We start from the raw sequence: 57,135 nt of genomic DNA on the forward strand, positions 1-57,135 counted from the left end.
AGCGCTTCGGCGTACGCGGCTATCCGACCCTGATCGTGCTGGACCCAAAGCGCAACGAAATCACCCGCGTGGCCGGCGGCAATGATGCAACCGAACTGACCCGGGCACTGACCGTCGCCGCAGGCCGCCGCAGTGCTGTTGCCGCCACCTTGGCCACCGCGTTGGCAACGCCGGACCGACTGGCCGCAGAAGACTGGCAGGTGCTGGGCGACTACGGCTGGGAAGTGGACGCCAACCGCCTGGCCGGCGAGCGCAGCAGCGAGGATGTGCTGCGCCAGTTGTCCAAGGCCGCACCCGACGCTGCCCTGCAGCGCCGCTTCGCTCTGCTGGCCTCGGCAACGGCCGAAAAGCCCGATGCCTCGCCCACCGAAGTACGCGAGCTGCTGCAGGCCGTGCTGGCGCAGCCCGCCGAAGTCCGCCGCAACCGTGAGTTGCTGGGCTATGCAGGCGTGCAGCTGGTCAAGCAGGCCAGTGCCGGGCCGGCCACCAGCAACACGCTGGGACAGCAGCTGCTGGTGGCATTGGAGCGGGCAGACGCCGAGCGCGGCGACCGCGCCGACGACGCATTGTCGCGTGCGTTGACCGAAGTGTCGCTGGCCCGCCTGCAGCAGCCGAAGGGCGCATTGCCCGCGGCCCTGGTTGATCGGGTCAAGCAGCGCGTGGCTGCTGCCGACGCTGCCGCCACCGATGCGCATGCGCGCCAGGCCACGATCAGCAGCGCGGTCTACGCACTACGCCAGGTCGGCGACGACGCAGGCGCCGAGTCGCTGTTGCTGGCGGAACTGAAGCGCAGCGAACAGCCGTACTACTACATGCCCGAGCTGGCCGAACTGGCCGAGCAGCGCGGCGACACCGCCGGTGCGCTGGAGTGGTTGAAGCGTGCCTACGACGGTGCGCAGGGCCCGGCCACCCGCGTGCAGTGGGGCGTGCTGTACGTGGAAGGCCTGCTGAAGCTGGCACCGAACGATGCACCACGCATCGAGCAGGCGACCGCCTCGCTGATCGCCGAGCTGGAGGCACAGCCGTCGGGCTACCACCAGCGCACCCGCCAACGCTTCGAGCGCCTGGCCGGGCAGTTGAAGGCGTGGAGCGGCAAGCACCAGGGCGCGGAGACGCTGGCGCGGTTGCAGCAGCGGATGCAGCAGGCGTGCGGGGAGCAGGTGGATGGCGCCTGCAAGGATTGGTTGAGTTGAGTTGATGAAGGCGCTGGCGGCTGGTTCGCCTGCCGGCGCCTTTGTTGATACCGGTTGTGGCGGGGGGAGGGGCTGGCCGGGACACGCCGTAAACCCATCCTTGGGGGCTCGATGGCGCCATCCATGGCGCCAACGGTCCCGGCCAGCCCCTCCCCCCCGCCACCGGACCGTTTCCTGCGAGCGCGGGCAGCACTTCAGCGCGCCGGTGAGGTTCGAAAAGCGGGTTCTGGTAGTGCCGGCCGCTGGCCGGCAACCCGACCTTGCCGGCATGCCGGCCAGCGGCCGGCACTACCATTTCGCTCGTGCTGTCCTGCAGGAAGAATCAAAGCGATGAACGCGCACGCACCTCAATCCCGCCCCTTGACCTCAACCAATGTTGAGGTGCGATAACAGTCTCCCCACGGCCAGCCCTCTGGCCTTCCCCACGGAGATTGCTTCGATGTCGTACTCGCTTCCCCCGCTCCCCTACGCCTACGACGCCCTTGAGCCGCATTTCGATGCGCGCACGATGGAGATCCACCACAGCAAGCACCACCAGGCCTACGTCAACAACCTCAACGCCGCCATCGAGCAGGCCGGCATCGCCGAGCAGCCGGTCGAGGCGATGATCGCCAACCTCGATGCCGTGCCCGAGGCGCAGCGCGGCGCCATCCGCAACAACGGCGGCGGCCACGCCAACCACAGCCTGTTCTGGACCGTGCTCAGCACCAACGGTGGTGCACCCGATGACGAACTGGCCGCCGCCATCGACCGTGACCTCGGCGGTTTCGATGCTTTCAAGGAGGCCTTCACCAAGGCGGCGCAGACCCGCTTCGGCAGCGGCTGGGCCTGGCTGACCAGCGATCGCGATGGCCGCCTGCAGGTGGAAAGCAGCGCCAACCAGGACAGCCCGCTGATGGGTGCGGCCGTGGGCCTGTCCGGCAACACCCCGATCCTCGCACTGGATGTCTGGGAACACGCCTACTACCTGCACTACCAGAACCGTCGCCCGGACTACATCGGTGCGTTCTTCAACATCATCAACTGGGCCGAGGTCGGCCGGCGCTACCGCCAGGCCAGGGCCTCATGAGCGGCGAGACACTGCCATACGCCGGGCCGTGGGCGGGGGTCTTCCCCTCCCCGGCCCCGGTGCCGTCGGTCGAGATGCCGCCGCGGGCCCTGCGGCGGCTGCTCGGCCACTTTCCTACCGGCGTGGCCATCGTCTGCACCCGCGATGCGCAGGGCAAACCCATCGGCCTGACCATCAATTCGTTCGTGCCGGTGTCATTGCAGCCGCCACTGGTGCTGTGGAACCTGGCGTTGCATGCGCAGAGCCTGTCCACCTTCCAGCGCGCCACCCGCTTTGCGATCAGCGTGCTGGCGGCCGACCAGGAAGCGCTGGCCCGGCGCTTTGCCGATCCGCAGGTCCGCAACCGCTTCGACGGCCTGGCATTGCTGGATGATGACGAGGATGCCCCACCACGCATCGCCGGTGCGGTCGCCCACCTCACCTGTACCCGCCACGCACAGTGGCCGGTGGGTGATCATCTGCTGCTGGCTGGCCGCATCATCGAAGTGCACGAGAACGGCGGCGCGCCGCTGCTGTTCCATCGTGGCCGCTTCCAGCCCGGCCGCACCGAACTGCTGGTGGAGGTGCGCGGATGAACATCGAAGCCCTGGAATGCATGCTTGCCAACGGCAAGGACGGCGCGCTGCTGCGCTTCGGCCTGGGCAAGGGTTGGCTGGATGCGGGCAACCCGGTGCGCGCGGCCACCCATCTGGGCCGGTGCGTGGTGCTTGATCCGCAGTATTCCGCGGCGTGGAAGCTGCTGGGCAAAGCCTGGCTGGCCAGTGGCCAGCCGCAGGCGGCGCGCGAAGCATGGCAGCGCGGCTTGAGCGTGGCCGGCAGTAAGGGCGACCAGCAGGCACGCAAGGAAATGCAGGTGTTCCTGCGTCGCCTGGACCGCGAACAGGCGGCCCTGGCGAAAGCGGGCTGAGTCGATCAGCCCGCGTTGGCCGATGCCGGTGCGGACATGATGTCCGGCATCGGCAGGCGGCGCGGCTTGCTCGGGAACGCGTGACGCAGGATGCGCCAGACCACCTGGCCGAACTGACGCGGCAGCGAGCCGTTGTTGTAGTGCTGGCCGTAGCGGCGGCAGATGTCCTTCACTTCCTTGGCGATGGCCGCATAGCGGTTGGCCGGCAGATCCGGGTAGAAGTGGTGCTCGATCTGGTGGCTGAGGTTGCCCGACAGCACGTTGATCAGGAAGCCACCGCTGATGTTGGACGAACCGCGCAGCTGGCGCAGGTACCAGTGGCCGCGCGATTCATTGCGCAGGCATTCCTTCGGGAAGGTTTCCGACTCTGCGGTGAAGTGGCCGCAGAAGATGATCACGTAGGTCCAGATGTTGCGCAGGCCGTTGGCCACCATGTTGCCCAGCATCACGGTGAGGAAGAACGGGCCGGCCAGCAGCGGGAAGAACACGTAGTCCTTCAGCACCTGGCGAGCCATTTTCCGCGCCACCGGGCGGGTCTGCATCCACATCGCACGGCCACTGATGCGGCCCTTCAGCCAACGGCCCAGTCGCAGGTCCTGCGCGGCCACGCCCCACTGGAACAGCAGCGCGAAGATCGGCGCGATGATCGGCTGCAGCAGGTAGAACGGCTTCCAGCGCTGTTCCGGGAAGATGCGCAGCAGGCCGTAGCCGATGTCATCGTCCATGCCACGCACGTTGGTATAGGTGTGGTGGCGGAAATTGTGGGTCTTGCGCCAGTTGTCGGCGGTGGCAACGATATCCCACTCGTAGGTGTTGCCATTGAGCTTGGGGTCGCCGGTCCAGTCGAACTGGCCGTGCATGACGTTGTGGCCCAGCTCCATGTTCTCCAGGATCTTCGACAACGCCAGCAGCAGCGTGCCGGTGATCGCGGCCGGCCACAGCAGCGGCATCCAGAACAGCGGCGAGAATGCTGCCAGGAACAGCAGGCCACGGCCACCCACGCCGAACCATCGCACGGCGGCAGCCACACGGCGGATGTAGCGGGTATCGGAGGCGCCGAGGCTGCCGATCACACGGTCGCGGATCGCATCGAGTTCCTCACCGAAGGCATGCATCTCGGCGGTGCTCAGGGCACGGTCGGTAGCGCGGGTCATGGCAGGCGTCCTCAGAGATCCAGAGTCAGGTCGGTGGTCGGTGCGCTCACGCAGATCCGCACCGGCTGTGCCGATTCGGACTGCAGGTCGCCGGTGCGAAGGTGGCGGGTGGCGCCACTGACGCGATCACAGGTACAGGTGTTGCAGATGCCCATGCGGCAACCGTGCTTGGGCTTGATGCCATGCGCTTCCAGGCTTTCCAGCAGCGAGCGGCCTCGCGGCACGCTCAGCTGGCGGCCACTGCGCGCAAGCGTCAGCGACACCTCGCCTTCGCTGCTGGCATCGCGCAGTGGCGCCGGCGGGGTGAAGGCTTCGGCCTGGAAGCCAGCCACCTGGTGCGCCAGGCGCTCACGCGCAGCGGCAACGAAGCCATCCGGACCGCAGGCCAACACATGGCGCTGCGCCAGCGGCGTGTCATCGCCGGCCACCTGCAGATCATGGGTATCGATGCGCGCGGCCGGCGCCTCACCCTCGCGGGTGGTCAGCAGATGCACGCGCAGGTTCGGATGGGCCGCGGCCAGCGCCTGCAGTTCATCACGGAACTGCAGATGGGCGGCGGTGCGCTCCCAATAGAACAGGTCCACCGGTGCTGCCAGCGGGCGCTGGCAGGCGTCGCGCAACAGGCTGCGCATCGGCGTGATGCCACTGCCGGCAGCCAGCAGCAGCACCGGCGCCGCGGCCGGCATATGGAACTCGCCGAAGGCGGCATCGAGGCGGAACAGTTCGCCCGGTTGTGCATGGTTTACCAGATGCTGGCTGACCCGGCCGCCATCGATCGCCTTGACGGTGATCGCCAGCTCGCGCCGACCCAGTGCGGTAGGGCTGTAGCTGCGCTGCCACAGGCGCCCCTCAATCTCGACGCCCAGGGTGACGTGCTGGCCGGCGCGCATGCCGGCCCAGTGCCGGTTGGTGCGCAGGACCAGGGTCGCCGCGCCCTCGCCGGCCGGCTCGCGCCGGACCAGTCGGGCCACCGGCTCGCGCAGGGTCCACAGGGGATTGAGCTGGCCCGCCCAGAAATCGAACAGCGACGGCGAGACCCAGCGGTACGGAGAGAACAGGGACGGACGGACGACAGCGCTCATGGGCGCACTATACGGGCGCACATACACCTGTGTATACATGTGTATATTGAACCGGATTGGGTATGATTCAGCCTCGCCCCACCGGAACCCCCATGGCCGCCGCCACCGCCTTGTCGACGCCTGAAGATGCCAACAGCCCGGCCCGCCGTACGGTGAGCCGCGAGGATCTGCTGGCTGCCGCCCTGAAGCTGATCGGGCCACACCGCAGCCTGTCCACGCTCAGCCTGCGCGAAGTGGCACGTGAGGCCGGCATTGCGCCGAACAGCTTCTACCGGCAGTTCCGCGACATGGACGAACTGGCCGTGGCGCTGATCGACGCGGCCGGCCGTTCGCTGCGCACCATCATCGGCGAGGCCCGCCAGCGCGCCACCTCTACCGCCACCAGCGTGGTGCGCGTTTCCGTGGAGACCTTCATGGAACAGCTGCGCGCCGACGACAAGCTGCTGCACGTACTGCTGCGCGAAGGCGCGGTCGGCTCGGACGACTTCAAGCACGCGGTCGAGCGCGAGCTGCACTACTTCGAAGAAGAGCTGCAGCACGACCTGGTGCGCCTGGCCGCACTGGATGGCGCCGTACTGCATGCCCCGGAACTGGTGGCCAAGGCCATCACCCGGCTGGTGTTCGCGATGGGCGCCACCGCCATGGACCTGCCGCCGGAGAAGGATCCGGAACTGGTCGAGCAGATCTCCACGATGATCCGCATGATCATCGTCGGCGCCCGCACCCCCGCCGCGTTCCGTCGCGGCTGACGATCGGCCCCGGGGCTCGGATCCCTTTCCGCCGGAAAGGGCTCTGACCCGTTTCCCTCCCCACAGCGGCCTCCAACCTCCGGCCTGCAGGGCCCGGCCCCAGCGGTCTGCTCAGCCGCCCTCGGCCTTGCGCACGAACGCCTCGAACAGCGCCAGCGTCTGCTCGCTCACATGGTGCTCGATACCCTCCGCATCACGCCGTGCCGTATCAGGGTCCACGCCCAGCGCCAGCAGGAAACGCTCCACGGTCTGGTGCCGCTGGCGGCTGGCATGGGCCAGCGCTTCGCCTTCCGGGGTCAGGAACACGCCGCGGTACGGCCGCTGCACCACCCAGCCATCGCGGGCCAGGCGCCGCAGCATCTTCGCCACGGTGGGTTGGGCCACGCCCAGGCGGGTGGCGATGTCGACCTGGCGGGCCTCGCCGCCGTCGGCCAGCAGGTCCGAGATCAGCTCGACATAGTCCTCCACCAGCTCCATCCGGTGCGCTTCGCGCACTTGCCGGAAGCTCTCGACCTGGCGCTCAGCCTCGATCAAGGGGGTGCTTTTCAGCGATGTCGAATCGTCGGTCTTGCCCACGCCTGCGCCTGTCCTTCCGGTGTACTGCGGTGTCGAAGCTGAATTCTGGACCAGTCACACGACAAAGACGATTGTTTCACATTGCTAATGACTATAGCACGGGCTATATTCGGATCCATGAACACTCTGGCGCCCCGCGACCCTTCGGCCTCCACCCCGGCCAGCCTGGGCGCGCTCAACGCCTCGGTCGCGGTGCCCGAAAAGGGCCACTGGTGGTTCCGCCTGCTGGCCTTCCTTGGCCCGGGCTACATGATCTCGGTCGGCTACATGGACCCGGGCAACTGGGCCACCGACCTCGCCGGTGGTTCGCGCTTCGGCTACCTGCTGCTGTCGGTCATCCTCATCTCCAACCTGATGGCGGTGATCCTGCAGGCGCTGTCGGCACGGCTGGGTATCGCCACCGGCATGGACCTGGCGCAGGCCTGCCGCGCGAGGTACCCGAAGCCGGTGAACCTGGCGCTGTGGGCGCTGTGCGAGGCAGCGATCATCGCCTGCGACCTGGCCGAGGTGATCGGCACCGCGATCGCGCTGAAGCTGCTGTTCGACCTGCCACTGCTCTGGGGCGCGGTCATCACTGCGCTGGATACGCTGCTGGTTCTGCTGCTGATGAACCGCGGCTTCCGTGCGCTGGAAGCCTTCGTGATCGCGCTGCTGATGGTGATCTTCGCCTGCTTCGTAGTGCAGATCGCGATGGCTGCGCCGTCAGCGATGGCGGTGCTGGGCGGCTTCATTCCGCGCGCGCGGGTGGTGACCGATCCGCACGCGCTGTACATCGCGATCGGCATCATCGGTGCCACGGTGATGCCGCACAATCTCTACCTGCATTCGTCCATCGTGCAGACCCGCGCCTACCCGCGTACCGACGAAGGCCGCCGCAGCGCGCTGCGCTGGGCGGTTACCGATAGCACCCTCGCGCTGACCCTGGCACTGTTCATCAACGCCAGCATCCTGATCCTGGCAGCGGCGGTGTTCCATGCCAATGGCCGATTCGACGTGGAAGACATCGAGCAGGCCCACCAGCTGCTGGCGCCAATGCTGGGCGTGGGCGCGGCGGCGACACTGTTTGCGATTGCCTTGCTGGCCTCGGGCCTGAATTCGACAGTGACCGCCACGCTGGCCGGCCAGATCGTGATGGAAGGCTTCCTGCACCTGCGCCTGCCGCCGTGGCTGCGTCGGCTGATCACGCGCGCGCTGGCGATCATTCCGGTGGTGGTGGTGATCCTGCTGTTCGGCGACCAGGGCGCGGTGAAACTGCTGGTGCTGAGCCAGGTGGTGCTGTCGATGCAGCTGCCGTTCGCGATCATTCCCCTGGTTCGGATCGTGACCGACAAGGTGACGATGGGTGCGCTGGTGGCACCGCGCTGGCTCGGCGCGATCGCCTGGGTGATCGCGCTGGTGATCGTGGTGCTGAACGTGAAGCTGCTGGTGGATACCTTCAGCGGAGCCTGACGCCGAAGCACGGACCCTGCCCCGGTAGATCCACGCCATGCGTGGATGCCCTTGTAGAGTCGAGCCATGCTCGACTCATCGCTCACCGCGCGAACGGCAGCCGAGCATGGGCTCGGCTCTACAAAAAGTGAGGCGCGCGAAGTGCTGCCAGGCGTGGCCCGGCGCTACCGATATGACCGTGGTAGATCCACGCCATGCGTGGATGGCTTCTCGCATCGTGCGGAGAGCAGTCGAGCATGCGCTCGGCTCTACAAATGCAGCGCGATCGCGGCCTCGATCTGTTGCGGCGACTGGAACCCGGCGAGGCGCGTGCGTTCATCACCATCACGGAACAGGGACAGCGTCGGCGTCTGCCGCAGCCCCAGTTCCCTGAAGAACGCCTCGCCCAGCACCTCCAGCTGCACGCGCAGCAGCGTGGTGCCCTGCCCCGCGACGCTGTTGGCCACCAGGTGCAGCGACATCTCCAGCATCCGGCACCCCGGGCAGTGGTCCTTGTGAAAATCCACCAGCACCCGCGGGTGCTCGGCCAGCAGCTGCTGGAACTGCTCAGGCGTGGTGGCGTCGATGATCTGCATCCGTGTTGCTCCAGTAGTGGGCCAGGACCGTATCGGTCCAGGCGTCGATGGCTGCGGCGTGACGCTCGCCATGCGGCATCTGCTCGATCTCGAGCGGCGGATAGTCGCTGCGGAAATAGCGGATCAGCCGGTGCACGGCGCCGCAGTAGTACTCCTGCCCCCACTGCGTTTCGCCGGTGCCGAACACCGCCAGCTGCCGTGGCCGCTCGCCGCGCTCGGCGATGCCGGCCACCCATGCCTTCATCTCCGCTGGCGTGCGGCCGGCGTTGTCGGTCCAGCAGCCCAGCAGCACCAGGTCGGCCTCATCGGCCGCCAGCGGCGGTGCCTGGCGCAGGTCGTCGGCCTCCTGCCAGTACACCGCATGACCGGCAACGCGGCAGCGTTCGGCGATCTGCCGGCCGAGTTCGCGGGTGTTGCCGCTCAAGGAGGCGACCACCATCAGGATGCTCAGCACGGCGCCAGGCTCAGAGATCGTCGAAGCCGTTGTCGACGTTGGTCTTCTTGTAACTTGCATTGCGCATCTCGAAGAAGTCGGTCTTGGTCTCGGTGAAGTTGTCGGCGTAGGCCTTGATCCACGGCATCACGTTGTCGGTGGTGTCGCTGTACAGGCGCTCGATGCCGAGCATGCCGGCCATCTTGTTGGCGCGGTACTTCACGTAGCGCACCATCTCGTCCACGTCGATGCCATCGATGCCATCCAGCACCTCCGACGACCACTGCGTCTCAAGCTCGATGGCATGTTCGAATGACTGGTGCACATAGGCGGTCAACTCATTGGTCTGCAGCTCGGGGTTTTCACCGATGATGGCGCGGATCAGCTCGCTGATGAACTTGGTATGGGCCAGCTCGTCGCGATTGATGAAGCTGATGATCTTGCCGGTGCCGTTCATGCGGTTCTGCCGCACCATGTTGTAGAAGTAGGCGAAACCGGAATAGAAGTTGATGCCTTCCAGGATCGAGGACTGGATCAGCGACTTGAGCAGGGTCTCGGCGGTCTTCTCGCGCATGAAGTCGTCATACGCGCCCATGATCGGGGCATTGCGCTTGATGATGGTCGGGTGGGTGCGGGCGATCTCGAAGATGCGGTTCTGGTTCGGCAGGTCGGTGATCGAGGCCAGTACGTAGCTGTAGCTCTCGTTATGGATCACTTCCTGCTGGCCGATGATCGCCGCATTGGCATGCGCGGCCGGGTCGGTGATGTACTCGGCGACGTTGTAGATGAAACGGGTCTGCGGTGAGTCGAGCGTGGCCAGCAGGCCGATGATCGAATCGTAGGCGTTCTTTTCACGTGCGTTGAGCTCGCCGTACTGGCGCGCATCGAACTTCATGTCGACCTCGTCGGGAATCCAGAAGTTGGTCGACAGCTCCTTGTAGGCCCGATAGAAGGACGGATACGGGATATCGTTCCAGTTGAGGATGCCGCTGGTACGGCCGTTGATGATGCCGGTGCTGCGGTTGGGATGGCGCGGTTCGAGGATCTTGATGCGGTCGAGGGGGGTTGCCATGGTGTTACCTGCAGGGGGTAGCGCCGGGCCATGCCCGGCGGAATGTGCGACGGCCGCGCGATGCGCTCGCCGGGCGTGGCCCGGCGCTACCGTGGATGGTCAACTGGCGCACCACTCGCATTCGCTGATGTCGATGTCGTTGGAGCGCACGTAGTAGGTGGTCTTCAGGCCTTCGCGCCAGGCGCTCAGGTGCAGCTCCAGCAGCGTGCTGGCGCGGATGGTGCTGGGCACGTACAGGTTGAAACTGATCGACTGGTCGACATGGCGCTGGCGGCGGGCGTTCTGGCGCACGCTGGCGAACTGGTCGACCTTGTAGGCACCCTTCTCGTAGTACGGCCAGGTTTCCAGCGACAGGCCCGGCGCCGCCACCGGCCGCCGGAAGTCCTTCTTTTCCTCGTAGTAGAACGCGCTGTAGATCGGGTCGATCGAGGCCGTGGATCCTGCAATCTGCGCGGTGCTCATGTTCGGCGCCACCGCCAGCAGCCAGCCGTTGCGCAGGCCGTGCGTGGCGACCTCGCGGGCCAGGCTGTCCCATGCGGCGCCAGTGTAGTCGCGGTCACGGAAGTAACGCCCGTGGTGCCAATCGCTGCCGGTGAACATCGGATAGCTGCCCTTCTCCTTCGCCAGCTGCGCGCTGGCCTGGATGGTCAGGAAGTTGATGCGCTCGTAGAGACGGTCGGCCAAATCCTCGGCATCCGGTGACTCCCACTGGATCGCCTGCTGCGCCAGCAGGTGGTGCCAACCGAACGTGCCCAGGCCGATGGCGCGGTACTTGCGGTTGGTGATCGTGGCCTGCGGCACCGGCAACGCATTGAGGTCGATCACGTTGTCGAGCATGCGCACCTGGATCGGGATCAGGCGCTCCAGCACATCGGTGGCCAGCAGGTCATCCGGCGCACTGATTGCCCGGCCGAGGTTGATCGAAGACAGGTTGCAGACCACGAAGTCACCGGCGCGGCGCGTGGTGACGATCTGGTCGCCGCTGACGATCTCCTGGATCATCCGCGTCGGGCTCATGTTCTGCAGGATCTCGGTGCACAGGTTGCTGGAATAGATCATGCCCGCGTGCTTGTTCGGGTTCCGGCGGTTGACCTCGTCGCGGTAGAACAGGAACGGATTGCCGGTCTCCAACTGGCTGAGCATGATCCGCTTGAACAGATCGATCGCCTTCACCGTGCGGCGGCTGATGCGCTCGTCGGCCACCAGTTCGGCATAGCGGTCGCGGAAGCTGCCCGCGCCGCGCGTCTCATCGTAGAAGTCCTGCAGGTACCAGCCCTTGGCCTGCTTCACCTCGTGCGGGTCGAACAGGTACCAGTCGGCGCGGCGCTCGACCGCTTCCATGAACAGGTCGGGCACGCACACCGAGGTGAACACATCGTGCGCGCGCAGGCGCTGGTCGCCGTTGTTCAGGCGCAGATCCAGGAAGGCCTCGATATCGCGGTGCCAGATGTCCAGGTACACCGCCACCGCGCCCTTGCGCTGGCCAAGCTGGTCGACCGACACCGCGGTGTTGTTGAGCTGCTTGATCCACGGCACCACGCCGCCGGAGGAATTGGCCACGCCCCGTATCGGCGCGCCGCTGCTGCGCACATAGCCCAGGTAGGCGCCGACGCCGCCACCGTGCTTGGACACGCGGGCGATATCGGTGTTGGAGTCATAGATGCCCTGCAGGCTGTCGTCCACCGTGTCGATGAAGCAGCTGGACAGCTGCCCACCCACCTTGCCGGCATTGGCCAGGGTCGGTGTGGCGACGGTCATGTACAGGTTGGACAGCGCCCAGTACGCCTCGCCGACCAGCTGCATGCGGCGTTCGCGCGGCTTTTCCTCCTGCATCAGGTACAGCGCGATGGTCAGCCAGCGCTCCTGCGGCAGTTCGTAGACCTCGCGGCTGCGGTCGCTGGCCAGATAGCGCGTGGCCAGCAGGTACAGGCCGTTGTAGGCGAACAGGCGGTCGCGCTCCGGGTCGATCATCTCGCCGGCCTGCTGCAGCTCTTCCTTCGAATAGCAGCGCAGGATGTCGTTGCTGTAGATGCCGCGGTCAGCCAGGCTTTCCTGCAGGCCCACATACGAACCGTACTTCAGGCCGACGTCGTAGAAGCGGTTGCGGCTGGCGCGCTTGTACAGGCGGCGCAGGTAGATGCGCGCGGCAAACTGTTCCCACTCGGGTGCAACCAGGTCCACCCGCGATTCGGCCTCGCGGATCAGCAGATCGACCAGGTCGTCGGCGCTGATGCTCGGTTTGCGCTCGACCATCGCCTGCACCACGCGGCGATAGTCGCTCACGTCCAGCTGCGGGAACTCGGCATGCACGGCGTCGATGCTGCGCTGCAGGCGCTCGGCCTCGAACGGCAGGCGGCGGTTGCCGGCCTCCTTGGTGATCCAGGTCGGCACGCGCTCGCCACCGGCGCGCAAGGCGTCGCCGGCGCCGGCCAGATCGGCCACGCGGAAGGTACTGTCGGTCATGGTGGTGGAACTCCAGGCTCGCACGCGCTTTGGCGGTCGATGCCATGGCGGCCCTGAACGCGATACCGGCGCACGGGGCGAACGGGTGGATTGCCAGGGCACGGGAACGTAGGTCGTCGGCATCTGCCTGCGCCTGCGGCCGGTATCCGGGCCGTGGGGGCGACCTGCGTCCGCACGATGGCGGCCGCGTCGACACGGCAAGCCATCAGGGGCGGGCCGCAGGACGTTTGCTGCATGTCCGGCGGCGGCGGCTGACCGGGAGTGACGGCCACAACATAGTGGGGATATCCCGAACCGTCAACACAAGATGCGGTAATCAGCACATGTCGCGACGATCAGTCGCAGGATGCCGTGTTGCAGCTGCGGCGCCTTGTCGACAGCCCCTGCGGCCCCAGTTCGGTACAACATCAACTTTCCCCGGAACACCACCCATGCGCGCTGCCCAGTACCCCTCCTTCGGCAACCCGGCCGACGTCCTTGCCATTGCCGATGCGCCGCTGCCTGAGCCCGGCCCCGGCGAGGTGCGCATCCGTACCGTGCTGGCCTCGATCCACAACCACGATCTGCTGACCGTGCGCGGCCTCTACGGCTACAAGCCGACCCTGCCGGCGATTGGCGGCAGCGAAGCATTGGGCGTGGTCGACGCACTGGGCGACGGCGTCGACGGCCTGCAGATCGGCCAGCGCGTCGCCGCAGCCTCGGTACACGGTACCTGGGCCGAGGCCTTCATCGCGCCGGTACGCATGGTGATTCCGATGCCGGAGGCGATCCCCGACGAAATGGCCGCGCAGCTGATCGCCATGCCGCTGAGCGCGCTGATGCTGCTGGAGTTCCTGCACGTCGAGGCGGGCCAGTGGATCGTGCAGAACACCGCCAACGGCGCGGTGGGCAAGTCGCTGGCGATGCTGGCGCGGGCGCGTGGCGTGCATGTAGCCAACCTGGTGCGCAATGCGGATGCCGTGGCGCAGTTGCAGGCGCTGGGTATCGATCATGTGTTCGACACCTCGGTGGACGGCTGGAAGGATCGCGTGCGTGAAGCGACCGGCGAAGCACAGGCGGCGGCGGCCGTGGATTCCATCGGCGGCGACGCCAGCGGTGACCTGGTCGACCTGCTCGGCCACCACGGCACGCTGGTGTCGTTCGGGGTGATGAGCGGCGAACCGATGCGCATCCCGGCCGGCGGCCTGATCTACAAGGAGGCCACAGTGAAGGGTTTCTGGGGCAGCAAGGTCAGCCAGGCGATGGCCGTGGAGGACAAGCGCCGGCTGGTTGGCGAACTGCTGAAGCGTGCGGCGAGCGGCGAACTGACCTTGCCGGTGGAGCAGATCTTCGCGCTGGACGACATCGCCCAGGCGGCGAAGGCCGGGGCCGGTTCGGGCCGCAACGGCAAGGTGCTGCTGCGGCCTTGATGGGCTGGCATTGCCTTCTGTAGAGCCGAGCCACGCTCGGCTGCTTCCGGTCAGTGCGCGGAGCCGAGCGTAGGCTCGGCTCTACAGCAGCGTGCGCACCAATGCTCTGCACTCCTCGCACCGTTCGTTAAGAACCTGTGATGTATAACTGAATGCGCTTTCGTCATTGGAAGGCGCATGTACCTGCATGCGGTACTGACGGCTCCTCCCCCGTTCGGCGTTGTCGCTTCCATGTACCGCACCACCCTGAACCTGCTTGCCGGCGCGATCGCGCTCGGCCTCACCGCCGGCGCTGCCGGCGCCGCTGAAACCGCCGATGCCGGCAAGGACAGCACCACCCTCGGCACCGTGCTGGTGACCGGCTCCAACATCAAACGCAGCGACACCGCCGGGCCGAACCCGGTGCAGATCGTCAGCCGCGAACAGATCGAGCAGACCGGCCGCTCCACCCTCACCGACGTGCTGCGCAACCTGTCGGCCAATGCCGGCAACAGCTTCGACGAGCAGTACACCGGCAGCTTCGCCGCCGGCTCGGCCTCGATCGGCCTGCGTGGCCTGTCGCCGAAGAACACACTGGTGCTGGTCAACGGCTACCGCGTGTCCAACTTCGGCTTCGCGCTCAATACCCAGGACACCTTCGTCGACCTCAACGCGCTGCCGATCAGCGCGGTGGAACGCATCGAAGTGCTGAAGGACGGCGCCTCGGCGGTGTATGGCTCCGACGCCATCGCCGGTGTCATCAACATCATCCTGCGCAAGAACTTCCAGGGCGTGGAAGTCGGCGGCGGCTTCGGTACCGCCACCCAGGGCGGCCTGGACGAACGCAAAGCCAACCTGCTGGCCGGCTTCGGCGACCTGGAGCAGCAGGGCTGGAACGTGCTGTTCGGGCTGGACCTGCTCAAGCGTGATCGCCTAGACGCCGACCAGCGCGCCTATACCCGCAGCGGCGATTTCCGCGACCAGCCCGGCGGACGCCTGGCCGGCTGGTCCACCGCCGGTGGCAATTGGCTGTCCAACCCGCGCGCGCCGCAACCGTTCGCCAACTGCCCGGATGGCAGTCAGCTGCGTCCCTACAGCGATTTCGGCAGCACCCTGCCCGGCCAGGCCTGCGCCTTCAACGCGCAGCCGTTCAAGACCTTGCAGCCCGGCGCCGAGCGCCTGCAGGCGTCGTTGAGCGCGACCTACCGCTTCAACGACAGCGTCGAAGCCTTCGCCGACGTGCTGTACAGCCACAACAAGGCCGACCAGATCTTCAGTGCGCCGCTGACCGTTGGCCCCGGCCTGCGTGCCTACAACCCGGCTACCGGCACGCTCATCGACGTGCCGGCGGTGCTGCCGGTCGGCCATCCCAACAACCCGGGCAGCACGCCACTGCCGTTCGAGTACACCTTCTTCGATCTCGGCCCGCGCCTGAAGGACAACACGCAGGTGTTCTACCGCGCCCTGGCGGGCGTGCGCGGCAGCGGTGAACGCTGGGACTGGGAAGTGGCGGCGCTGACCTCGCAGAGTGCACAGCGCGAGTACGTGGACAATTTCGTCAACCGCTACGCGTTCGAACAGATCCTGCGCGATGGCAGCTACAACTTCCTCAACCCGTCCAGCACGCCGGGCGCGCTGGATGCACTGCGCCTGCAGACCAAGCGCCCGGGCTGGTACAGGCTGCACGCGTTGAACGTGAAGGCCTCGACCTCGCTGTGGGAGCTGCCGGCCGGTGCGGTCGGCTTCGCCTGGGGCGCCGAGTTCCGCAAGGAGTCGCTGGATGCGCGTACCAGTGCACAGGTGCTGTCGGGCACCGAACTGCGCCCGGCCATCAACGTGGTCAACGGCGAGCGCCAGGTCAGTGCCGCCTATGCCGAACTGAGCGTGCCACTGCACCGCACGTTGGAGCTGCAGGTGGCCGGCCGCGGCGATCACTACGATGACTTCGGCAAGGCGTTCTCGCCGAAGGTGGCGCTGCGCTGGCAGCCGTTGGACAGCCTGCTGCTGCGTGGCTCGTTCTCGCGCGGGTTCCGCGCGCCCTCGTTGCCGGAGATCGCGCCCGGCCAGACCGTCAGCTACGGCTCGGTGATCGATCCACTGGATCCGCTGCAGCCCGGCGGCAGCCGTGGTGTGACCAACATCCGCACCGGCAATCCGGACCTGAAGGCCGAACGCTCGCGCAACTTCAACCTGGGTGCGGTGTGGTCGCCGGATGCCGATACCAGCATCGGCCTGGACTGGTACCGCATCGAGCAGGACAACCTGGTCAAGCCGGACAGCGCGCAGTTCATCGTCGACAACCCGACGCTGTTCCCCGGTCGCGTGCAACGTGATGCGCAGGGACGCATCCAGTTCATCACCAACCAGTACGCCAACCAAGGGGAGTTGACCACTTCGGGGCTGGATCTGGACGCCAGCCGCACCTTCCGTACCGACGGCTGGGGCAACTTCACCGTGGCCGGCAGCTGGACCCACCTGCTCAGTTTCAAGCAGCCGCTGGTAGCCGGCCAGGCACCGTACGAAGGCGCCGGCAACAACCGCCACGGCGCGCTGCCTCGCACCCGCGGCACCACCTCGTTGAACTGGGCGGTGGGCGACTGGAGCAGCACGCTGAGCCTGCAGTACGTGAGCGGCTACGACCAGCGTGTGGCGACGGCGACCAGCAACCCGGGCCTGCGCGACCGCATCAAGCCGTATCACCAGCTGGACCTGTACGTAGCGTACGAAGGGATTGCCAACACCACGCTGTCGCTGTCGGTGCTGAACCTGACCGACAAGGACCCGCCGTTCGACCCGGCCGGTGGATCCAATGGGTTCGACATCAGCCAGTACAACCTGCGCGGGCAGTTCGTCTCGCTGGGCGCTCGTTACAGGTTCTGATTGCCACTGTAGAGCCGAGCCATGCTTGGCTGCTCTTCCGACACCGAGGAGCCGAGCGCGGGCTCGGCTCTACAGGGGGGTGCGGACCAACGGTCCGCACCCACCGCATCAACGGCTCAGGTGCAGGAACTGCAGGTGCCGTTCGTACTGGCTGATGATGTCGTTGATGATCTGCTTTCGGCTGTATCCCACCAGGTCGTAATCCTGGCTGCCTTCGAACAGGTGCACCTCGGCGCGGTAGTAGCGCTGGTTGCGCAGCTGCTGCGCGGCAAACGACGGGGTCAGGTAGCCGCTCAGGATCACCCGGTACAGGAAGTCCTGCTGCTCGCCGTGGTTCACCGTCAACTCCATGTCGCCGGCCTCGAAGCGCGTGGCCACGTCCCAGGCCTGCCCGCGCAGCTGCTCGGCCACCGCCTCCATCGCCGGCTTCACCGTGTCATCCATGAAGCGGTAGACCTGGTCGCGCACCGGGAAGTGCATGGCCTGGCTCAGGCGCTGGCGCCAGCCCCGGTGGTGGCGATCGTCTCCGATCAACGGCGACGGCCGGTACTGCAGCGCGCGCTTGCGGTGCGACTCGTCACTGAAGGCGCGGGTCAGCCCCCACATCATCAACAACAGGATCGCCGAGAACGGCAACGACGCCAGCACCACCGCCGACTTCAGCGCATCGATGCTGCCGGCCAGCAGCAACCCGGCGGTCAGCACCGCGATCACCGTGCCCCAGAACACGCGCAGCCAACGCGGACCATCATCCTCCGGCGCACCGCCGTGCGAGGACAGCGTGGACAACACCACCGCCCCCGAGTCGGCCGAGGTCACGAAGAAGATGAAGCTGACCAGCACTGTCACCGTGATCACCGCGCGGCTCCAGGGGTAGCCGTCCAGCAGCGCATACAGCACGGTCGGTGGATCATCCACCGCCAGCTGCGCCAACTGTTGCTGGCCGTGGTGCAGCACCTGGTCCAGCGCGCTGTTGCCGAAGATCGACAGCCACGCCAGGGTGAAACCCAGCGGGATCAGCAGCACGCCGAACACGAATTCGCGGATGGTGCGGCCGCGCGAGATACGTGCAATGAACAGCCCGACAAAGGGCGCCCAGCCGATCCACCAGGCCCAGTAGAACACCGTCCAGCCGCCCAGCCATTCCGGTCGGCCGCCGTAGGCATACACATCGAAACTCTTGCCGACCACGCTGCCGAGGTAGTCGCCCAGGTTCTGCATCAAGGTGCTGAGCAGGTACTGGGTGGGGCCGGCGCACAGCATGAACAGCACCAGCGCGATCGCCAGCAGCATGTTGATGTTGGCCATCCAGCGCACGCCTTTCTCGACGCCGGACACGGCCACCGCCACCGCCGCGCCCATCATGGCCACCACCAGGATGATCTGCACCAGGTTGGAATGCGGGATGTTGAACAGGTGCGCCAGCCCGGCATTGAGGTGCAGCACCCCGAAGCCCATGTCGGCGCCGATGCCGAACACGGTGGCGACGATGCCCAGCGCGTCCACGGTGTAGCCGATCGGGCCGTTGATGCGCTTGCCAATCAGCGGGTACAGCGCCGAGCGCAGCGCCAGCGGCAGGTTGTGGCGGTAGGCGAAGTAGGCCATCGCCATCGCCGCCAGCGCGAACACACCCCAGCCATGCAGGCCCCAATGCAGGAACAGCAGCTGCATGGCCTGGCGCGCACCGGCCTCGCCCGCGGCCGGATCGCCCTGCGGCGGCTGCAGGTAGTGGGTCAGCGGTTCGGAAACGCAGAAGAAGAACAGCGTGATGCTGATGCCCGCCGCGAACAGCATGCCGGCCCAGGAGAGGTAACTGAACTCCGGTTCGTCATGGTCGGCACCGAGCTTGATGCCACCGTACTTGGACAGCGCCACGCCGACCACGAACACCAGGTACAGGGTCATCGCCAGCAGGTAATACCAGCCGACGTTGAGAGCGGCCCAGTCCTGTGCCTTCAGCAGAAGGCGGCCTGCCCCCAGCGGGAACAGGCTGACGAACAGCGCGAACGCCACGACAACGATCGCCGCGAAGGCGAACACAGGCCGAAGGGTGCGCACCGGGGATTGTTGCGGCTCCAGTACATCCATGGGGCGGCGTTCTCCGGTAGATCAAAGGGTTAGCCGACCGATTGTGGCTGAACCGCAGTGGACAGAGCATGAAGTTGCGGCCTGTGGTCACAGGCCCGGCCCACCATTCCGTGTTATCACGCGCGCGCAGGAGCGTGCCTGCGAGCGCAGCCGCGCGCGGACCGCGTGCATCGCGGCCACGCGCGTCCTGTCCAATCACGACATCACATGGACCGCACACAGCTTGTTGCCATCCGGGTCACGCAGATAGGCCAGGAACACCTGCCGACCGGACATGTTGCGGACGCCGGGGGAATCTTCGATGGCGGTACCACCGTGAGCCACGCCAGCTTCCTGCCAGGCACGCACGGCCTCTGCACTGCCCAGACTGAAACCGATGGTGCCACCGTTGGCATGGCACGCTGGCTGCCCATCGATCGGCGCGGTTACACCGAACATCCGCCCATCCTTGAAGTACAGCAGCCGTCCCTTCTCGTCGAATACGCCCGCACGTGCCCCCATCGCGGCGAACAGGGCGTCGTAGAAGCGACGCGCGGCCTCCATGTCGTTCGTTCCTACGGTGATGTGGCTGAACATGCGGGCACTCCATGTGGAAAACCGCAGTGTCGATGAGCAGGGGCGACTTCGCAAATCGCTGCACAATCGCCGCCCAGCTTGCGACAAGGCGTGCTGCTACTTGGCGGTGCTGAGCAGCAGTACCGCCGCCGTGACCAGGGCGATGCCAACCCAGCCGATCGGCCGCAGGCGGTTGCCGAACAGCAGGCGGCCGCAAGTGGCGGTGCCGATCACGCCGATCGCTCCCCACATCGCATAGGCGGTGGCCAGGTCCATGTAGCGCACCGCCTGGCCCAGCAGGGCGAAGGCGATCCAGACCATGACGACCGCGCCGACGGCCCAGCGCCAGCGGCGGAAGCCCTCCGACTTGGCGACCATCATGTTGGCGGCAACGTCGATCAGCGCAGAACAGATCACGAAAAACAGGGCCAGGGTATTCATCAGTGCGCCTCCCCGAGGGTGACACAGACGATGCCGACCACCGCCAGCACGAGGCCGGCCAGCTGCTGCAGCGACAGACTCTCGCCAAACACGGTGAGGCCGACCACGGTCAGCAGGGTCAGGCCCAGGCCTTCCCACACCGCATAGGCGACACCGACCGCGATGCGGCGGACCGACAGGGCCAGGAAGTAATAGGACAGCGCCAACGCGCCGGCCATGATCAGGTAGCCGGTCCAGCCACCATCGCGGGCTGCATGGGCCATGAACGAGGTGCCGACCACTTCGGCAACGATCGCCACGGTCAGGCAGGCCCAGGCGACCAGCGCGCCACGGGCGGGAACAGTACGGGACATGTGAAACTCCTTGCGGGACGCGGACAGCGCCCCGCCCTCAGTAGATCCACGCCATGCGTGGATGCCCCGCAGACAGGGGCGACGGCGGACAGTATCATCGCCTTTTACGGTCGATTCAAAATGGATACCATCGATAGGAGCGATGGATCAATGCCCTATTCCCCTGAATCCCTGCAGGCGTTCGTCGAAGCGGCCGCGCTCGGATCGTTCTCGGCGGCGGCGCGTCGCCTGCGCAAGACCCAATCAACGGTCAGCACCGCCATCGCCCACCTGGAGGCGGACCTGGGCGTCAGCCTGTTCGACCGCAGTGGACGCTACCCGCAGCTGACCGAAGCCGGGCACCAGGTGCTCGTCCATGCCCAGGAAATCCTCGCCGCCGATACCCGCCTGCAGCAGTTGAGCGTGCGGCTGGCCGCCCCGGTCGAAGCGCGGCTGACCGTGGTGTTCTCCGACGTGTATCAGCTCGATCCGGAGCAGCGCGTGTTGCAGCGCTTTGCCGAAGCGTTCCCCGAGATCGAACTGGAATGGCTGGATGCCGAAGGCGAAGACGTGCTGGAACTGGTCGGCAGTGGTCGCGCCGCGCTGGGCCTGCTGCCGCGCCAGGAAAGCTACCCGGATGGTCTGGTGGCACGGCCGTTGGCCCATCACAGCGAACTGTCGGTGTATGTGGCGCGCGACCATGCGCTGGCCGACGCCGGCCGTCGCGCAGCTTCCCAGCTGGCACGGTACCGGCAGGTGCGATTGAGCGCGGAGGTCGACCATGCGCGGGCGGTTACCGGGCTGGCGTGGACCGCCACCGACTACCTGATGGTGATGGAGATGGCCGAGGATGGCATCGGCTGGGCCGAGCTGCCCCGCGCATTGGTGCAGCGCTACGACCGCGGGCAACTGGTGGAACTGACTCTGCCCGGCTGGCCACGACGCATCCACAGCGACCTGCTGTGGCGCCGCGATACGCCGCCGGGGCCAGCGGCGCTGTGGTGGGCCGACGCGTTGGGGTGAACCGAAAAAGGGGACGGAGGGGATTAAGTCGTTTGTGCCGCAAACGACTTAATCCCCTCCGTCCCCTTTTTTCATCAACGATGGGCGAGCGCGTAATCCAGCGCCGCGCACACCGCTGCCACCTGGGCGTCGTTGCACTGCTGCGGGGTCGCCCGCGGGCTGTCCGGGTAGACCTCGGTGGTGGTGGTGTAGGTCGCACCGGTGATGCCGGCACACAGGCCCAGCTTCACCAGCGGATACTCGATCACGCCGTGGGCCACCACCGGCGAACCGATGATCTCGCCCTTGTCGTCGGCCGGCGCGATGTGGGTGACCTTCTCCACCGCGGCGATGACTGCCTGCTGGAACGCCGCCTGCGGGTTCTCGCTGTCGTCCACCAAGTAGAAGCCATCGGGAATCAGGCCCGGCTCGAACGGCTTGCCGTCACGCGCGGCCAGCGCCGGGCGGAACTCGCTCTCGTCGCTGTCGGTGGTTTCGTGCAGGTCGATGTGCAGCACGAACTGGTCCTTGATCGGCGCGATCAGTTCGATGACAGCGGTCGATTCGCGGGCCGGGCCGTCGGCGCGGAAATTGCGGTTCGGGTCGATCGCATCGAAGTTCCAGCGGTTGATGCGCTCGAAGCCCCACGGATTCACGCACGGTGTCACCAGCAGATTGGCCTTGCCGGCGTAGTCGGCGGCGTGCTTTTCGAGGAATTCCAGCGCGCCCATCACGCCGCTGGTCTCATAACCGTGCACGCCACCGGTAACCAGGGCAGCCGGCAGCGCCGGGTTCCAATCGCGGCTGCGCAGGGCGAACAGAGTGTAGGTCTCGCCAGCGTAGTCGAGCTGGCCATAGGCCACCTTGTCGAAGCGCGAAGCCAGCGCCTCGATGCGGGGCAGCACCTCCTCGTCATAGCGACGCAGGCGCTGCTGGCGGCCACGCCACACCTCCCGTTCCGCTGCGCCCCACGGCTGGCCAGGGGTTCCGACGGGGTAGAAGGCAGCTTGGGACATGGCAGATCTCGGCGGTCAGGAAAGCAGTCGCGCACTTTACCACCGGGGCATCGGCATGAACCGGCAGCGCATTCCCTTGCACAACGGAATCAGCAATAATTCTCATTTACGACCTTCCACAGCCTGCACCGATGCCCATCCTCGCCCTGCAACCGGCCCGCCTGCCCCTGGCCGCCGCCCTCGCCCTGTGCCTGCTCCCGACCACCCGTGCCTTCGCCCAGGACGGCGCCACCACGCTGGACAGCATCCAGGTCGCCGGCAGCTGGCTGGGTACCGGCCTGCATGACAGCGTCAAGCGCTTTGCCGGCGCGCGCACCGTGGTCGACCGCCAGCGCATCGAGGCCAGCGGCGCGGCCAGCATCGGCGATGCCATGCGCCGCATCCCCGGCGTGCAGGTCACCGACAACTCCGGCACGGCCGGCAGCTCGGTGTCGCTGAACATCGGCGTGCGCGGCCTCACCGGGCGCTACTCGCCGCGCTCGACCGTACTGTTGGACGGCGTGCCGCTGGCGGTGGCGCCGTATGGCCAGCCACAGCTGTCGTTCGCGCCGACCAGCCTGTCCAACATCGAGTCGATCGACGTGGTGCGCGGCGGCGGCGCGGTGCGCTACGGGCCGCAGAACGTCGGTGGCATCATCAACTTCAGCACCCGCGCCATTCCCACCGAGGCCGGCCTGCACGGCGAAGCCGGCGTGCGCTACACCGCCTACGACCATGGCGGCGGCGACAGCGCCCAGTACAACGCCTTCCTCGGCGGCACCGGCGACAACGGCTTGGGCGCCGCCCTGCTCTACTCCGGCCAGGACGGCCGCGGCTGGCGCCAGGGCAGCGATGACCGCTTCAACGATCTCGCGCTGAAGTTCGCCTACGCTATCGACGAACAGCAGGAGCTGCGTGCCAAGCTGTCCTACTACGACGTACGCTCGCTGACCCCGGGCGGCCTGACCCGTGCGCAGTACGAGGCCGATCCGTTCCAGAACACCCGACCGACCGATTTCTGGAAGGGCCACCGCACCGGCATCGACCTGGGCTACACCAACACGCTGTCGGCCAACAGCGAGTTCGAGGTGCTGGCCTATTACAACGAGAGCACCCGTGCCAGCTCGCTGATCAACGCCGCCAACACCCAGTTGACCGTGCAGCCGCGCGACTACCGCGTGCTTGGCATCGAGCCGCGCTATACCCAGCGCCTGCACTGGGGCAGCGCGGTGCATGACATCACCGCCGGCTACCGCTTCCTGCGCGAGCGCGGCAACGACCGCAGCTACACCGTCGCCCGCCGCACCGGCACGGCCAGCGCCACCACCCGCTTCGACAACGCCACCGACGCGCACGCCTTCTACATCGACGACCGCATTGCGATCGGCCAGTGGCGGATCACGCCGGGCGTGCGCATGGAATGGATCGACATGGACCGCCGCCAGGCCGGAGGCACGGCGACCTTCAGCAGCCGCAACGACAAGGCCCTGCCCTCGATCAACATCGCCTACCTGCTGACTCCGCAGCTGACCGTGTTCGGCAACTACACCACCTCGTTCGGACCGGTACAGAACATCCAGCTCAATTCGCAGACCGCCAGCAATCCGCTGAACCCGGAAGTGGCCAAGACCACCGAGCTGGGCGCACGCTGGCAGGATGGGGCACTGCGCGCGGAAGTGACCGTGTTCAAGATGCGCTTCGACAACCAGATCCTGCAGGTGCCGGGCATCACCCCGCCCACCTTCCAGAACATCGGTGCCACCGACCACAAGGGTGTGGAGAGCGCACTGGAGTACCACTTCGCCGAGGACGGCGCGCTGGCCGGGCTCGAGCTGTACGCCAACTACACCTGGACCAAGGCGATCCAGCAGTCCGGCGACAACCGTGGCCTGGACGTGCCGTTCTACTCGCGCGACACCGACAGCATCGGCGCCCGCTACGCGCTGGCCGGCTGGACCTTCAACGTCTCCAGCACCCACCAGAGCGGCCAGTTCTCCGACGCTGCCAACACCTGGGCCGAGAGCGCTGACGCGCGCGTGGGACGCGTGCCGGGCGTACGCCTGTGGAATGCCCAAGTGGCCTGGCAGGTGCCGGGGCCGGGTAACAGCGAGATCGCGCTGGGCGTGAACAACCTGGCCGACAAGCGCTGGTACACCCGCAACGTCGATGGCAACGCAGGCCGCATGGTGGCCGCGCCGCGCACCTTCTACGTAAAGGGCCGCTACCGCTTCTGAGCCGGTAGCCGCCCGATGCGGTGACGGTGGCGCTCACGGTGGCGGCGTATCATGCCGCCACCATGTCTTCGCCCGTTTCGCCATCGCGCCTGCATCTGGCCTTCCAGGGCCTGCGCCTGCGGCTGCGCGGCAGCGACCTGTGGTTCATCGCGCTGGCGCTGCTGGTTGGCCTGATCGCCGGCTACCTGACCCTGCTGCAGTCGGGCATCGCGCGCTGGCTGCAGGGCACGTTGTATGGGCTGGACGACGGCATGCGGCTGAGCTCCCTGCCCTCGCTGACCTGGACCGCGCTACTGGTGCTGCCACTGGGCGGACTGCTGGTCGGCCTGGTCAGCCTGGCGGCGACGCGACTGAAACGGCCACTGCTCGATGCGGTGGAAGCCAATGCGCTGCACGGCGGCCGCATGTCGATGCGCGACAACCTGATCGTGCTGACCCAGACCCTGCTGTCCAACGGCTGCGGCGCGTCGGTCGGCCTTGAGGCTTCGTATACGCAGATGGGCGCGGGCAGCGGCTCGCAGCTGGGCCGGGTGATGCGCCTGCGTCGCAACGACGTGCGCATCCTGGTCGGTGCCGGTGCCGCCGGTGCCATCGCCGCTGCGTTTGGTGCGCCGCTGGCCGGTGCGTTCTACGCCTTCGAGATCGTCATCGGCGCCTACACGCCGGCCGCACTGGCGCCGGTGGCCGTGGCCGCACTGGCCGGTGCGTTCGTGGCCGATCAGGCCGGCATCGAGGCTTACCTGCTGCCCGCCGCTTCGACCATAGACGTACGCGCCGCCGACTACGCCATTTACGGACTGCTGGGCTGCTGCTGCGCGATGGTCGGCATTGTCATCATGCGCCTGATCGCGTCCATTGAAGGGAGGGTCAAGCGCAGCCCGTTGCCACTGTGGGGCCGCCCGGTGGTGGGTGGCCTGCTGCTGATCCCGCTGGCCCTGGCCAGTCCGCAGGTGCTGTCGTCCGGCCATGGCGCGCTGCACCTGGACCTGACCACGCACCTGCCGTTGATCTGGATCGGCGGCCTGCTGACCCTGAAGTGCCTGGCCTCGGGCATCTCGCTCGGCTTCGGCTTCCGTGGCGGCCTGTTCTTCGCCTCGCTGTTCATGGGCACCCTGGTCGGCGCGCTGTTCGCCGGACTGCTGGGCATGGCCACCGGCGTTCCGGTGATCGACGCCACCTCGGCCGCGCTGGCCGGCATGGCCGCGCTGGCTGCTGCCGTCGTTGGCGCGCCGATGACCATGGCCATGCTGGTGCTGGAAGGCACGCACGATTTCCTGCTGACCAGCGTGGTGATGAGCGCGGTACTGGTGTCCAGCACGCTGGTGCGGCAGTGGTTCGGCTACTCGTTCTCGACCTGGCGCATGCACCTGCGCGGCGAGACCATCAAGAGCGCCCGCGACGTGGGCTGGGTGCAGAACCTCAACGCCGGCCGGCTGATGCGCAAGGGCGTGGCCACTACTCCGGCCGATCTCGATGCCGCCGCGTTCCGCCAGCGCTTCCCGCTGGGCTCGGGCAGCCGGGTGATCCTGATCGACAGCGAAGGCCATTACGCAGGCATCGTGCAGATTCCGCGCGTCTACGGCGACGGCGTGAAGCCGGAGACCATGATCGGCGAGCTGGCCGAGAACCGTGACGTGTCACTGTCACCGGCCGCGGACGTGGTCAGCGTGATGCAGCGCTTCGACCAGACCCAGGCCGATGAACTGGCCGTGGTCGCCGCCGACGGCCAGGTCCTGGGCGTGGTCTCTGAAGCCTTCGTCCGCAAGCGCTACGCCGAGGAACTGGACAAGCGCCAGCGCGAACTGATGGGCGAGCGCGTCGAGGACACCGACTGACCCCGCAAAAAGGGGACGGAGGGGATTAAGTCGTTTCTGGCACGCTGACTAACCACGCGTGGCGTGGACCGCTGGAAATCCACGCATGGCGTGGATCTACTGTCACCTCGACCGGGTAGACTCCGGCCATGCGCTTCATTGAGACCTTCCAGGCCGGTCCCTTCGCCGACACCGTGGTCAGCCTGCTGGCCGCCTTCGTGCTGGGCACGCTGATCGGCGCCGAGCGCCAGTACCGGCAACGCACCGCCGGCCTGCGCACCAATGTGCTGGTGGCCGTAGGCGCCGCCGCCTTCGTCGACCTCGGCATGCGCATCGCCGGCAGTGCCGAGGCGGTGCGGGTGATCTCCTACGTGGTCTCCGGCGTCGGCTTCCTCGGCGCGGGCGTGATCATGAAGGAAGGCATGAACGTGCGCGGCCTGAACACCGCCGCCACCCTGTGGTGCTCGGCGGCGGTGGGCAGCTGCACCGGCGCGGACATGTTGGCCGAAGGCGTGCTGCTGACCGTGCTGATCATCGCCGGCAATACCCTGCTGCGGCCGCTGGTGAATGCGATCAACCGCATCCCGATCAACGAAGCCGCCACGGAAGCCACCTACGAGGTGCGCCTGAGCGTGGATGCCGAAGCCGTACCACGGGTGCGTGAGCGGTTGGTCGATGCGCTGGAAGCAGCGCAGTACCCGGTCGGTGATGTGCAGGTGGTCGAGCATGCCGATGCACCAACCGATGTGATCGCGGTGCTGGTCAGTACTGCCGTGAGTGCCGATGAGCTGGACGTGGTGCTGGCGCGGATGGAGCACGTGCCGGGCGTGCTGCATGCCACCTGGGAAGTCAGTACCCGCGATTGATTCCATCCACGCATGGCGTGGATCTACCGAGGTCGTGGTGAAGTAGATCCACGCCATGCGTGGATGCTTCTCTCACCGACCCGCCATGCGCTGCTGCGCACGCAGCAGTTTCTGGAACGAACCGCACTTCCGAGCGTCCTCCGCCTGCGGGCAGGCCGCCGCGCGTTGCAGGTGCCGGCGCACCCGTTGCAGCCGGGTGATCTGCCGCTGCAGCACATCGGCCTGCGCCAGCAGGGCCTCCCGGTCCAGGGAGATGCACCCGCGCTGCAGTGGCAGCGATGCCCCGATCTGCTGCAGCGACAGACCGGCCGCCTGGCCGAGGCCGATCAACGCGAGCCGTTCCAGCACCTGCTCGTCGTACTGCCGGCGCAGGCCGCGACGGCCCAGTGCCTGCAGCAGCCCAAGTTGTTCGTAGTAGCGCAGGGTCGAGGCCGGCACGCCGCTGCGCTTGACCACCTCGCCAATATCCAGTTCGCGCACGGGCTTGACCTCAAGTGACCTTCAAGCGCCAACCTATGGGCAACTACCCACCGAGGCAAGGCCATGGCCAGCACACCCCCCCTTGATCAGAACGCCCTGTGGAACGGCCCTGGCGGCCAGGTCTGGGTTGCGCAGCAGGCCCTTCTCGATGGCCTGTTCCAGCCGATGGCCGACCTGCTCGTGGCCGAACTTCCGGAAACCGTCACGCAACTGCTCGACATCGGCTGCGGTACCGGGGCCAGCCTGCTGGCATCAGCCGCCGCACGCCCGTCGGCGCACTGCACCGGCCTGGACATCTCCGCGCCGATGCTGGCGCTGGCCCGTCAACGCGCCGAGGCGGCAGGGCTGGACGCAGACTTCATCGTCGCCGACGCACAGCAGCATCCGTTGCCCACCGCGCACTTCGACTGGATCCAATCTCGGTTGGGCGTGATGTTCTTCGAAGATACCGAGGCCGCCTTCGTCAACCTGCGCCGCGCGGCGCGACCGGGTGCCGGCCTGCGTTTCCTCGCCTGGCGCGGCGCCGGGGAAAATCCGTTCATGACCACCGCCGAGCACGCCATCGGCGATGCCCTGGATCTTCCGCCCCGCGTACCGGGCGAACCGGGCCAGTTCGCCTTTGCCGACGGCGAGCGCGTGCAGCATCTGCTGCAGGCCGCCGGCTGGAATGACGTGGAGGTTGTTGCGGTAGACCTGCCCTGCTCGCTCGCCCGCGAGGACCTGCCTACCTATGTCGGCCAAGTGGGCCCGTTGGGCCTGGCGTTGCGCACGATGCCGAAGGAACGCGCCGATTCTCTGCTGGCCCGAGCACTGGCCGCATTCGCACCGTTCGTCGAGAACGACCGCGTACGCGTGGATGCCGCCTGCTGGCTGGTCCGCGGCCACGCGTAGAAAAATGGGACGGAGGGGATTAAGTCGCACATGCCCGTGTCGTGCCGGAAACGACTTAATCCCCTCCGTCCCCTTTTGTCGTCTACAGCGCCTCGCCGGCGTCGGCCAGACGAGATTCGATCAACGCATACCACTGCTGCAGCACGTCGATCAGCATGTCCAGCTCCGCATCGGTACGCTGCGCGCGGCCGCTGCGCAGGCAGGCCTGGGCCTCCTGCAGCTGGGCAAGGAACCCGGCCACGGTATCGGCCTGCAGGATCAGGCCTGGCAGGCGCCGCCCGGGAATGCGTACCACGGCATGGTTGCCGAGCTGGCCGTACACGCTGAGTGTGGTTTCCGTCTTCATGGAAAGAGGCAGGAATTGAGCGTTCATCGCGTGCACCGTTAGAAGACCTGAGCCGCAGGCAGGCGTGGACGACGGGGGAGACGTTGCCACGCCTGCCGGCGGTCAGGGGGGACTCGGGACCGGGGCCTGGCCCCGGTGAGGGAATTTCAGCGCGGCTGTGCCACTCCGGCGATCTGCACGCGACGGTTTGGCGCCAGGCAGGCGATCAGCGCGCGCCGATTGCGCTGCTCGCACTGCACGATCGGCTCGGCCGCGCCGCGTCCTTCGGCGCTGATGCTGGCTGCAGGCACGCCGCCCTGCACCAGCGCGCTGCGCACGGCCTCGGCGCGGCGCTGCGACAGGGTCTGGTTGTAGCTGGCACTGCCGATACGGTCGGTGTAGCCGGTCACCCGGATCGACTGCACCTGTGCGGCTTCACGCACCTGCGCCAGGATGCCCTGCACCGCCTGCTGGCCCTCGGCGCTGAGTACAGCGCTGTCGAAGCCGAACAGCGCGTCGGCAGACAGCCGCAGCGGCTGTTCTGGCAGCGGTGCCGGTGCCGGTGCCGGCGGGGCCGGTGGCCGCGGCGGCTCCAGCACGGCCGCGCACGATTCCGGCTTCCAGTACCCCGCCTGGGCAATGCCCTTGCTGTCAAAGCGGACCTGGAACTGGCAGGTGAAGTACTCCGCGCCCTGCGCGGTGCGGAAGTTGAACAGGTAGTTCCACTCGCGCACGCCCCACATGCCTTCATTGAAATGCGGCGTGCCCAGCAGCGTGTACAACTGCCGCTTGCTCATGCCCGGCGCGAAGCGGCGCAGGTCGGCGACGTCCGGATAGATGCCTTCCTTCAACGAGGCCCTGGAGGCCTCCGGGAACTGCACGACGGTGGCTTCGGCAGGACCGTCGGTGGCCGGCGCATGGCTGCGGCAGGCGGCCAGCAGGCCCACCCCCAGGATCAGGCCCAGCGTAGCGGCATGTTGGCCGGCGCGGGCGATACGATGCTGTTTCATGTCATTCCCCCTGTAGACGTTTCCGCGGTACCGGGCCGCGCGTGCGGCCCGGCGGCGGAGATATCACCACTGGATGCCGGCACCGACGGCCACGCCGGCCTCGCCACGGCTGTTGGTCGAACCGCTGAACTTGTAGATCCAGCGGCCGCCTTCGGAGACACCGGAGATGCCCAGCGCCACGCCCGATTCGCCGTTGTAGCTCCCAGCCGCGATCGAGGCCATGCTGCGGCCCGCCTCGCTGGGCTGCGGCAGCGCTGCAGTGGCCATCGCCGAGGCGATACCGGCCGAAGCACGGTTGTCGGTCTTGCGCAGGTCGCGCTCGAAGCCACCCATGCGCTCGTCGGTGTAGGCCTTGGACCAGTCCAGGGTCTGCGCCATCCCCGACTTCAGCTGATCCACGTTGACCGCGTCGGTACCGGCGGTGCCAGCGGCAACGTTGCGCACCGTGGTCGGGCCGCTGCTGGTGCTGCCCAAGGTGACGCTGTTGTAGTTGGTCGCACCGTTCACCGTGGTGTCGTAGCGGATGGTGCCCTGCTGCGAGGCCTGCAGCTGGCGCACGTTGACCGCGTCGGTGGCCTGCGAGCCGTCAGCCACGTTGACCACCTGGCGTTCGGCGCCGCTCGCACCCACCGAGACCGTGTTGGCCCGGTTCGCCACCGAACCCGCACCCAATGCCACCGAGTTGTCGGCCTGCGCCTGTGAACCATTGCCCAGCGCGGTCGAGTTGGTACCGGCGGCGGTGGAGCCTGCACCGCCGGCGGCCGAGTTGGCACCGCTGGCGGACGGGTCGGCCAGGTTGTTGGTGTTGTTGGCGCGGAAGCTGCCGGCCACGTTGGTGATGTTCTGGATCTTCTGGTCGGTGTACTTCTTCGATTCGTCGATGGCGTAGTTCACGCCGTTCTTCAGCTGGCCGACATTGGTCGCGTCGTACGTGTCGGAACCGTCGGCGACATGGGTGATCTTGCGCTCGCTGCCAGTACTGCCGACCGAGACCTCACCGGCCGAGTTGCTGGCGCCGGTCTGGCCGTAGGCACCGGTATAGCCGCTCTGCGCACCGACGCTGGCCACCGAACCGGCACCCAGTGCCACGCTGTTGCCGGCGCTGCTGCTGGCACCGTTGCCGACCGCCACGCTGTTGGCACCGGCTGCACTGGCCTGCGGGCCGACCGCCACCGCTTCCGCACCGGCCGCGGTGGCTGCGGCCGCCGTCGAGTTCACCGCCAGGTAGGCACTGCCACCGCCACCGTTGGTGATGCGCTGGTTGAGGACCTTCAGCGAGCCATCGACGGCAGTGAAGGCGGCGGTGACGTTGTTGTAATCGCCGCTGGTGAAGGTGCCATCGGTGGCGATGCTGGAGATGCTGAACGTCGGCGCGGTCCACGCGTTGGTGGTGCCGTTGTAGGCAGTGGTGCCGCCGAAGTAGTTGGCGATGGTGCTGTGGGTGCTGAACAGCTGGTCGCCGGTGATGGCATCGCTGCTGCCGGCCAGGATGCTGCCGGCGGCCACATTGGTGATCTTCACCGCGCCGCTGCCGGTGCCCGTCAGCGTCACGCTGTTGAGCACGTTGCCGCTGCCGTCGACGTCGTACTTCACTGCCAGCTTGTCGATCTCGCCGGTCTGGTCGGCCACATTGGCCAGTGAATTGCTGACCGCGTCGAAGGCGGTACCGACGTCGTTGTAGTTGCCCTTGGTGATCGTGCCGTTGGCGGCAACGTTGTTGATCGAATAGGTCGGCGCGGTCAGTACGCCGCTGGCGTTGACCGCCGCGCCACCTCCGAGGTGGGTGGCAACGGCCTGGTTGGCCGCAAACAGCTGGGCACCGTTGATGGCCTCGCTGCTGGTGGCACTGACCTGGCCCGGGCCCAGGTTGCGCAGCGTGGTGGCGGTGCCGCTCTGGCCCAGCGTGGCACTGGCGTAGTTGACGCTGCCGTCGCCGTTGAGGTCATAGCGCAGGGCGCCCTGCTCCGAGGCCTGCAGCTGGCCCAGGTTGACCGCATCGGTCGCTGCGGTACCGGCCGCCATGTTGGTGACCTGGCGCTCGGCACCGGCGGCACCGATGGATACGCTGTTGGCACGGTCAGCCAGGCTGCCGGCGCCCACCGCGATGCTGTTGGCTGCCGTCGCCCGCGCATTGGTGCCGACCGCGATCGAGTCGGCGCCGGTGGCCACGGCCTCGGTACCGGTCGAGTTCACCCGCAGGTACTTGGTACCGCCGTTGCGGATATCGGTGATCTGCGTGTTGAGGTTGACCAGCGAACCATCCACCGCCGCGAAGGCATCGGTGGCGTTGGTGTACAGGCCCTGGGCGATGGCGCCGGTGGTGGAGATCGTGCTGATCTCGAACAGCGGCGCAGTGAAGGCACCGCTGGCCGGATCGAACGCGGCGCGGCCACCGAAGAAGCTGGCGATGGCGGCGTTGGTCGCAGCCAGTTGGCCACCGTTGACTGCTTCCAGGCTGCCCGCGGTGACCGCGCCGCCGGCCAGGTTGCCGATGGTGGTGGTGCCAGTGCCCGCGCCAAGCGTCACCCGACGGTAGTTCGGGTTGCCGGCACCGTCCAGGTCGTAGGTCACCGCAGCTGCCGCCACATCATCGATCAGGCTGATGGCGCCCTTCAACTGGGCCACATTGACCGCATCGGTGTTGACGCTGCCGGCAGCCACGTTGGTGATCTGGCGCTCGCCGCCACCGGCGGTGCCCACCGATACTTCGCCGGCCGAGACCTGCGGTGCAGTGAGGCCATAAGCGCTGTAGCTGGCCTGCGCGCCGCGCAGTGCAGCCGAACGGTAGCCCAGTGCGACCGAGTTCGCCTGGTTGGAGGTGGCTTCAGCACCCAGCAGGGTCTGGCCGTTGGCGGTACCGACGGCACTGTCACCGACGATCACCGAATGGCCCATGCGCGCAGCGTAGTCTGCGGTCGGGACGCCGGTCGGGTTGGTGGGATCGTTCACGCCATCGCCCGGGAAGGCAACGTTGGCATCGACCCTGGGCAGTTCGTGCCGTGCATTGGCGCCGATCACCACTTCCTTCGAACCGTTGGCGAAGGCGCCATCACCCATCAGCACCTGGTAGTCCTGTGCCGCGTTGACGGCCCAGCAGGAGATGTCGGCCAGCGCGATGTCCAGGCACTTCGCCGCCCATTCCGGCGAATCCGTTGGCAGCAGCAGCCCGAGCAGGCCACCCGGATTGCCGTTGTTGATGTTGTAGATGTAACTGTCCGAGGTAACGCCGCCAATGAGCGTCAGGTGCGAGCTGCCGCCGGTGACGGCCCCGCCGAGGCCATTGAGGGTGCTACCGACCGGCGACAGGTTGACCACCGGCAGGCCCAGCACATTGACCGTCGAGTAGGTCTGCATCACGTTGGCGTTGCTGAGCTTGAGATTGCCGTTGCTCAGGTAGCCGTCGCCGCCGAACAGGCTGCTGGTGGTCGGCCCGATGAGCTGGCCGACATTGCCGACCAGGCCACCGGTGCCGATGATCAGGCCCGCGTTCGGGTCGGCCGGCGCCGGCGCCTTTGGGCTGGTGGGCGGTATGGCCGAGGGTTGGGTCAGGCCGAGCCCGCCAAGCGTGCCGCCGACCAGCCCGCCTACGGCACTGCCGAGATTGCCGATGGTGCCGTTGAGGTTGCCGTTGAGCAGGTTGCCTACGGCGCTGCCGACATTGCCCAGCGTATCGCCCAGCAGGCCACCCAGGCCGCCGAGGCTGCCACCTGTAGCGCCGTTGAGTACACCGCCGACGGTGCTGCCCACTGCACCCGCTGTATTGTTGAGCGTGCCGCCCACGGCACCGCCAACGGCACCGACGGTGCCAACTGCATCGTTGAGCGCGCCACCGACGGTGCTGCCGACCGAACCGACCGTGCCGTTGAGTGCACCACCCACGGTGCCGCCAACTGCGCCAACCGTACCAACAGCCCCGTTGAGCGCGCCGCCGACGGTGCTGCCGACCGAACCGGCCGTGCCGTTGAGTGCACCACCCACGGTTCCGCCGACTGCACCAACCGTACCAACAGCGCCGTTCACTGCACCACCCACCGCGCTACCGACAGTTCCAACGGTGCCAGCGAGCGTGCTGCCCAGTGCTTCGCCTACCGTTCCAACCGTGCCGTGCAAGGCGCCGCCGACCGCACCAACCGTGTTGCCTACGGTGCCATCAAGCACGCCACCTACGGCGCCGCCTGCCGCGCCGACAACACCGCCCACCAGGCCATCGACGCCCAGCGCGCTGTTCTGCGCCGCCACGGTCGCTTGGCCGGCCAGCTTCAGATTGCGGTCGGCCACGACTTCGTGGCCACCCGGCGCCTGCACGCGCACGTTGCCGGCAACACCAGCATCGAAGGCTGCGGTGATCGCGCGATCATGCGTTTGGCCCGGCAACTCCTCCTTGGCCGGCAGCGTGACCGCCGCCGTCGCCTTGACCTGCCCCTGCCCGTCGATCTGATGGCCCGCCAGCTTCAGCTGCGAATCCACCCTGCCGCCAGCGGACGCGTTGAGGCCGGACCGCGAGCCAGCAGATGCGCCAGCAACAGCGGCGGCCGCCTTGGCACCGCTATCGATCGAGGCCACCTGCGCACCGGCGATGCCAACCCCGGCCTTCACCTGCGCATCCGCAGCCACACCGAGCGGCGCGTGCGCGGACGGCACAACGTTGGCCGCCAGCGAGGCATCAATCTTCGCCACACTGGACGCTGCGTGCCCCAACCCGGCATTGGCGCGGACATCGGCGGCCAGCGCAGGAACCGCGACCTGCTTCGGCGCAGCGTTCGCCGCCAGCTTCACCTGCACGGTGGCCGGCAGCACGTCCCGCACGATCGGCAGCACGTTCGTACTCAGCTGCAGGCCGACACGCGCATCAGCGCTGATTGCCGGACTGCTCTGGGCCTCGCGCGAGGCTGCGGCCAGCGCCACTTCCGCGTCGACCTTGACCGGCATCGGCTGCGCGTACTTGGCTGCGAGCGCCTGCAGGTCGCGCAGCGACTGATTGGATTCGGTTGCGCCTGCATGCCCGCTGGCCAGCGCACACAACAGGGCAAGGGCCAGGGCAGTCGGCATCAGCAGAGCACTGCGCGGATCGCGGGCGGCGCTGCCGCCGCTGTCGCCAGTGGCCAGTTCCGAGGCCACAACCAGAGCATTGAGCTGGCGGTTCCATACACGCCGGTAGATGCGGTTCATGAGCATTTCCCCCGTAGGCGAACAACTGGAATGTCAGTGGACTTGCCGTAAGGCAGGTGACTGACATTTCAGCGTTTGCAACGGCGGTGGCGCACTTCAATCCGGCACGGCAATCGCGCATTCCGGCAAATCCACGGCCGGAATCGGCAGCCGTCTATGCAGAAGCGGCAGCATGATCGGCAAACGGATGCGCAATTCCGGCACAAATGCCGTGGAAACCCTTGCGGGACCTTGGCTCAGGCCGGCTGGCCGATCTGCGCGGGCGCGCGCATCAGGGTATCGCGCGGCAGTTCGCCGAATACCTTGCGATAATTGTCAGCGAAGCGCGAGAGGTCCCAAAGCCCGCAGCTGAGCGCGATGGCCTTCACCGAGCGGCGGCTGGAATCGGCCATCGACAGGCTCCGGCAGGCGGCACACAGGCGCAGCATGGAGAGGTACCGGTTCGGCGAAGTGCCGAACAGGTCCTCGAATGCATAACGCAGGCCGCGCTCGCTGACGCCAGCGGCATCGCAGATTTCATTCATGTAGATGTTGCGGCGCAGGTTGAGCCGCATGAAATTCTCGGCACGCTGAGCAATCAGATAATGTGTGCGCCGCGCACGGCTGCAGCCCGGGCGGTCGGCGGTACCCGCGCCCAGCAGTGCCTGCACATGCTCATGCAGCAGCCGCTCGGCTTCTTCCGGCTGCAGGCCGGAACCCTGCCCCAGCTGCAGGTGCAGCTGCTGATAATGGCGCGCCAACGGCGCTGCTTCGTTGGCCAGGCTGAACAACGAAAGTGCCTGCCCAGCCGGTGGCGTGCTGCGCAGGGTCAGTTCGGTCAGCTTGCGCTGCACGCGCGCCGCCGGCACCAGCATCAGCGTCATGTGCGTGCCCGGGCTCAGGGTGAACTCGCTGATGCCCTCCGGCATCACGGTCAACGCCATACCCGCCGCAAGCGGTACACCATGGCACCAGCTCAGCGTCTCATCGGTGGCGTGCAGATAGCCGAGCATCGCCCAGTCCGGCGGCAGCATGAAGCGGCCACGGCAATGGAATCCACAGCTGATGCTGCAGAACAACGCCTCCTCGTGCACGCGTGAAGCGAAGGCTGCCCGCGGCCCATTGCCATCGAGCAGAAGCAGTTCAACATCACATACACGAAGCACGCCGCTCAGCGTCGCCAGGTCGATCGACCGCAGGCCGCTGTCGTCGCTGTCTCCTACCCCACCATCGACCATGACAGTGTCGCCCCCCGATTATCCGTCGTGCGATACGGCCCCCACTGCCTGACAGGGCGCGCACCTCTCATGGAATCTCTTCCATCACCGGGATGCGCGCCGCCAACGCACGCACCCCAAAAGAAACGCGAGTACTTGAATACGAGTATGCCCGATAATTCAGCGGGGTAAACATCTGCCCCGCGTTGAATAGGATGGATACAGACGTGAAAATCATGCTGACGTGATTGGCACAGTTCTCGCATTCGACTGAAACCAAAATCACATTATCTGCACGTCGATGAATCGTTGTGCTAGCGAACGGATTTCCGTCACAGAACCCGCGTGGAAAATTAAAGGACCGAAGGGATTCTGCCGAATTTGCATATAGGTTCCGGTTGCAGCCGGCCGCCATTCAGGCAAAGTCGATAACACGGTGATCCGGTCTTTGATAATGACCGCACCCAGGGGGACAGCATGACCATGCACGTATCGCTCGACACGTCGACCACCGGCCCCGCGCCGCGCGGTCGCGGTTGTGCGAACGGCGTCCCGCCTGGAAGCGATCACCCTGCTTGAGCACAGCGGGTCCATCCCGCCTTGCCTCCTCCGCCAGGACGTGCGGAGGTCCACGGACGATCCCGGCGGAGCCGGGCCACCGCCCAACAGGTGTCCTGTAGCAGACAGGTAGAGGGAGACAATCGTCATGAACGCATCGATCCGCAAGTTCCTGAGGGAAGAAGATGGTGTCACCGCGCTCGAGTACGGGCTGCTGGCCGCTGTGATTGCGGGAGTGCTGATCGCACTGGGCAGTACGCAGATCCAGACATTCTTCAGCACGCTCTTTGAGAATCTCACCAAGCTTGCCAACAAGGCTTCAGGCAGCACGCCCGCCTGAGCCGCCTCCTGGATTGGATCAGGGACAGCAACTGCTGAGCGTCCACTGACGGGCGACGGAGTGTGCGATGACACTGCTGGGTTTATTGGCCATCGGCGTATGCCTGCGGATCGCGATCAGCGATCTGTACGCCCGGCGGGTGCCCAACGCCTGGCTGCTGTCCGCATGCGCGATCACCGTTGTCGTGCTCATCGCCGGACAGTTCAACGCGCCGCGCCTGCCGTGGGCTTCCCACGTTGCCGGCGCGGCGCTCGGCCTGGTCACATTGCTGCCGTTCCATGCGTTGCGCTGGATGGGCGCCGGGGATGTCAAGTTCTTTTCCGTGCTGGGATTGATACTGGGCTGGCAGACACTGCTGCCGATCTGGATCGCGGCCAGCCTCGCAGCGGGCGCACATGCCGCGTTGGTGCTGGCGTCACGCCGGGTGGGTCCAGTACTGCCCATCGGCCTGCAAGCCCAGCTGAACCGGGCCAGTTCGCAGTGGCATTCACACCCGGCGCTGCGCGACATGCAGAACGCCCGCCAGGGACGCCATGGCATTCCCTATGCAGCCTACCTGGCCGTGTCGGCCATCGCCTGGATCCTCATCACTACGTATGGAGGTGTGCCATGAACACCCCCAACCCGCGCCGGCAACGTGGTGCGGCCAGCATCGAGTTTGCCTTGATGCTCATGCTGGGCCTGCTGCCACTGCTGCTGTTTACGTTCTCCGGCGTGATGATCATGGCGGCCCAGCAGACGCTGGCAACCGCTTCGGCCGAGGGTGCGCGCGCATCGCTGCGCTATGGCAGCGCCAATGAACGTCGTACCGCGGCGTGTATTGCGGCGCGCAGCTCGATGCAGTGGCTGCTGAACTTCTCCGGGCAGTCCGTCGACTGCAGCAATGGGGGAAGCAACGCCATCCTGGTTTCCGCGCAGGCGCCCTGCGCCGGACTGGCCAGCGCCCAGTGCATGACCGTGACCGTCAGCTACGACTACGCAAGCCATCCCTTCCTGCCCGGCACCGCCACGCTCTACAAGTGGGTAATGCGGGCTCCCATCCGCAGCGTGGCGGTCGCGCAACTCGACCTCGGCAGCGGCAGCGGCAACTGACGATCGCTACAGGAGACGGTTCCATGCTCAAGTTGACCCGCATCGCCGCCATCGCCCTGATCGGGTTGGCCGTGCTGCTGGCGGTCATCGCCCTGATGATCGGGCGCAGGCAAGCCGCGCCGGCCACGGTTGCCCCGGCCGCGCAGAGCGAAGCCCAGGCAATCACCGTGGTGGAGGCGGTGGCGCGACTGCCGGCCGGCGAACCCATTTCTGCCAATGGACTGCGCCTGGCGCAGCGCAGCGCCCCGATTGCCGGTGCCGCCTCCAGCATTTCCGCCGTGGTGGGAAAGGTGCCGGTGCAGGACATTGCCGAAGGCACGGCAATCAGCAGCAATGCGCTTGCGCAGGGATTCTCGCTGCAGCTGCGCCCCGGAGAGCGCGCACTCGCGGTACCGGTTGACGAGTTGGTGGGTGCCGGCAACCGCATCGTGCCGGGCGATTTTGTCGACGTGTTCCTCAACCTGCGCAACGCCCAACCCAACGCCAGCGGGCCGGCCGATGCAGCACAGACGCGCCTGCTGTTGTCGCGCCTGCGCGTGCTCAGCTATGGCCAGCAGGACATCGCCCTGGCCAACGCTGGCGCTGTCGCCAGCACTGAAGCCGATGCCCGCAACGATCCACGCGCCGCCGACATCACCGGAAGCAGCAGCACCCAGAGCACGGGCAGCGAGACCACCCAGCCGGCACGCAGCGCGGTACTGGCGGTACCGGTGGCCGACGCCAACCGGCTGTTGCTGGGTGCGCAGCAGGGCAAACTGTTCCTGGCCCTGCGCAACCCTGCCGATCCCGGCCAGCCCGACCTGGCGCTGTTCCCGCAGGCACGCGGTGTGATCGATCCGCTGCGGGGGCTGGATGCGGAACAGCAGCTTGCGCTGCAACGGCCGGAGAATCACGCCTACGCCGGCATCGACGGTGATGCATTGGCCGGCCGCAGCAACACGCCGGCCCGCAGCACCCAGGATGCCACGGCACGCACACCCGCACCCCGGCGCAGCGCCCCGCGCGCATCGGGTATCGAAATCATCCGGGGTGACAGCTCCGCCCCCCGTGGTTCCCTTTGACCTGCATCGAGCGCATCCATGACCGAACGTCGCCGCAGTCCACGCCCTTCCCCCCGCCAGCGCTGGCTGGCCCTGCTGCTGGTGCTGCTGGCACCGGCGACGAGCGTGGCCGCCGACGACCTGGTACTGCAGACGCGCGAGCAGCGCCCCTGGCCCCTGCCGGGTGACCTGGAGCGGGTGGCCATTGCCGATCCGGGCGTGGCCGATATCGTGATGCTGCGCGGCCAGCGCCAGGCACTGCTGGTCGGCAAGGCACCGGGCACCACCACGCTCCTGCTCTGGCACCGCAAGCAGGCCGAGCCACAGCGCCTGCAGGTGCGGGTACAAAGCGCGGTGCAGGGCGCGGCCGACGCGGGCGCGAACGGACTGGTGTTCACCCAGCAGGACAATCAGGGCCTGCTGCAGGGAAGCACCGACAGTGTGCTGTCGCACATGCAGGAACAGAAGACCGCCGCGATGGCCCTGGGCAAGGACGGACTGCTTGCCGACGCATCGACGGTAAGCAGCGGCGGCGTCGTGCAGGTCGAGGTCAAGGTGGTCGAATTCAACAAGACCGCTCTGAAGCAGATCGGCATCAGCTTCCAGAACCGCAATGGCAGCTTCGCCTACGGATTCGCCCGCCCGGGCGGCCAGCTGCCGGGCAACACCGGCATCCTGCCCGGCATGCAGGAAGGCAACTCCAGCAACGAAGCCGAATCGCCCATTTCTTCGGCGTTCCGCCTGGTGTTCGGCTCGACCAAGGGCCTGTGGAATGCCGACGTCGACCTGCTGCAGAGCAATGGCATGGCGCGCGTGCTGGCCGAACCTACCCTCGTCGCATTGTCCGGCCAGAGCGCCAGCTTCCTTGCCGGCGGCGAGCTGCCAATCCTGGAGCCGCAGGGGCTGGGCACCACCACGATCACCTACAAGCCCTTCGGCATCGGCCTGACCGTGACACCGACGGTACTGGCGCCGAACCGCATCGCCTTGAAAGTCGCGCCGGAAGCCAGCGACCTGGACTACAGCAACGCCATCGCGCTCAATGGCGTGCAGATTCCATCGATCACCACCCGCCGCGCCGACACCACGGTCGAGCTGGGCGATGGCGAGAGCTTCGTGATCGGTGGCCTGGTCAGTTCCAACGTGGTTTCCAGCGTCGGCAAGATTCCGCTGCTGGGTGACCTGCCGGTCATCGGCTCGTTCTTCCGCAACTTCGACTACAAGCGCCAGGACAAGGAGCTGGTGATCATCGTCACGCCACGCCTGGTGAAGCCGCTGGCCCGCAACACCGAACTGCCACTGCCCGGCGACCGCGAAGCCAAGCCGCACATGCCCGAATGGGGCGCTTGGCTGCTGGGTCCAATCAGCCAGGACCCGGTACCCGGCTTCTCACGCTGATTCCATGATGCCTGCGATACCACGCCCATGCCCTACGCCACTGCCCAGCCGCTGCATCCGCAAGGACCGCCGATGAACCTGGTCCTCTACGGAATGGATCGCGAACTGCTGCCCCGGCTGGCGGCCAAACTGCCGCCGACCACCACCCTGCACTGGCAGGACAGCAGCGCCCCGACCTCCGCCCAGGACCTGCACCGCGGGCCGCAGAACCTTGTGCTGCTCGACTTCCGCCCCGAGCATGCCGCCGCCTCCAGCGTGCTGGCGCAGCAACTGCAACAGACAGAACCGGACCTCGCACTGGTTGCCGTCGGTGCCACCAGTGCCGGACAGGTAGAGGGCGTCGTCATCGCACTGCGGGCGGGCCTGCGTGACGTACTGGACCTGGACAGCGACAACGCCGGTGTCGAGGCCGCACTGCGTCGTGCCCTGTCACCACGACCAGCTGCCGCCGCGCAGCACGCGCACAAGGCGCGCCTGATCGTCCTGCTGGGCGTGCGCGCCGGGGTCGGCACCAGTACGATGGCCGCGCACCTTTCGGTGCTTGCACAGCAGACCCGTGCGCTGGCACAGGGCGAGGCAGTGCAGCAGGACGGCCTGCTGATGGAACTGGCCCAGCCTTCGGGTGACCTTGCGCTGTACCTCAACCTGGACAGCCGCTTCCATTACGAAGACGCGCTGCGCAACGCCAGCCGCATCGACGCCACCCTCGCCCGCACGGCCATGGCCCGGCACGATTCCGGGCTGGTGCTGCTGGACCGCGCCAGCGGAAGCGACGCGGTGCCGCCGTCCGATCCGGGTGCGCTGCTGCAGCGCCTGCGCACCGTGTTCGCCAGCGTGCTGTGTGATGCCGGCGGCTGCCCGGTGCGCCAGCTGCCACCGCTGCTGCTGGACCAGGCCGACGAGATCTGGCTGGTCACAGATGCCTCGATCGCCACGCTGGTGTCGCTCGATCAGGCACTGAAGCACCTTGCCGGGCAACGCGAACGCGAGAAGCGGCTGCAGCTGGTGATCAACCGCCACGATGACAGCAGCGGAATGAGCCCGGAGCAGATTGCGCGCCGCTTCGAGGTGCCCCTGCTGGCCACGCTTCCCGAGCGCCCCCGCGTGCGCCTGTCAGCGAGCCAGGGCCACCTGCTGCTGCAGGATGCGCCGCGTGACCCCTATCTGCGTGCCCTCGCCCCACTGGTTTCGCGCCTGGACCCGGCCGCTTGCCGGGTGCAGGCGCAGGGCCTGCGGGAAAGACTCTCCCTTGCCCTGGGTGGATCGCAATGGAAGACAAGGTAACCCCTTTCCCGCATGCCGTTGCCCGGCCGGTGCTGCCCGAAAGCACGCCGGGCCATCAGCCGTTCGCGCAGACCGAGCAGTACCAGAAGGTGCTGTCGGCAGCGCATGAGCACCTGCTCAACAGCATCGAGGACGAGCGCATCGACATCGATTCCTGGGCGCCCGACACCATCGCCCGCTGGGTGCAGGTGCAGACGGTGGGCTTCATCCAGGAGTGGCGCATCCCGATCAACGAAGAAGAGATGCAGGTGGTCGCCGACGGCCTGGTCAAGGAGCTGACCGGCTTTGGCCCGCTGGACGACCTGCTGCACGACCCGTCCATCGAAGACATCCTGATCAACGGTTTCAAGGATGTGCATGTTTCCCAGGGTGGCCAGCTCAAGCGGGCCACCCAGCGATTCACCGACGATACGCACCTGCTGCGCATCCTGCGACGTATCCTGGCCCCGCTCGGGCGCCGCCTGGATGACTCCAACCCGATGGTCGATGCGCGTTTGCCCAACGGCGGCCGTCTCAACGCGATCATCTCGCCGCTGGCCGTGGACGGACCGATGGTGTCCATCCGCAAGTTCCGCAAGGATCCATTCACTCCCGATGAACTGCTGGCCAAGGGCACCTTCGACGAACCGATGCACGCCCTGCTGAAGGCGATGGTGCTGGGCCGCTGCAACATCCTGGTATCCGGCGGCACCAGCTCCGGCAAGACCTCGCTGCTGAACGCCCTGGCCAGCTACGTCCCCGCGAACGAGCGCGTGATCACCGTCGAGGACACCGCAGAACTCTCGCTCAACCACCCGCATGTGGTCCGCCTGGAAAGCCGCATCGGTGGCGCCGAAGGCCATGGCGCGGTGAGCATCCGCGATCTGGTCCGCAACAGCCTGCGCATGCGCCCTGATCGCATCGTGGTGGGCGAGGTGCGTGGCGCCGAGGTGCTGGAAATGCTGCAGGCCATGAACACCGGCCACGACGGTTCGATGGCCACCATCCACGCCAATTCACCACGCGACTGCCTGTACCGGATCGAGATGCTTGCTGGATTTGCCGGCTTCCAGGGCAGCGAGGACAGCCTGCGCCGGCAGATCGCCAGTGCCATCGACTTCATCGTGCAGATCTCGCGCCTGGGCAGCGGCCGCCGCGTGCTGGTATCGATCACCGAGATCACCGGTGTCAGCGACAACCTGATCACCACCCAGGAAATGTTCCGCCACGAACTGCAGATCGACGGCAACGGCAAAGAGATCGATCGCTGGGTCGGGCTGGGCTTCCATCCACACTCGCACAAGCTGGAGCCGTTCCGCCAACAGCTGCGCGAATCGCTCTACGGAGACTTCTGAGCATGGGAACCGGCGCGCTGCTGGGCATGTTGAGCATCATCGCGGTGCTGCTGGCGCTGGCAGCCTGGCTGTGGGGCACGGCCAGCAGCCGTGAACAACGCCAGGTTTCAATGCGGCACGCCGAGCAGCAGCTTTCGCGCGGAAGCGCCACGGGCGGGGCACCCGCCGGGCCGTCCGTCACCGCTGCCAACGATCCGGCGCGGCCCGCCAGCACCGGGCGCCGCGTGCTGCCGCTGGATGGCCTGCTGCAGCGCGCAGGGCTGCAGACCGGCTGGAAAATCCCCATCATGCTGCTGGTACCGGGGCTGGTACTGTCGGTGGTAGCGATGGCGCGGCTGGGCACCGCGTGGATGTTTCCGCTGACCCTGCTGCTGTACCTGCTTGGCTGCTGGCTGTGGGTGATGCGGCGGACCACGAAGCTGCGTGCGCAACTGCTGCATCAGCTGCCGGACTTCCTCGACAACCTGGTGCGGCTGACTGCACTGGGCAACAGCCTGCAGGCCGCGTTCCAGGTTGCGTCGATGCAGACCAGCGCGCCGTTGCGCGGGCTGTTGGACACCACGGTGCGCTTTGCGCGCAGCGGCATGGAGTTGGACCGTGCACTCGCGCAGGCCGCGCAACCCTATCGCATGGAGGTGCTGAAGGTGTTGTCGGTGGTGATCGGTGTCAGCGTGCGCATCGGCGGGCGCTCCGACCAGATCCTGCAGCGCATGGGTGATTTCATGCGTGACCTGGAACAGGCGCAGCAGGAGCTTTCGGCGACGACCTCCGAGACACGCATGTCTGCGTGGGTGCTGGGCCTGCTGCCACCGGCCTGCGCGGTGCTGATGGCGATCGCCAGCCCGGACTTCTTCCAGCCGGTGCTGCACGATCCGCTTGGCCACAAGATCCTGCTGCTTGCACTGGGCATGGAGCTTGTCGGCGGCTTCCTGCTGTATCGCCTGGCCAAATCGCTATGAACCCCCGCCCCGCCGGAGACGACCGATGAGCGCCAGCGCCTGGTTCGCCCTCTCCCTGCTCGTGCTGGCTGCCGGCATCGCCCTGCTGGGTATCGGCGGCTGGATACGCAGCCATCGTGAGCAGCGTACAACGGCCACGTTGAAGACCGCCCTGCAGCCGCGCGAGACGTCCCGTGACACCGAACCTGCACGGCACGATTCGCTGGGCTGGCTCGAACGCTTCGGCCGTGCCCTCAGCGGCGGCCGCCTGGAAACGGCATTGCTGGCCAATGAAGACCGGCTGCTGTTGGATCTGGCCGGGTGGAACACCCGTCGCGGTACGGCCATCTACCTCGGCCTGCGCCTGCTGCTGGCCGTGCTGGTGCTGGCACTGGTGCTGACATTCAGCAGCGTCACCGGGCTGGCCAGGATCATGGTGATCATCGGTGCCTTGGCCGCTGGACTGCTGTTGCCCAAATTCGTTCTCTCTTCCTGGGTGAAGCGGCGCCGGCGTGCAGTCGAAACCGAGCTGCCGCTGCTGATCGACCTGCTGCGTCTGCTGCAGGGCGTAGGCTTCAGCATGGACCAGAGCCTGCAGACGCTCGGCGACAAGCTTCGCGATGCATTGCCGGTACTCGGCAGCGAACTTCAGGAGGCCAATGTCGCCTATACCCATGGCCGCACGCGCGCGCAGTCCCTGCGGCGGCTGAGCGAGGTCTATGCCGACGATGACCTGACCAGCCTGATGCAGCTGATCCTGCAGGTGCATGCCCATGGCGGTGCGGTGCAGGAGCCCCTGCGGCAGTTCAGCCTCCGCCTGCGCGAGCAGCGTCGCAACACGTTGAAGGAAAAGGTCGGCAAGCTCTCGGTGAAGATGACCGTGGTGATGATGCTGACCCTGCTGCCAGCGTTGATGCTGGTGCTCGCCGGGCCGGCGCTGGTCGCGCTGGCCACCACCCTGTCCAAGATGGGATCGCCCTGATGCCTGCCCTGCGCACCTCCTGCCTGCTGCTTGCCCTCGCTGCCATCACCAGTGGTTGTGGGTCGACCACGCCGAAGTACCTGCGCGCGCCCAGCCTGGCTGCGCCCGAACCGGCACCGCAGGACAGCCGCAATGCGTACCTGGAGTTGATCGAGCGCATGCAGCAGCAAGGCGCGTGGTATGCCTCGCTCGCCCACGTCGACGCCTTCCGCCAGCGTTACGGCGACCCGCCGGCATTGCGGCTGCTGCAGGCCGATGCGCTGCGAGAGACCGGCCAGGCCGATGCCGCGATCGCACTGTACCGCGCGCTTTCCAGCGGCCCCCAGGCCGCCGCAGCCGCGCATGGGCTCGGCCTGATCGCCGCGCGCCGAGACGACGACGCCGGCAGCGAGCAGGCGCTGGCGCGGGCAACTCAACTGCAACCGTTGAATACCAGCTATCTCGGCGATCTGGGCTATGCGAGGCTGCGCGCCGGGCAGTTCGAGCGCGCGCGCGAACCCTTGGCCAAGGCCCTGGAACTGTCCCCAGGCAATGCCAAGGCCACCGCCAACCTCGCCCTGTGGGCGGTGCTGCGTGGCGACACCGCCACCGCCGAGCGCCTCGCCCAGCAGGCCAACCTCAACAAGGACACCCGGCTCAGCATCCAGCAGCAGGCGGCGCAGATCCGGGCCCGCCTGCAGCAGCGCCAGGCCGCAGCGGCTGCTGCGGCGGTCGTGCCGCCCCCTGTGCGCGCTGTCGACAGCGACGCCACCAACAACCCGCGCGGCGTCACGCGACTGGCGGCGGAACCGCGCCGCGACAGCCGCGACGAACGCGATCCACAGCGCCTGCCGCCCTCGATGCTGGAACGCTTCAACGCCTCCGACCACCCGAACGGAAACACACCATGACCGCGACGCCCCTGGCCCGACGCCTGCTGCCCGCTCTGATCTGCCTGCTGCCGGCCGCCGCAGTGCAGGCGCAGCAACAGCCGCTCACCGGACAGATGCTTGGCCGCAGCACACCGGCAGCGCCGGCTGCGCAGCCGCTGCAGTCCGAGTCATTGCCCGCCGTGGACCTGGCGGCCCGGCCCGCACCAGTGCCGCAGGCGGCGCCTGCTGCAGTGGACATCACCGACGGCAACGCTGCAACCGCGCGACCCGGCCGCAGCCAGATCGGTGATACCGCGCGCAACCTGTTCCGCCTGCAGGCGTCCGGACAGCAGGCCGGGCAGCACCTGCCGATCCTCGGCGACCAGGCGACGCTGAGCTACGCACGCTACATGAAGAGCTTCGAACACGAGATCCCGGACTTTTTTGAAACCGATGTCGCCAAGTCCAAGGGATCATCCTCATCCGGACGCTGAGGTAGGCCATGAAACGCCCACGCCAGTTCAGTTTCAGCCGCGCACGGGGCGGCATGTCGATCACCATGATGCTGGTCATGCTGGCGTTGCTGGCGATGCTGGGCCTGATCGAGATCGGCTACCTGTTCTGGGCCAAGCGCGATGCGCAGAAAGTTGCTGATCTGGCCGCACTGGCCGGAGCGCAACGACTGGAGCTGTGCACCTCGGACAACAGCGACAACAGCGCTGCGCGGCACAGCGCACTCACCCAGAACACGTTCGAAGGGAGCCTGCAGATCCGCTGCGGCAACTGGAGCGCCAACCGCACCACCGCCAACCGCTTCGTCACCACCATCGATGCCAGCAACCCGCGCAATGCCGTGCAGGTCGTCGCGCAGCGCAGCGTGCTGCCGTTCTTCGGGCAGAACACCACCCTGCCCACCGTCAGCGTGGAGGCCGTGGCCCGCCGTTCCGAACCGACTGCGGTGTTCGCGGTCGGTTCGCAGCTACTGCGCACCAATGGCGACTCGGTACTGTTGTCGACCCTGCGCCTGGTCGGCCTGGATGTGACCAACGCCACGGTGCTGTCCTATGACGGCCTGGCGCAGGCCAACGTCACGCCTTCGGGTCTGTTGAAGGCCCTCGACATCCCGGTGAGCGCCAACCTCAGCGTGGCCGACTTCAACCGCCTGCTGTCGGTCAACAAGGTTTCGCTGGCGCAGCTGGTCGACGCCACCGCCACCGTGGTCGGCCGCGACTCCACGGTGGGCGTGCAGCTGCGCGCCCTGTCCGACCTGGTTGCCACCCAGCTGGACATCAACAAGCTCAACATCGTGCTGGGCAGCCAGTCCGGCGGCGGCGGCCTGTTCGCCGAAGTCGTCTCGCCCGACGGCACGGTCGGCAGTGCACTGGAGTCACAGATCAACGTGCTCAACCTGATCAACACTGCGATCTCCATCGCCAACGATGGCAACGGCGTGGCGGTCAAGGGGCTGGACCTGCTGGGCATCAAGATCCAGGCCGGCGTGGTCGAGCCGCCATCGATCGCCATCGGCGGTGTCGGCAGCCGCGCCTACAACGCGCAGGTAAGGCTGGTGGCAGACGTGGACAGCAACAACCTGTTCGCACTGGGGCCACTTCTGAACCTGCTGGGCACGCGCCTGCACCTGCCGCTGCATGTCGATGTCGCCAACGGAATGGGAACGCTGACCGGAATCCAGTGTGGCGCCAATCCACCCAGGGCCACCATCCAGGTGGATTCGTCGGTCCTGCGGGCCTGCGTCGGCAACGTCGATCCATCGCAGCGTTTCTCGAAGAACAATGTCTGCGACGCGACGCTGAACAACGAACAGCTGCTGAAACTGCTCGGACAACCCCTGATCAACGACAAGATCACGCTGCCGGCCCTGACCAGCTCGCAGAACCTCACCCTGGCCGCTGGCGAAACCGGCTCGACGCGCATCAATCCACTTGCTCTCGGCAACGCAGTATCCGACCTTGTCAATGAGCTGCTGCGCGTGCTGTCGGGCATGCTCAGTTCACCCAAGCAGGGCATGAGTGCCAACGACACGGCCAAGGCCCTGGCCGACCGTTACCTGCAGGCCACCTTCCCGCCGAACACCCGGTATGAGGTGGACAAGTTGATTCCACTGCTGCGCGATGGCGACGCCAGCCGGCAACTGGCCCCGCTCAACAGCTGGACCGTACCCGGAGGCCTGCCCTACGCCTGTGGCCTGCTGAACCTGTCCACCTGCCACAAGGACGGTCCGGTCTGGGATGCGTTCAAGGTGACGGTCACCGGTCAAGGACTGGGCGTGCTCGATGGACTGCTCGGCTCGCTGGTGGGCGGCCTGCTGATCAACCGCTGCGACAGCCTGCTGGGTAACCTGATCGACTACAACGGCTGCGTGCGCAACAACCTGGCCTCGTACATACAGACCGCGCCGGCCGGGTTCCTTGACGGCACCGGCGGCACCGGCGTCACCAACCCCGATGGCACGGTCAGCTGCAGCGGCCTGCTGTGCACGCTGCTGAAGCCGATCCTGTCCGCCTTGCGCCCGGTCCTCAACAGCGTCGGCACCTTGCTGACCAACCTGCTGGCCAGCGTGCTGGGCCTGGAGCTGGGGCGCACCGACGTCAACGTGCAGTCGATCCAGTGCAGCGCCGCACAGCTGGTCTACTGACCCGTGACGGGCGCCCTTGGCGGCGCCCGCGCACATGCTAGACTCCCGGCGGGGAACCACTTTCATCTCAACCCACACTCATCCGTGGATGGTCTAGACATGCGAGAAACTTCAGGGGGCGCGGTCTTCGCCCGGCGCGCGTACGGCGCGGCACTGCTGGCCGTGAGCATGATGCTGGTGGCACCAGCGGCGATGGCTGCCCGTGGCGACCGCGAAGCTGCCGCAGAGCCGGCCGCTCGTAGCGCACCGGTGGTGCGCAATACCGTTGACGAGCTCAAGCAGCTGATGGATGCCCGCCAGCTGACCGAGCTGCGCACCACCTACAACGGCAATTACGGCGCCAGCCTGCTGTTCAACGCCAACACCCTGACCTACTACGTCGCCCTGTTCCAGGAGAAGAATTTCTGGCGGGTGATCAAGACTGACGCCGTCGACAACGCCGAGCGTGTCTACCGCACCTTCGCGCAACAGTCCGAGCAGCTTGCCCAGGTCTACATCGACACCACCCGCCTGGAAGCCGGCAAGCGCTATACCGAGCGCCTGGTGGCCTACAACGAGGAACGCCTGCGCACCCTGCAGCAGGAAATGGAACAGCAGCAGGCGCAGTCGGCCCAGGTCAGCGCGGCCCTGCAGCAGGCCCAGCAGCAGGCAGTCAGCCTGAGCAGCGACGTGCAGAGCACGAACAGCCAGCTGGACGCCCTGCAGCGCCGCATCCAGATCCTGCAGGCCGAACAGGGCAACCCGGAGCTGAGCCTGCCCAAACCGGACAGCGTGCCCTCGCCGGCACCGGCGACGGCCAGCGACGGTCGCTGAGGTCCGGCACCTGGCATCTGCTCTCAACGGCGCCCTTGGGCGCCGTTGTCGTTTCTGGCACCTGGATTCAACGGCACGCGTCATGCACCGCATCATCCAGCTGCCGCCGCTGTACGAAGTCCAGGCGCTTGGCCTGGGCGAGCGCCTTCCCGCGTTGCTGCCGCGCGTGCTCACAGGCGGCGGGATCGGTGCTGATGGGTATCAGAGCGGCCCGCGCACGCCCCTGCTGCACCACACGCGGACGGCTTGAGGCCGAGCTCGCTGGCTTGGCCACGGTCGCACCTGTCGAAGGCGGCTCCGGCGGCACCTCCCAGCGCCATTCCGCACGCCCCTGGCACGGCGTCTGCTGGTAGACAGGATGCGGCCCGTCCACGCATTTGTAGACGTTGGTCCGGGCGTGCGCCGCTGTGGTCAGCAGCAGGCACACCCACAGGCTCCAGAACGCATTCGACATTGCAGGCTCCTCGACAGGGCAGCCGCCATCGTCAATGCCGGAACGGCTTCGTGCTAGAGCGGTATGCGTCACATCCGGCGCAATCCAGCACAGCCGTGCAAGTCGCCGCTCTTGCGCTGCGCTGTACTGCCGGAGGCTCCGGCATCCACGCCGCGGCCGTCCCTCCCTTCCGCCAAGGAAACCACAATGAGCAACTTCATCACCGTCGCCGACGGCGCCCGCATCTTCTACAAGGATTGGGGTACCGGCCAGCCGATCGTCTTCGCCCACGGCTGGCCGCTGTCGTCCGATGCCTGGGATCCGCAGATGCTGTTCATGGGCCAGAACGGCTTCCGCGTGGTCGCCCATGACCGTCGCAGCCACGGCCGCTCCAGCCAGACCTGGGACGGCAACAACATGGACACCTACGCCGATGACCTGGCTGCAGTGATCGAGACGCTGGACCTGAAGGATGCGATCCTGGTCGGCCATTCGACCGGCGGCGGCGAAGTGGCCCACTACATCGGCCGCCACGGCAGCAAGCGCGTGGCCAAGGTGGTCCTGGTCGGCGCGGTGCCACCGCTGATGCTGAAGACCGATGCCAACCCGGCCGGCACGCCGCTGGAGGTGTTCGACGGCATCCGCAAGGGAACGGGCGGTGACCGCTCGCAGTTCTTCAAGGACCTGACCACACCGTTCTTCGGTGCCAACCGCGATGGCAATACCGTCACCGAGGGCATGCGTGATGCGTTCTGGCTGCAGGGCATGCTCGGTGGCGTCAAGGGCCAGTACGACTGCGTGCACGAATTCTCGGAAGTGGACTACACCGAAGACCTGAAGAAGATCGACGTGCCGGCGCTGGTGGTACACGGCGATGACGACCAGATCGTGCCGTTCGATGCCTCGGCGAAGCTGTCCTCGCAGATCATCAAGGATGCCGAGCTGAAGGTGTACGCCGGCGCGCCGCATGGCCTGACCGTCACCCACGCCGACCAGTTCAACGCCGACCTGCTGGCGTTCGCGCGCAAATGATGTCCCGCGGCGGCGCTGCACCGGCGCTGCCGCTCCTTCGGTAGTGCCGGCCGCTGGCCGGCAACCCGATCATCCATCGTGATCACGCGGAGCCGGCCAGCGGCCGGCTCTGCCACCTGCGGGTCAGATGTCGGTGTGGTGATGCGGCACGGCGGCAGGCAGCGGGTCATGCCCTCCCACGAAGTGACGCACCACGGGGGCGCGCTCGCCGCGATGCAGCTCCCGCAGCACTTCCTGGATGGCCTTGTCATCCGCGGTGATGCGCTCGTGCTGGCGCAGGTGCTCCAGCCACGACGGGGTCACGAAATACTCCAGGTGGATGCCCGGGCTGGCCACGTCCTCGACGACACCCCAGACCACCGCACCGTCGCGGCGACGGATCGTGCCCAGCGCGCGCATCTGCGCCTGGAACTTGGCACGGTCAGCATCGTCGATGCGGTACTCGATGGTAACCAGCACCGGCCCCCGATCATTCGACACCGGCACCGACAGTTCCGGCGCCGGCCAGTGCCCGGCCGGACGCAGGTTCAGATCCTCGGTGCCAGCAATGCGCACGCGCCACACCAGCAATCCGCCGATCACCGCACCTGCGGCAGCCACCAGCAACGCCAGCTCCGGCGACGTACGCTGTGCGAGCGCGCCCCAGCTCAGGCCGCCGGCGGCCATGCCGGCAGAGAACACCATGATGTACAGCGCCAGCGCACGCGCACGTACCCATGCCGGAACCGCAGTCTGCGCAGCGATCTGCAGCGACGACAGCACGGTGATCCACGCAAATCCATTGACCAGCATCACCGCCGGAAGCACGTACCAGCTGCGGGTCAGCGCCAGCCCGACCAGGCTCAGGGCCAGCGACAAGGTCGCCAGCAGTACCAACAGGTCACGATCCAGTTGCGCACGCAGCTTCGGCAGCAGCAGCGCACCGCCCACTGCGCCGATGCCGATGCAGCCCAGCAGCATGCCGTACTGCCCCGCCCCGCCATGCATCTGCCCACGCACCACCACCGGCAACAGCGCGTTCATCGCCGCGGCAAAGAAGAAGAAGCCGACCGACTTGATCAGCACCGCCTGCAGCCGCCCGGCGCGGCTGGCGTAACGCAGGCCCGCCTTCAAGCCGGCACCGAAACCTTCCGGTGGCAGGCTGGACTGCTTGGGATCACGCGTCCAGCCCCACACCACGAACAGCATCGCGGCGAAGGTGATGGCGTTGAAGCCGAATGCCCACACCGCACCCAGCTGCGCCACGATCACGCCACCAATGGCCGGGCCGATCGAGCGCGCGATGTTGATGCCGATCGAGTTCAGCGCCACCGCCGAGGCCAGCATCGGCTGGGGTACCAGCTCGGAGACAATGGCGGCCTGCGCGGGCATTGCCATCGCCGCACCACAGCCCATGCAGAAGGTCAGCAGCACCAGCAACTGCGGGGTCAGCAGGTCCATCGCGGTCAACGCGGCCATCGCTGCGGCCACCAGCAGCATCCAGCCCTGGGTCGCCAGCAGGTACTTCCGGCGATCGACAATGTCGGCCAGGGTGCCGGCAGCGAGCGCCAGCAGCACGATCGGCACCGTGGTGGCCGATTGCACCAGGGCCACCATCAACGGCGAACCGGTGCGTTCGGCCATCACCCAGGCGGCGGCTACATCATTGACCCAGGTGCCGATGTTGCTGGCCAGGATTGCCAGCCAGATCGAACGGAACATCTGGATCTTCAGCGGGGACCAGGCGCCTGCGGCCTGTGTGGAGTGTTGCGACGCGGTTGCGTTCACCATTGCCATGCTCCAACGATCGAGGCGAACAGCGTGTCCTGGCCTCCGGCCTGCTTCAGTGCAGGACCGGCGTCGACCCAGGCCAGCTGCAGCTGCCATTGCCAGTGTTTGCTGGCCTGCCAGCGGGTTTCAGATTTGTACTGGGTGCCGATGCGGCGCGCGCCACCGGCGCTCCCCGGCAACGCCAGCAGCGGTGCCGGTGTGGTGTAGACCGCATCGGCACGACGCTGCTTCCACGCCATCTGTACGCCCAGTTCCGTGGTCACCGCATGATGCAGGCGCAGGGTCAGGGTCGGTTGCAGGTCCATCAGGTTGGCCGGGGCCAGCAGGCTGGCCTCGCTGAAGTAGGCCGATTTAGGGAACAGTGCATTGAAGGTTCCCAGGCGGCCGTCATGCAGCTTGCCGTCGCCACTGGCGATATCCGCCTTCAGCCCCAGCCTCGGTTGCAGCGGCCGCTCGGTCCAGCGCCAGCCCGTGTCGGTCGCCAGCGTCCAGGCACGGACGTCGAGTGGGCCGGTGGCGGCACGCAGTTCACCGCCCTGCGCCACCAGCTCACTGTTCCAGTCCAGCAGACCTGACTGGCCGAACCAGCGCGCACCGAGTGTCTGCCGGCGCTCGGTTCCCGAGCCCGCCGCAAAGCGCGCACCGTCGCGACGATAGTCCAGCAGGTACAGATCCCACTGTCCCACGCCCTGCCCGCGTGCCGCGGTGGCATAGGCACCCCACAGGTGCGCACCGTGTTCGCTGCGATCATCAAAGGCACCCGGCCGGTTCTCGACCGGCCGCAGGGCCATCAGGTCAAGCGTGCCGAGCCGCCCCTCCCAGCCCAGGCGCGCACCATCGAAGGCCAGGCGGATGTTCGGCCCATCGCGTACCGACAACAGCCGCGAGCTGCCATAGCCGGCTTCCTGCCGGCCGAGCTGCACATGGAAGCCACCGCGCTGCCAGCGCCAGTACGCCTGCTGCACGTCCAAGGCACCACGGTCGGTGCGGCCCGGGCCGCCTGCCTTGCCATTCTCGGCATGCACGCCCAGCTGCAGTTTTGCCTGCCAGGTGTCCTCCACATAGGTGGCCGACGCCAGTGCGCGCAGCAGGCCATAGCCATCTTCGCTGCCGCCGATACCGAACCGGGTCGGGTCGTAGTACAGGCCACGCAGGCGCAGCGATGCGTCCAGCTGCAGCTCGCCGTTGCCCGCGTCGCTGCAGCGGCCGCCCTCGCAGGCCAGCGCCAGCGAGGGCACGGACAGTAGCGCCAGGCTCAGAACGCGAAGCACGAGCATCCCATCGCGCCCCAGAACCCGGCCAGGTCATCGGTCGGCGCCGCGTGATGCGCGGCATGACCGTGAGCACCATGCGTACTGCAGGCCACACCGTGATGGTGGCGATGGGCAGCGGCCAATCCGGTGGCGGCACCACCAACGTGGTAACCACCGAACCGGTTGACCGGCGACCAGTCCGGCATCGCCGGCGGCAGCTGCGGCGCCAGCCCAGCATAATCGCCGTCGGCGTGCACGATGCGCCCGCCGACCACGGTCAGCATGCTGGTGATGTCGGCGATCTGCGCGTCGTGGACGCGGAAGAAATCGGCCGAGAGCAGGATGAAGTCGGCCAGCTGACCAACCTTCAATGTCCCCTTCACTGCTTCGTCGCCGGAGAACCAGGCGCTGCCCTGGGTCCACAGGCGCAGCGCCTGCTCGCGTTCGAGCAGGTTTTCCTCGCCATACAGGGCCAACCCGCCCACGGTGCGCCCGGTCACCAGCCAGGACAACGCCACCCACGGGTTGTAGCTGGCCACGCGGGTGGCGTCGGTGCCTGCGCCCACCGGCACGCCCTCGGCCAACATGCGCTTGACCGGCGGCGTGTGCCGTGCCGCCTGCACGCCGTAGCGCTCGACGAAGGCTTCGCCCTGGTAGGCCATGCGGTGCTGCACGGCGATACCCCCACCCAGCGCGCGGATGCGCTCGATATTGCGCGGAGTGATGGTCTCGGCGTGGTCGATGAACCAGTGCAGGCCATCGAATGGCACCTCGCGGTTGACCTGTTCGTATACATCCAGGATGCGGGTGATGCTCTCGTCGTAGGTGGCGTGGATGCGGAACGGCCAGCGCTTCTCGACCAGCAGCTTCACCACGTCGTGCAGTTCGGGCTCCAGCTCCGGCGGCAGTTCCGGGCGCGGCTCGTTGAACAGTTCGAAGTCGGCGGCGGAGAACACCAGCATCTCGCCCGCGCCGTTGTGGCGCAGCAGGTCATCGCCCTGGCGCGGCTGCAGGATCTCGCTCCAGCCACGGAAGTCATCCACTTCCCTGCCCTTGTTCTGGGTGAACAGGTTGTAGGCGATGCGCACCGTCAGCTGGTCATCGCGATGCAGCTGCTCGATGACCTGGTAGTCCTCGGGGTAGTTCTGGAAGCCACCGCCGGCGTCGATCACCGAGGTGATGCCAAGCCGGTTCAGTTCGCGCATGAAGTGGCGCGTCGAGTTGGCCTGGTACTCGATCGGCAGGCGCGGGCCCTTGGCCAGCGTCGCGTAGAGGATCAGCGCATTCGGCTTGGCCAGCAGCAGCCCGGTCGGGTTGCCCAGCGAATCGCGCACGATCTGGCCACCCGGCGGATCCGGTGTGTCCTTGCTGTAGCCGCACGCACGCAGCGCGGCGCGGTTGAGCAGCGCGCGGTCGTACAGGTGCAGCAGGAACACCGGCGTATCCGACGCGATGTCGTTGAGCTCCTGCAGCGTCGGCAGTCGCTTCTCGTTGAACTGTGCGGCGGTGAAGCCACCGACCACGCGCACCCACTGCGGTGCAGGGGTGCGGTCGACCTGGGCCTTCAACATGTCCAGGGCGTCGCCCAGCGAACGCAGGCCGTCCCAGCGCAGTTCAAGGTTGTAGTTCAGGCCACCACGGATCAGGTGGGTATGGCTGTCGTTGAGGCCGGGCAGCAGGCGCCTGCCCTGCGCGTCGATCAGCGTCGCTTCATTGCCCCAGCCGCGCATGATCTCCTCGTCGCTGCCGACGGCGACGATGCGGCCCTCCTGCACGGCCAGTGCCTGGGCGTGCGGCTGCTGAGGGTCGAGGGTGGTGATGCGGGCATTGCGGATGACCAGGGTGCTCATGCGACGCTCCTTGGAAGTGGAATCGAGTGCGGCAGCGGCACGACCGGCCAGGCCGAGCGCAACCGCGGCGCCGCTGGCCAGCATCACGGTGCGGCGGCCGTGGTCGAGGGGATCGTGACTCATGCGAGGTCTCCCGGAAGGCGATGGACGTCCAGTGCCCAGGTGCCGGGCCCGGCCAGCGCGATGGCCAGCAGTACCGTGGTCCACATCAACGGGTACTCACTGCCACCGCGCATCCAGAACCAGCCCCTGGGCAGGGCCAACAGCACGGTGAAGCCGATGAAGGCGGCCGCTGCAAGCGCGGCAATGCGGGTCTGCCATCCCAGCAGCACGGCCAGCCCGGACAGCACCTGCGACAGGGCCAACAGCAGCGGCAACGGCGCCACTGCCGGCAGCCCGAAACCGCGCAGCTCGGTGGCGAAGCCGGCCAGCCCCGGTCCGCCGAACCAGCCAAACAGCTTGCCCAGCGCGTGCGGCAGCAGGAAGCCTCCTGCCGCCACGCGCAGCATCAGCAGGGCCAGGTCAAGGCCATGGCCGGCCAGCATGCTCAGTGCCCGCCTTCCTGCGCGCCGAACATGCGCTTGGCATACTGGATGCCGATGCCGTAGCCGCCGGCGTGGTCGCGGGCGATGCCGGTGGTCAGGTCGTAGGTTTCACCCCGCGCCCAGTCGCGCTGCAGCTCGAGCAGGTACTGCACGCTGGTCATCGGAACCGCGCCGGCCTGCACCATGCGGGTGATCGCACGCTCGTGCGCTTCTTCGCTGACATCGCCACAGGCATCGGTGATCACGTAGACCTCGAAGCCCTGCGCCAGCGCAGACAGCGCCGGACCCACGATGCAGACACTGGTCCATAGGCCGGCAAGCACCAGCCGACGCTTGCCGATGCGGTTGATCTCGTCTATCACCGGCCGGTCTTCCCAGGTATTCATCGACGTGCGGTCGAACACCGGCTGGCCGGGGAAGATCTGCGGCAGTTCCGGGAACATCGGCCCGGAGAACGACGCTTCGGCGACCGTGGTCAGCACCACCGGCACCTTGAACCCCTTGGCGCCCTTGCTGATCAGCGACACGTTGTTGCGCAGCGTGGAGATATCGATGGTGTGGGTGGCGAACGCCATCTG

50 protein-coding genes (2 of these 50 only partly in view) are annotated in these 57,135 nt (G+C 67.1%); 27 read left to right on the top strand and 23 right to left on the bottom strand.

The features are described from left to right. The 4 genes from G370_RS0106885 to G370_RS0106900 all read left to right on the top strand — a co-directional run. Positions 1-1,193 carry the 3' portion of a thioredoxin family protein gene (locus G370_RS0106885; protein ID WP_019659929.1) on the top strand. Its footprint begins 328 nt before the window's first position, so 1,193 of the gene's 1,521 nt are visible here — the last part of the coding sequence; its start codon lies beyond the left edge, outside the window; its stop codon occupies positions 1,191-1,193. 439 nt (positions 1,194-1,632) lie between these two features. Beyond that, positions 1,633-2,262, top strand: a complete 630-nt coding sequence (locus G370_RS0106890) for a superoxide dismutase (protein ID WP_019659930.1) — start codon at positions 1,633-1,635, stop codon at positions 2,260-2,262. Continuing rightward, on the top strand, positions 2,259-2,837 hold the full coding sequence (locus G370_RS0106895) for a flavin reductase family protein (protein WP_019659931.1): 579 nt from the start codon (positions 2,259-2,261) through the stop codon (positions 2,835-2,837). Before G370_RS0106890 ends, G370_RS0106895 begins: the two co-directional genes overlap by 4 nt. Next, on the top strand, positions 2,834-3,169 hold the full coding sequence (locus tag G370_RS0106900; protein ID WP_019659932.1) for a tetratricopeptide repeat protein: 336 nt from the start codon (positions 2,834-2,836) through the stop codon (positions 3,167-3,169). Before G370_RS0106895 ends, G370_RS0106900 begins: the two co-directional genes overlap by 4 nt. 5 nt (positions 3,170-3,174) lie before the next feature. Here the strand turns inward: G370_RS0106900 and G370_RS0106905 are convergent, their stop codons facing one another. Then, a complete protein-coding gene (locus tag G370_RS0106905) occupies positions 3,175-4,323 on the bottom strand; it encodes a fatty acid desaturase family protein (protein WP_010485207.1) in 1,149 nt (382 codons plus the stop codon). A gap of 11 nt (positions 4,324-4,334) precedes the next feature. After that, positions 4,335-5,405 carry a ferredoxin reductase gene (locus G370_RS0106910; protein WP_050563255.1) on the bottom strand — a complete coding sequence of 357 codons (1,071 nt, stop codon included), beginning with the start codon at positions 5,403-5,405 and terminating at the stop codon, positions 4,335-4,337. A 92-nt stretch (positions 5,406-5,497) separates the two neighbouring features. On the opposite strand from G370_RS0106910, the gene fabR reads away from it, so the two are divergent. Continuing rightward, positions 5,498-6,154, top strand: a complete 657-nt coding sequence (gene fabR, locus G370_RS0106915) for an HTH-type transcriptional repressor FabR (RefSeq protein WP_005409961.1) — start codon at positions 5,498-5,500, stop codon at positions 6,152-6,154. A gap of 111 nt (positions 6,155-6,265) precedes the next feature. Here the strand turns inward: fabR and mntR are convergent, their stop codons facing one another. Next, entirely contained in the window at positions 6,266-6,730 is a 465-nt protein-coding gene (gene mntR, locus G370_RS0106920; RefSeq protein WP_019659934.1) for a manganese-binding transcriptional regulator MntR, read from the bottom strand. A gap of 117 nt (positions 6,731-6,847) precedes the next feature. Between mntR and G370_RS0106925 the strand changes: the two genes are divergently transcribed. Beyond that, positions 6,848-8,179 (top strand): Nramp family divalent metal transporter, encoded by a 1,332-nt coding sequence (locus tag G370_RS0106925; RefSeq protein ID WP_019659935.1) that lies wholly within the window; start codon positions 6,848-6,850, stop codon positions 8,177-8,179. Between the two features lie 248 nt (positions 8,180-8,427). Here G370_RS0106925 and G370_RS0106930 read toward each other — a convergent pair whose 3' ends face one another. From G370_RS0106930 to G370_RS0106945, 4 genes are all read right to left on the bottom strand, one after another. After that, a complete protein-coding gene (locus G370_RS0106930) occupies positions 8,428-8,754 on the bottom strand; it encodes a thioredoxin family protein (protein ID WP_019659936.1) in 327 nt (108 codons plus the stop codon). Next, positions 8,726-9,193 carry a flavodoxin gene (locus tag G370_RS0106935; protein WP_080112517.1) on the bottom strand — a complete coding sequence of 156 codons (468 nt, stop codon included), beginning with the start codon at positions 9,191-9,193 and terminating at the stop codon, positions 8,726-8,728. Before G370_RS0106935 ends, G370_RS0106930 begins: the two co-directional genes overlap by 29 nt. Positions 9,194-9,218: 25 nt before the next feature. Beyond that, positions 9,219-10,259: a ribonucleotide-diphosphate reductase subunit beta gene (locus G370_RS0106940; protein ID WP_019659938.1), complete on the bottom strand. Its 1,041-nt coding sequence runs from the start codon at positions 10,257-10,259 to the stop codon at positions 9,219-9,221. 99 nt (positions 10,260-10,358) lie between these two features. Beyond that, positions 10,359-12,722, bottom strand: a complete 2,364-nt coding sequence (locus G370_RS0106945; protein WP_019659939.1) for a ribonucleoside-diphosphate reductase subunit alpha — start codon at positions 12,720-12,722, stop codon at positions 10,359-10,361. Between the two features lie 431 nt (positions 12,723-13,153). Between G370_RS0106945 and G370_RS0106950 the strand changes: the two genes are divergently transcribed. Together G370_RS0106950 and G370_RS0106955 are read left to right on the top strand one after the other, a co-directional pair. Next, a complete protein-coding gene (locus tag G370_RS0106950; RefSeq protein WP_019659940.1) occupies positions 13,154-14,131 on the top strand; it encodes a zinc-binding dehydrogenase in 978 nt (325 codons plus the stop codon). Between the two features lie 231 nt (positions 14,132-14,362). After that, the gene (locus tag G370_RS0106955; protein WP_026347015.1) at positions 14,363-16,990 is read left to right on the top strand and encodes a TonB-dependent receptor domain-containing protein; all 2,628 of its coding nucleotides are present in this window, start codon (positions 14,363-14,365) and stop codon (positions 16,988-16,990) included. Between the two features lie 108 nt (positions 16,991-17,098). On the opposite strand, the gene betT is transcribed toward G370_RS0106955, so the two are convergent. From betT to G370_RS0106975, 4 genes are all read right to left on the bottom strand, one after another. Next, a complete protein-coding gene (gene betT, locus G370_RS0106960) occupies positions 17,099-19,078 on the bottom strand; it encodes a choline BCCT transporter BetT (protein ID WP_019659942.1) in 1,980 nt (659 codons plus the stop codon). Positions 19,079-19,273: 195 nt separating this feature from the next. Continuing rightward, complete coding sequence (locus tag G370_RS0106965) at positions 19,274-19,654, bottom strand: VOC family protein (protein ID WP_019659943.1); 381 nt, start codon at positions 19,652-19,654, stop codon at positions 19,274-19,276. A gap of 96 nt (positions 19,655-19,750) precedes the next feature. After that, positions 19,751-20,074 carry a DMT family transporter gene (locus tag G370_RS0106970; protein WP_019659944.1) on the bottom strand — a complete coding sequence of 108 codons (324 nt, stop codon included), beginning with the start codon at positions 20,072-20,074 and terminating at the stop codon, positions 19,751-19,753. Further along, a complete protein-coding gene (locus tag G370_RS0106975; protein ID WP_019659945.1) occupies positions 20,074-20,427 on the bottom strand; it encodes an SMR family transporter in 354 nt (117 codons plus the stop codon). Before G370_RS0106975 ends, G370_RS0106970 begins: the two co-directional genes overlap by 1 nt. A gap of 150 nt (positions 20,428-20,577) precedes the next feature. Between G370_RS0106975 and G370_RS0106980 the strand changes: the two genes are divergently transcribed. Beyond that, positions 20,578-21,429 (top strand): LysR family transcriptional regulator, encoded by an 852-nt coding sequence (locus tag G370_RS0106980; protein WP_019659946.1) that lies wholly within the window; start codon positions 20,578-20,580, stop codon positions 21,427-21,429. 74 nt (positions 21,430-21,503) lie between these two features. Here G370_RS0106980 and G370_RS0106985 read toward each other — a convergent pair whose 3' ends face one another. Next, a complete protein-coding gene (locus tag G370_RS0106985) occupies positions 21,504-22,424 on the bottom strand; it encodes a M14 family metallopeptidase (RefSeq protein ID WP_019659947.1) in 921 nt (306 codons plus the stop codon). A gap of 131 nt (positions 22,425-22,555) precedes the next feature. Here G370_RS0106985 and G370_RS0106990 point away from each other — a divergent pair, with 131 nt between their 5' ends. From G370_RS0106990 to G370_RS0107000, 3 genes are all read left to right on the top strand, one after another. Then, positions 22,556-24,637, top strand: a complete 2,082-nt coding sequence (locus G370_RS0106990) for a TonB-dependent receptor family protein (protein WP_019659948.1) — start codon at positions 22,556-22,558, stop codon at positions 24,635-24,637. Positions 24,638-24,699: 62 nt separating this feature from the next. Then, positions 24,700-26,472, top strand: a complete 1,773-nt coding sequence (locus tag G370_RS0106995; protein WP_050563258.1) for a chloride channel protein — start codon at positions 24,700-24,702, stop codon at positions 26,470-26,472. A gap of 128 nt (positions 26,473-26,600) precedes the next feature. Further along, positions 26,601-27,317 (top strand): MgtC/SapB family protein, encoded by a 717-nt coding sequence (locus tag G370_RS0107000; RefSeq protein WP_005409984.1) that lies wholly within the window; start codon positions 26,601-26,603, stop codon positions 27,315-27,317. Positions 27,318-27,389: 72 nt separating this feature from the next. Here G370_RS0107000 and G370_RS0107005 read toward each other — a convergent pair whose 3' ends face one another. Beyond that, a complete protein-coding gene (locus G370_RS0107005) occupies positions 27,390-27,797 on the bottom strand; it encodes a MerR family transcriptional regulator (protein WP_019659950.1) in 408 nt (135 codons plus the stop codon). A gap of 63 nt (positions 27,798-27,860) precedes the next feature. On the opposite strand from G370_RS0107005, the gene G370_RS0107010 reads away from it, so the two are divergent. Beyond that, on the top strand, positions 27,861-28,688 hold the full coding sequence (locus G370_RS0107010) for a class I SAM-dependent methyltransferase (RefSeq protein WP_019659951.1): 828 nt from the start codon (positions 27,861-27,863) through the stop codon (positions 28,686-28,688). 82 nt (positions 28,689-28,770) lie between these two features. On the opposite strand, the gene G370_RS0107015 is transcribed toward G370_RS0107010, so the two are convergent. The 4 genes from G370_RS0107015 to G370_RS0107030 form a co-directional block, all read right to left on the bottom strand. After that, positions 28,771-29,061, bottom strand: a complete 291-nt coding sequence (locus G370_RS0107015) for a DUF6959 family protein (RefSeq protein WP_019659952.1) — start codon at positions 29,059-29,061, stop codon at positions 28,771-28,773. 119 nt (positions 29,062-29,180) lie between these two features. Further along, positions 29,181-30,023: an OmpA family protein gene (locus G370_RS0107020; RefSeq protein ID WP_019659953.1), complete on the bottom strand. Its 843-nt coding sequence runs from the start codon at positions 30,021-30,023 to the stop codon at positions 29,181-29,183. Positions 30,024-30,086: 63 nt separating this feature from the next. Further along, positions 30,087-35,192, bottom strand: a complete 5,106-nt coding sequence (locus G370_RS0107025; RefSeq protein ID WP_019659954.1) for a YadA-like family protein — start codon at positions 35,190-35,192, stop codon at positions 30,087-30,089. 236 nt (positions 35,193-35,428) lie between these two features. Then, positions 35,429-36,409 (bottom strand): AraC family transcriptional regulator, encoded by a 981-nt coding sequence (locus tag G370_RS0107030; RefSeq protein ID WP_019659955.1) that lies wholly within the window; start codon positions 36,407-36,409, stop codon positions 35,429-35,431. A 685-nt stretch (positions 36,410-37,094) separates the two neighbouring features. Between G370_RS0107030 and G370_RS0107035 the strand changes: the two genes are divergently transcribed. From G370_RS0107035 to G370_RS0107095, 13 genes are all read left to right on the top strand, one after another. Then, complete coding sequence (locus G370_RS0107035; protein ID WP_019659956.1) at positions 37,095-37,286, top strand: Flp family type IVb pilin; 192 nt, start codon at positions 37,095-37,097, stop codon at positions 37,284-37,286. 67 nt (positions 37,287-37,353) lie between these two features. Next, positions 37,354-37,899, top strand: a complete 546-nt coding sequence (locus G370_RS0107040; protein ID WP_019659957.1) for an A24 family peptidase — start codon at positions 37,354-37,356, stop codon at positions 37,897-37,899. Continuing rightward, positions 37,896-38,378 (top strand): TadE/TadG family type IV pilus assembly protein, encoded by a 483-nt coding sequence (locus tag G370_RS0107045; RefSeq protein WP_019659958.1) that lies wholly within the window; start codon positions 37,896-37,898, stop codon positions 38,376-38,378. Before G370_RS0107040 ends, G370_RS0107045 begins: the two co-directional genes overlap by 4 nt. Before the next feature lie 23 nt (positions 38,379-38,401). Next, positions 38,402-39,439 carry a Flp pilus assembly protein CpaB gene (gene cpaB / locus G370_RS0107050; protein WP_019659959.1) on the top strand — a complete coding sequence of 346 codons (1,038 nt, stop codon included), beginning with the start codon at positions 38,402-38,404 and terminating at the stop codon, positions 39,437-39,439. A gap of 18 nt (positions 39,440-39,457) precedes the next feature. After that, entirely contained in the window at positions 39,458-40,816 is a 1,359-nt protein-coding gene (locus tag G370_RS0107055) for a type II and III secretion system protein family protein (RefSeq protein WP_019659960.1), read from the top strand. 27 nt (positions 40,817-40,843) lie between these two features. Beyond that, a complete protein-coding gene (locus G370_RS0107060) occupies positions 40,844-42,100 on the top strand; it encodes a CpaE/TadZ family protein (RefSeq protein ID WP_019659961.1) in 1,257 nt (418 codons plus the stop codon). Beyond that, a complete protein-coding gene (locus tag G370_RS0107065) occupies positions 42,085-43,434 on the top strand; it encodes a TadA family conjugal transfer-associated ATPase (RefSeq protein WP_019659962.1) in 1,350 nt (449 codons plus the stop codon). The genes G370_RS0107060 and G370_RS0107065 overlap by 16 nt, the downstream gene beginning before the upstream one ends. Positions 43,435-43,436: 2 nt before the next feature. After that, positions 43,437-44,393, top strand: coding sequence for a type II secretion system F family protein (locus G370_RS0107070; protein WP_019659963.1), 957 nt, complete (start codon positions 43,437-43,439; stop codon positions 44,391-44,393). A gap of 25 nt (positions 44,394-44,418) precedes the next feature. After that, complete coding sequence (locus G370_RS0107075; protein WP_019659964.1) at positions 44,419-45,354, top strand: type II secretion system F family protein; 936 nt, start codon at positions 44,419-44,421, stop codon at positions 45,352-45,354. After that, positions 45,354-46,244, top strand: coding sequence for a tetratricopeptide repeat protein (locus G370_RS0107080; RefSeq protein ID WP_019659965.1), 891 nt, complete (start codon positions 45,354-45,356; stop codon positions 46,242-46,244). The genes G370_RS0107075 and G370_RS0107080 overlap by 1 nt, the downstream gene beginning before the upstream one ends. Further along, positions 46,241-46,699, top strand: a complete 459-nt coding sequence (locus tag G370_RS0107085; RefSeq protein ID WP_019659966.1) for a DUF3613 domain-containing protein — start codon at positions 46,241-46,243, stop codon at positions 46,697-46,699. The genes G370_RS0107080 and G370_RS0107085 overlap by 4 nt, the downstream gene beginning before the upstream one ends. 8 nt (positions 46,700-46,707) lie before the next feature. Next, positions 46,708-48,861 carry a TadG family pilus assembly protein gene (locus tag G370_RS0107090; protein WP_019659967.1) on the top strand — a complete coding sequence of 718 codons (2,154 nt, stop codon included), beginning with the start codon at positions 46,708-46,710 and terminating at the stop codon, positions 48,859-48,861. 99 nt (positions 48,862-48,960) lie between these two features. Then, the gene (locus G370_RS0107095; RefSeq protein ID WP_019659968.1) at positions 48,961-49,674 is read left to right on the top strand and encodes a DUF2968 domain-containing protein; all 714 of its coding nucleotides are present in this window, start codon (positions 48,961-48,963) and stop codon (positions 49,672-49,674) included. 67 nt (positions 49,675-49,741) lie between these two features. Here the strand turns inward: G370_RS0107095 and G370_RS0107100 are convergent, their stop codons facing one another. Beyond that, positions 49,742-50,128 carry a hypothetical protein gene (locus tag G370_RS0107100; protein WP_019659969.1) on the bottom strand — a complete coding sequence of 129 codons (387 nt, stop codon included), beginning with the start codon at positions 50,126-50,128 and terminating at the stop codon, positions 49,742-49,744. Between the two features lie 186 nt (positions 50,129-50,314). On the opposite strand from G370_RS0107100, the gene G370_RS0107105 reads away from it, so the two are divergent. Next, on the top strand, positions 50,315-51,139 hold the full coding sequence (locus G370_RS0107105; protein ID WP_019659970.1) for an alpha/beta fold hydrolase: 825 nt from the start codon (positions 50,315-50,317) through the stop codon (positions 51,137-51,139). A 123-nt stretch (positions 51,140-51,262) separates the two neighbouring features. Here G370_RS0107105 and G370_RS0107110 read toward each other — a convergent pair whose 3' ends face one another. From G370_RS0107110 to G370_RS0107130, 5 genes are all read right to left on the bottom strand, one after another. After that, positions 51,263-52,909: an MFS transporter gene (locus tag G370_RS0107110; RefSeq protein ID WP_019659971.1), complete on the bottom strand. Its 1,647-nt coding sequence runs from the start codon at positions 52,907-52,909 to the stop codon at positions 51,263-51,265. Then, positions 52,903-54,186 (bottom strand): alginate export family protein, encoded by a 1,284-nt coding sequence (locus G370_RS0107115; RefSeq protein WP_019659972.1) that lies wholly within the window; start codon positions 54,184-54,186, stop codon positions 52,903-52,905. Before G370_RS0107115 ends, G370_RS0107110 begins: the two co-directional genes overlap by 7 nt. Then, entirely contained in the window at positions 54,165-56,012 is a 1,848-nt protein-coding gene (locus G370_RS0107120) for an amidohydrolase (RefSeq protein WP_026347017.1), read from the bottom strand. The genes G370_RS0107115 and G370_RS0107120 overlap by 22 nt, the downstream gene beginning before the upstream one ends. Positions 56,013-56,131: 119 nt before the next feature. Further along, on the bottom strand, positions 56,132-56,557 hold the full coding sequence (locus G370_RS0107125) for a DoxX family protein (RefSeq protein ID WP_019659974.1): 426 nt from the start codon (positions 56,555-56,557) through the stop codon (positions 56,132-56,134). A 2-nt stretch (positions 56,558-56,559) separates the two neighbouring features. Further along, positions 56,560-57,135 carry the 3' portion of a hydrolase gene (locus tag G370_RS0107130; protein ID WP_019659975.1) on the bottom strand. It continues 81 nt past the right edge of the window, so 576 of the gene's 657 nt are visible here — the last part of the coding sequence; its start codon lies off the right edge, out of view — the gene reads right to left on this strand; it ends in the stop codon at positions 56,560-56,562.

The sequence above is a fragment of the Stenotrophomonas hibiscicola ATCC 19867 genome, from assembly GCF_000382065.1.
Classification (GTDB): domain Bacteria; phylum Pseudomonadota; class Gammaproteobacteria; order Xanthomonadales; family Xanthomonadaceae; genus Stenotrophomonas; species Stenotrophomonas hibiscicola.

Coding starts and splice junctions, on each gene's coding strand:
- G370_RS0106890 (WP_019659930.1), top strand. CDS start 1,633: ATGTCGTACTCGCTTCCCCCGCTCCCCTACGCCTACGACGCCCTTGAG.
- G370_RS0106895 (WP_019659931.1), top strand. CDS start 2,259: ATGAGCGGCGAGACACTGCCATACGCCGGGCCGTGGGCGGGGGTCTTC.
- G370_RS0106900 (WP_019659932.1), top strand. CDS start 2,834: ATGAACATCGAAGCCCTGGAATGCATGCTTGCCAACGGCAAGGACGGC.
- G370_RS0106905 (WP_010485207.1), bottom strand. CDS start 4,323: ATGACCCGCGCTACCGACCGTGCCCTGAGCACCGCCGAGATGCATGCC.
- G370_RS0106910 (WP_050563255.1), bottom strand. CDS start 5,405: ATGAGCGCTGTCGTCCGTCCGTCCCTGTTCTCTCCGTACCGCTGGGTC.
- fabR (WP_005409961.1), top strand. CDS start 5,498: ATGGCCGCCGCCACCGCCTTGTCGACGCCTGAAGATGCCAACAGCCCG.
- G370_RS0106925 (WP_019659935.1), top strand. CDS start 6,848: ATGAACACTCTGGCGCCCCGCGACCCTTCGGCCTCCACCCCGGCCAGC.
- G370_RS0106930 (WP_019659936.1), bottom strand. CDS start 8,754: ATGCAGATCATCGACGCCACCACGCCTGAGCAGTTCCAGCAGCTGCTG.
- G370_RS0106935 (WP_080112517.1), bottom strand. CDS start 9,193: ATGGTGGTCGCCTCCTTGAGCGGCAACACCCGCGAACTCGGCCGGCAG.
- G370_RS0106940 (WP_019659938.1), bottom strand. CDS start 10,259: ATGGCAACCCCCCTCGACCGCATCAAGATCCTCGAACCGCGCCATCCC.
- G370_RS0106945 (WP_019659939.1), bottom strand. CDS start 12,722: ATGACCGACAGTACCTTCCGCGTGGCCGATCTGGCCGGCGCCGGCGAC.
- G370_RS0106950 (WP_019659940.1), top strand. CDS start 13,154: ATGCGCGCTGCCCAGTACCCCTCCTTCGGCAACCCGGCCGACGTCCTT.
- G370_RS0106955 (WP_026347015.1), top strand. CDS start 14,363: ATGTACCGCACCACCCTGAACCTGCTTGCCGGCGCGATCGCGCTCGGC.
- betT (WP_019659942.1), bottom strand. CDS start 19,078: ATGGATGTACTGGAGCCGCAACAATCCCCGGTGCGCACCCTTCGGCCT.
- G370_RS0106965 (WP_019659943.1), bottom strand. CDS start 19,654: ATGTTCAGCCACATCACCGTAGGAACGAACGACATGGAGGCCGCGCGT.
- G370_RS0106970 (WP_019659944.1), bottom strand. CDS start 20,074: ATGAATACCCTGGCCCTGTTTTTCGTGATCTGTTCTGCGCTGATCGAC.
- G370_RS0106975 (WP_019659945.1), bottom strand. CDS start 20,427: ATGTCCCGTACTGTTCCCGCCCGTGGCGCGCTGGTCGCCTGGGCCTGC.
- G370_RS0106980 (WP_019659946.1), top strand. CDS start 20,578: ATGCCCTATTCCCCTGAATCCCTGCAGGCGTTCGTCGAAGCGGCCGCG.
- G370_RS0106985 (WP_019659947.1), bottom strand. CDS start 22,424: ATGTCCCAAGCTGCCTTCTACCCCGTCGGAACCCCTGGCCAGCCGTGG.
- G370_RS0106990 (WP_019659948.1), top strand. CDS start 22,556: ATGCCCATCCTCGCCCTGCAACCGGCCCGCCTGCCCCTGGCCGCCGCC.
- G370_RS0106995 (WP_050563258.1), top strand. CDS start 24,700: ATGTCTTCGCCCGTTTCGCCATCGCGCCTGCATCTGGCCTTCCAGGGC.
- G370_RS0107000 (WP_005409984.1), top strand. CDS start 26,601: ATGCGCTTCATTGAGACCTTCCAGGCCGGTCCCTTCGCCGACACCGTG.
- G370_RS0107010 (WP_019659951.1), top strand. CDS start 27,861: ATGGCCAGCACACCCCCCCTTGATCAGAACGCCCTGTGGAACGGCCCT.
- G370_RS0107015 (WP_019659952.1), bottom strand. CDS start 29,061: ATGAACGCTCAATTCCTGCCTCTTTCCATGAAGACGGAAACCACACTC.
- G370_RS0107020 (WP_019659953.1), bottom strand. CDS start 30,023: ATGAAACAGCATCGTATCGCCCGCGCCGGCCAACATGCCGCTACGCTG.
- G370_RS0107025 (WP_019659954.1), bottom strand. CDS start 35,192: ATGAACCGCATCTACCGGCGTGTATGGAACCGCCAGCTCAATGCTCTG.
- G370_RS0107030 (WP_019659955.1), bottom strand. CDS start 36,409: ATGGTCGATGGTGGGGTAGGAGACAGCGACGACAGCGGCCTGCGGTCG.
- G370_RS0107035 (WP_019659956.1), top strand. CDS start 37,095: ATGAACGCATCGATCCGCAAGTTCCTGAGGGAAGAAGATGGTGTCACC.
- G370_RS0107040 (WP_019659957.1), top strand. CDS start 37,354: ATGACACTGCTGGGTTTATTGGCCATCGGCGTATGCCTGCGGATCGCG.
- G370_RS0107045 (WP_019659958.1), top strand. CDS start 37,896: ATGAACACCCCCAACCCGCGCCGGCAACGTGGTGCGGCCAGCATCGAG.
- cpaB (WP_019659959.1), top strand. CDS start 38,402: ATGCTCAAGTTGACCCGCATCGCCGCCATCGCCCTGATCGGGTTGGCC.
- G370_RS0107055 (WP_019659960.1), top strand. CDS start 39,458: ATGACCGAACGTCGCCGCAGTCCACGCCCTTCCCCCCGCCAGCGCTGG.
- G370_RS0107060 (WP_019659961.1), top strand. CDS start 40,844: ATGCCCTACGCCACTGCCCAGCCGCTGCATCCGCAAGGACCGCCGATG.
- G370_RS0107065 (WP_019659962.1), top strand. CDS start 42,085: ATGGAAGACAAGGTAACCCCTTTCCCGCATGCCGTTGCCCGGCCGGTG.
- G370_RS0107070 (WP_019659963.1), top strand. CDS start 43,437: ATGGGAACCGGCGCGCTGCTGGGCATGTTGAGCATCATCGCGGTGCTG.
- G370_RS0107075 (WP_019659964.1), top strand. CDS start 44,419: ATGAGCGCCAGCGCCTGGTTCGCCCTCTCCCTGCTCGTGCTGGCTGCC.
- G370_RS0107080 (WP_019659965.1), top strand. CDS start 45,354: ATGCCTGCCCTGCGCACCTCCTGCCTGCTGCTTGCCCTCGCTGCCATC.
- G370_RS0107085 (WP_019659966.1), top strand. CDS start 46,241: ATGACCGCGACGCCCCTGGCCCGACGCCTGCTGCCCGCTCTGATCTGC.
- G370_RS0107090 (WP_019659967.1), top strand. CDS start 46,708: ATGAAACGCCCACGCCAGTTCAGTTTCAGCCGCGCACGGGGCGGCATG.
- G370_RS0107095 (WP_019659968.1), top strand. CDS start 48,961: ATGCGAGAAACTTCAGGGGGCGCGGTCTTCGCCCGGCGCGCGTACGGC.
- G370_RS0107100 (WP_019659969.1), bottom strand. CDS start 50,128: ATGTCGAATGCGTTCTGGAGCCTGTGGGTGTGCCTGCTGCTGACCACA.
- G370_RS0107105 (WP_019659970.1), top strand. CDS start 50,315: ATGAGCAACTTCATCACCGTCGCCGACGGCGCCCGCATCTTCTACAAG.
- G370_RS0107110 (WP_019659971.1), bottom strand. CDS start 52,909: ATGGTGAACGCAACCGCGTCGCAACACTCCACACAGGCCGCAGGCGCC.
- G370_RS0107115 (WP_019659972.1), bottom strand. CDS start 54,186: ATGCTCGTGCTTCGCGTTCTGAGCCTGGCGCTACTGTCCGTGCCCTCG.
- G370_RS0107120 (WP_026347017.1), bottom strand. CDS start 56,012: ATGAGCACCCTGGTCATCCGCAATGCCCGCATCACCACCCTCGACCCT.
- G370_RS0107125 (WP_019659974.1), bottom strand. CDS start 56,557: ATGCTGGCCGGCCATGGCCTTGACCTGGCCCTGCTGATGCTGCGCGTG.